At 62.2% G+C, this 56,988-nt stretch carries 56 protein-coding genes and 1 pseudogene (1 of these 57 only partly in view); 42 read left to right on the forward strand and 15 right to left on the reverse strand.

The genetic code is table 11. The features are described 5' to 3' along the window. Positions 1-474 precede the first annotated feature (474 nt). Positions 475-1,896: a DEAD/DEAH box helicase gene (locus NKJ00_RS17855; RefSeq protein WP_352611727.1), complete on the forward strand. Its 1,422-nt coding sequence runs from the start codon at positions 475-477 to the stop codon at positions 1,894-1,896. Positions 1,897-1,996: 100 nt separating this feature from the next. On the opposite strand, the gene NKJ00_RS17860 is transcribed toward NKJ00_RS17855, so the two are convergent. Together NKJ00_RS17860 and NKJ00_RS17865 are read right to left on the reverse strand one after the other, a co-directional pair. Next, positions 1,997-2,971, reverse strand: a complete 975-nt coding sequence (locus NKJ00_RS17860; RefSeq protein ID WP_352611728.1) for an alpha/beta hydrolase — start codon at positions 2,969-2,971, stop codon at positions 1,997-1,999. Positions 2,972-3,049: 78 nt separating this feature from the next. Further along, positions 3,050-3,871, reverse strand: coding sequence for an SDR family oxidoreductase (locus NKJ00_RS17865; protein WP_023812065.1), 822 nt, complete (start codon positions 3,869-3,871; stop codon positions 3,050-3,052). 226 nt (positions 3,872-4,097) lie between these two features. Between NKJ00_RS17865 and NKJ00_RS17870 the strand changes: the two genes are divergently transcribed. The 7 genes from NKJ00_RS17870 (at position 4,098) to NKJ00_RS17900 (ending at position 8,839) form a co-directional block, all read left to right on the forward strand. After that, positions 4,098-5,132 (forward strand): cysteine synthase A, encoded by a 1,035-nt coding sequence (locus NKJ00_RS17870; RefSeq protein WP_023812064.1) that lies wholly within the window; start codon positions 4,098-4,100, stop codon positions 5,130-5,132. After that, on the forward strand, positions 5,132-5,875 hold the full coding sequence (locus NKJ00_RS17875; protein WP_023812063.1) for an alanyl-tRNA editing protein: 744 nt from the start codon (positions 5,132-5,134) through the stop codon (positions 5,873-5,875). Before NKJ00_RS17870 ends, NKJ00_RS17875 begins: the two co-directional genes overlap by 1 nt. 40 nt (positions 5,876-5,915) lie before the next feature. Beyond that, entirely contained in the window at positions 5,916-6,767 is an 852-nt protein-coding gene (gene sseA, locus NKJ00_RS17880) for a 3-mercaptopyruvate sulfurtransferase (RefSeq protein WP_352630595.1), read from the forward strand. 5 nt (positions 6,768-6,772) lie between these two features. Next, a complete protein-coding gene (locus NKJ00_RS17885; RefSeq protein ID WP_023812061.1) occupies positions 6,773-7,336 on the forward strand; it encodes a GNAT family N-acetyltransferase in 564 nt (187 codons plus the stop codon). A 111-nt stretch (positions 7,337-7,447) separates the two neighbouring features. Continuing rightward, positions 7,448-8,005 (forward strand): OmpA family protein, encoded by a 558-nt coding sequence (locus tag NKJ00_RS17890; RefSeq protein WP_023812060.1) that lies wholly within the window; start codon positions 7,448-7,450, stop codon positions 8,003-8,005. Between the two features lie 132 nt (positions 8,006-8,137). Beyond that, the gene (locus NKJ00_RS17895; RefSeq protein WP_352630597.1) at positions 8,138-8,605 is read left to right on the forward strand and encodes a DUF1203 domain-containing protein; all 468 of its coding nucleotides are present in this window, start codon (positions 8,138-8,140) and stop codon (positions 8,603-8,605) included. Between the two features lie 63 nt (positions 8,606-8,668). Beyond that, complete coding sequence (locus NKJ00_RS17900) at positions 8,669-8,839, forward strand: hypothetical protein (RefSeq protein WP_352630599.1); 171 nt, start codon at positions 8,669-8,671, stop codon at positions 8,837-8,839. 1 nt (position 8,840) lies between these two features. Here the strand turns inward: NKJ00_RS17900 and NKJ00_RS17905 are convergent, their stop codons facing one another. Both NKJ00_RS17905 and ald read right to left on the reverse strand, forming a co-directional pair. Next, entirely contained in the window at positions 8,841-10,130 is a 1,290-nt protein-coding gene (locus NKJ00_RS17905) for an outer membrane protein (RefSeq protein WP_352630601.1), read from the reverse strand. A gap of 207 nt (positions 10,131-10,337) precedes the next feature. Next, complete coding sequence (gene ald / locus NKJ00_RS17910; RefSeq protein ID WP_352630603.1) at positions 10,338-11,453, reverse strand: alanine dehydrogenase; 1,116 nt, start codon at positions 11,451-11,453, stop codon at positions 10,338-10,340. A gap of 155 nt (positions 11,454-11,608) precedes the next feature. Between ald and NKJ00_RS17915 the strand changes: the two genes are divergently transcribed. After that, positions 11,609-12,082 (forward strand): Lrp/AsnC family transcriptional regulator, encoded by a 474-nt coding sequence (locus tag NKJ00_RS17915; RefSeq protein ID WP_352630605.1) that lies wholly within the window; start codon positions 11,609-11,611, stop codon positions 12,080-12,082. A gap of 363 nt (positions 12,083-12,445) precedes the next feature. On the opposite strand, the gene NKJ00_RS17920 is transcribed toward NKJ00_RS17915, so the two are convergent. Further along, positions 12,446-13,099, reverse strand: coding sequence for a 5-formyltetrahydrofolate cyclo-ligase (locus NKJ00_RS17920; RefSeq protein ID WP_352630607.1), 654 nt, complete (start codon positions 13,097-13,099; stop codon positions 12,446-12,448). Positions 13,100-13,262: 163 nt separating this feature from the next. On the opposite strand from NKJ00_RS17920, the gene NKJ00_RS17925 reads away from it, so the two are divergent. Both NKJ00_RS17925 and NKJ00_RS17930 read left to right on the forward strand, forming a co-directional pair. Continuing rightward, positions 13,263-14,528 carry an NAD(P)/FAD-dependent oxidoreductase gene (locus NKJ00_RS17925; protein WP_352630609.1) on the forward strand — a complete coding sequence of 422 codons (1,266 nt, stop codon included), beginning with the start codon at positions 13,263-13,265 and terminating at the stop codon, positions 14,526-14,528. A gap of 145 nt (positions 14,529-14,673) precedes the next feature. Next, entirely contained in the window at positions 14,674-16,650 is a 1,977-nt protein-coding gene (locus NKJ00_RS17930; protein WP_352630611.1) for a bifunctional 2',3'-cyclic-nucleotide 2'-phosphodiesterase/3'-nucleotidase, read from the forward strand. Between the two features lie 85 nt (positions 16,651-16,735). Here the strand turns inward: NKJ00_RS17930 and NKJ00_RS17935 are convergent, their stop codons facing one another. Next, entirely contained in the window at positions 16,736-17,992 is a 1,257-nt protein-coding gene (locus NKJ00_RS17935) for an SAM-dependent methyltransferase (protein ID WP_128304513.1), read from the reverse strand. A gap of 331 nt (positions 17,993-18,323) precedes the next feature. Between NKJ00_RS17935 and NKJ00_RS17940 the strand changes: the two genes are divergently transcribed. The 18 genes and pseudogenes from NKJ00_RS17940 to plsY all read left to right on the forward strand — a co-directional run bounded on the left by NKJ00_RS17940 (position 18,324) and on the right by plsY (position 32,874). Beyond that, entirely contained in the window at positions 18,324-18,458 is a 135-nt protein-coding gene (locus tag NKJ00_RS17940; protein WP_023812051.1) for a hypothetical protein, read from the forward strand. A 91-nt stretch (positions 18,459-18,549) separates the two neighbouring features. Beyond that, positions 18,550-18,840, forward strand: coding sequence for a Dabb family protein (locus tag NKJ00_RS17945; RefSeq protein WP_023812050.1), 291 nt, complete (start codon positions 18,550-18,552; stop codon positions 18,838-18,840). 113 nt (positions 18,841-18,953) lie between these two features. Beyond that, the gene (locus NKJ00_RS17950) at positions 18,954-19,844 is read left to right on the forward strand and encodes a VOC family protein (protein ID WP_352611733.1); all 891 of its coding nucleotides are present in this window, start codon (positions 18,954-18,956) and stop codon (positions 19,842-19,844) included. Next, a complete protein-coding gene (kdsA, locus tag NKJ00_RS17955; protein ID WP_031213495.1) occupies positions 19,841-20,701 on the forward strand; it encodes a 3-deoxy-8-phosphooctulonate synthase in 861 nt (286 codons plus the stop codon). The genes NKJ00_RS17950 and kdsA overlap by 4 nt, the downstream gene beginning before the upstream one ends. 96 nt (positions 20,702-20,797) lie before the next feature. After that, entirely contained in the window at positions 20,798-21,001 is a 204-nt protein-coding gene (locus NKJ00_RS17960; RefSeq protein ID WP_352552015.1) for a dodecin family protein, read from the forward strand. 86 nt (positions 21,002-21,087) lie between these two features. Continuing rightward, positions 21,088-21,453: a PRC-barrel domain-containing protein gene (locus NKJ00_RS17965; RefSeq protein ID WP_127294419.1), complete on the forward strand. Its 366-nt coding sequence runs from the start codon at positions 21,088-21,090 to the stop codon at positions 21,451-21,453. A gap of 375 nt (positions 21,454-21,828) precedes the next feature. Then, complete coding sequence (eno, locus tag NKJ00_RS17970; protein ID WP_023812044.1) at positions 21,829-23,103, forward strand: phosphopyruvate hydratase; 1,275 nt, start codon at positions 21,829-21,831, stop codon at positions 23,101-23,103. Between the two features lie 269 nt (positions 23,104-23,372). Next, on the forward strand, positions 23,373-23,696 hold the full coding sequence (locus tag NKJ00_RS17975) for an FtsB family cell division protein (protein ID WP_023812043.1): 324 nt from the start codon (positions 23,373-23,375) through the stop codon (positions 23,694-23,696). A gap of 194 nt (positions 23,697-23,890) precedes the next feature. Then, complete coding sequence (gene pdhA, locus NKJ00_RS17980; RefSeq protein WP_023812042.1) at positions 23,891-24,928, forward strand: pyruvate dehydrogenase (acetyl-transferring) E1 component subunit alpha; 1,038 nt, start codon at positions 23,891-23,893, stop codon at positions 24,926-24,928. Positions 24,929-24,943: 15 nt separating this feature from the next. Next, on the forward strand, positions 24,944-26,347 hold the full coding sequence (locus NKJ00_RS17985; protein WP_023812041.1) for a pyruvate dehydrogenase complex E1 component subunit beta: 1,404 nt from the start codon (positions 24,944-24,946) through the stop codon (positions 26,345-26,347). A gap of 18 nt (positions 26,348-26,365) precedes the next feature. Next, a complete protein-coding gene (locus NKJ00_RS17990; RefSeq protein ID WP_352630613.1) occupies positions 26,366-27,748 on the forward strand; it encodes a pyruvate dehydrogenase complex dihydrolipoamide acetyltransferase in 1,383 nt (460 codons plus the stop codon). Between the two features lie 14 nt (positions 27,749-27,762). Then, positions 27,763-28,179, forward strand: a complete 417-nt coding sequence (locus NKJ00_RS17995) for a hypothetical protein (protein ID WP_352630615.1) — start codon at positions 27,763-27,765, stop codon at positions 28,177-28,179. Beyond that, positions 28,176-28,811, forward strand: a complete 636-nt coding sequence (locus NKJ00_RS18000) for an SGNH/GDSL hydrolase family protein (RefSeq protein WP_352630617.1) — start codon at positions 28,176-28,178, stop codon at positions 28,809-28,811. The genes NKJ00_RS17995 and NKJ00_RS18000 overlap by 4 nt, the downstream gene beginning before the upstream one ends. A gap of 15 nt (positions 28,812-28,826) precedes the next feature. Beyond that, a complete protein-coding gene (lpdA, locus tag NKJ00_RS18005; protein ID WP_352630619.1) occupies positions 28,827-30,272 on the forward strand; it encodes a dihydrolipoyl dehydrogenase in 1,446 nt (481 codons plus the stop codon). Positions 30,273-30,361: 89 nt separating this feature from the next. Beyond that, positions 30,362-30,619, forward strand: a complete 258-nt coding sequence (locus NKJ00_RS18010) for a GlsB/YeaQ/YmgE family stress response membrane protein (RefSeq protein ID WP_023812036.1) — start codon at positions 30,362-30,364, stop codon at positions 30,617-30,619. Positions 30,620-30,757: 138 nt separating this feature from the next. Next, the gene (lipA, locus tag NKJ00_RS18015) at positions 30,758-31,723 is read left to right on the forward strand and encodes a lipoyl synthase (RefSeq protein WP_024505190.1); all 966 of its coding nucleotides are present in this window, start codon (positions 30,758-30,760) and stop codon (positions 31,721-31,723) included. Positions 31,724-31,735: 12 nt separating this feature from the next. After that, positions 31,736-32,191: a type II toxin-antitoxin system RatA family toxin gene (locus NKJ00_RS18020; RefSeq protein ID WP_352630621.1), complete on the forward strand. Its 456-nt coding sequence runs from the start codon at positions 31,736-31,738 to the stop codon at positions 32,189-32,191. Positions 32,192-32,201: 10 nt separating this feature from the next. Beyond that, a pseudogene (gene plsY, locus NKJ00_RS18025) lies at positions 32,202-32,874 on the forward strand (glycerol-3-phosphate 1-O-acyltransferase PlsY). Positions 32,875-32,919: 45 nt separating this feature from the next. Here plsY and NKJ00_RS18030 read toward each other — a convergent pair. Next, positions 32,920-33,402 (reverse strand): CinA family protein, encoded by a 483-nt coding sequence (locus NKJ00_RS18030; RefSeq protein ID WP_352611734.1) that lies wholly within the window; start codon positions 33,400-33,402, stop codon positions 32,920-32,922. Then, positions 33,399-34,628, reverse strand: coding sequence for a bifunctional 2-C-methyl-D-erythritol 4-phosphate cytidylyltransferase/2-C-methyl-D-erythritol 2,4-cyclodiphosphate synthase (locus tag NKJ00_RS18035; protein ID WP_352630623.1), 1,230 nt, complete (start codon positions 34,626-34,628; stop codon positions 33,399-33,401). Before NKJ00_RS18035 ends, NKJ00_RS18030 begins: the two co-directional genes overlap by 4 nt. A 261-nt stretch (positions 34,629-34,889) precedes the next feature. Here NKJ00_RS18035 and dusB point away from each other — a divergent pair, with 261 nt between their 5' ends. The 8 genes from dusB to hflX all read left to right on the forward strand — a co-directional run bounded on the left by dusB (position 34,890) and on the right by hflX (position 45,026). Continuing rightward, on the forward strand, positions 34,890-35,918 hold the full coding sequence (gene dusB, locus NKJ00_RS18040; protein WP_128304514.1) for a tRNA dihydrouridine synthase DusB: 1,029 nt from the start codon (positions 34,890-34,892) through the stop codon (positions 35,916-35,918). Then, a complete protein-coding gene (locus tag NKJ00_RS18045; protein WP_023812029.1) occupies positions 35,915-37,057 on the forward strand; it encodes a two-component system sensor histidine kinase NtrB in 1,143 nt (380 codons plus the stop codon). The genes dusB and NKJ00_RS18045 overlap by 4 nt, the downstream gene beginning before the upstream one ends. Continuing rightward, entirely contained in the window at positions 37,054-38,514 is a 1,461-nt protein-coding gene (gene ntrC, locus NKJ00_RS18050) for a nitrogen regulation protein NR(I) (RefSeq protein WP_128304454.1), read from the forward strand. Before NKJ00_RS18045 ends, ntrC begins: the two co-directional genes overlap by 4 nt. Positions 38,515-38,643: 129 nt before the next feature. Continuing rightward, positions 38,644-40,929 carry a sensor histidine kinase NtrY-like gene (locus NKJ00_RS18055; RefSeq protein WP_023812027.1) on the forward strand — a complete coding sequence of 762 codons (2,286 nt, stop codon included), beginning with the start codon at positions 38,644-38,646 and terminating at the stop codon, positions 40,927-40,929. Continuing rightward, on the forward strand, positions 40,919-42,280 hold the full coding sequence (gene ntrX / locus NKJ00_RS18060; protein WP_023812026.1) for a nitrogen assimilation response regulator NtrX: 1,362 nt from the start codon (positions 40,919-40,921) through the stop codon (positions 42,278-42,280). The genes NKJ00_RS18055 and ntrX overlap by 11 nt, the downstream gene beginning before the upstream one ends. A 99-nt stretch (positions 42,281-42,379) precedes the next feature. Further along, positions 42,380-43,243: a D-amino-acid transaminase gene (locus NKJ00_RS18065; protein ID WP_352630625.1), complete on the forward strand. Its 864-nt coding sequence runs from the start codon at positions 42,380-42,382 to the stop codon at positions 43,241-43,243. 145 nt (positions 43,244-43,388) lie between these two features. Beyond that, positions 43,389-43,634: an RNA chaperone Hfq gene (gene hfq / locus NKJ00_RS18070; protein WP_006202172.1), complete on the forward strand. Its 246-nt coding sequence runs from the start codon at positions 43,389-43,391 to the stop codon at positions 43,632-43,634. Further along, entirely contained in the window at positions 43,635-45,026 is a 1,392-nt protein-coding gene (hflX, locus tag NKJ00_RS18075) for a GTPase HflX (RefSeq protein WP_127272395.1), read from the forward strand. A 6-nt stretch (positions 45,027-45,032) separates the two neighbouring features. Here hflX and mazG read toward each other — a convergent pair whose 3' ends face one another. The 7 genes from mazG to cyoA form a co-directional block, all read right to left on the reverse strand. Beyond that, positions 45,033-45,857 carry a nucleoside triphosphate pyrophosphohydrolase gene (gene mazG / locus NKJ00_RS18080; protein ID WP_352630627.1) on the reverse strand — a complete coding sequence of 275 codons (825 nt, stop codon included), beginning with the start codon at positions 45,855-45,857 and terminating at the stop codon, positions 45,033-45,035. Positions 45,858-45,994: 137 nt separating this feature from the next. Then, positions 45,995-47,179: an amino acid aminotransferase gene (locus tag NKJ00_RS18085; protein ID WP_352630629.1), complete on the reverse strand. Its 1,185-nt coding sequence runs from the start codon at positions 47,177-47,179 to the stop codon at positions 45,995-45,997. A 258-nt stretch (positions 47,180-47,437) separates the two neighbouring features. After that, a complete protein-coding gene (locus NKJ00_RS18090; RefSeq protein ID WP_352630748.1) occupies positions 47,438-48,139 on the reverse strand; it encodes an SURF1 family protein in 702 nt (233 codons plus the stop codon). A 96-nt stretch (positions 48,140-48,235) separates the two neighbouring features. After that, positions 48,236-48,616, reverse strand: a complete 381-nt coding sequence (gene cyoD / locus NKJ00_RS18095) for a cytochrome o ubiquinol oxidase subunit IV (protein ID WP_352611739.1) — start codon at positions 48,614-48,616, stop codon at positions 48,236-48,238. Next, positions 48,613-49,239: a cytochrome o ubiquinol oxidase subunit III gene (cyoC, locus tag NKJ00_RS18100; protein ID WP_352630631.1), complete on the reverse strand. Its 627-nt coding sequence runs from the start codon at positions 49,237-49,239 to the stop codon at positions 48,613-48,615. The genes cyoD and cyoC overlap by 4 nt, the downstream gene beginning before the upstream one ends. A gap of 5 nt (positions 49,240-49,244) precedes the next feature. Next, positions 49,245-51,257, reverse strand: a complete 2,013-nt coding sequence (gene cyoB, locus NKJ00_RS18105; RefSeq protein ID WP_352630633.1) for a cytochrome o ubiquinol oxidase subunit I — start codon at positions 51,255-51,257, stop codon at positions 49,245-49,247. Between the two features lie 15 nt (positions 51,258-51,272). Then, positions 51,273-52,442, reverse strand: coding sequence for a ubiquinol oxidase subunit II (gene cyoA, locus NKJ00_RS18110; protein ID WP_352630635.1), 1,170 nt, complete (start codon positions 52,440-52,442; stop codon positions 51,273-51,275). 184 nt (positions 52,443-52,626) lie between these two features. Between cyoA and NKJ00_RS18115 the strand changes: the two genes are divergently transcribed. The 5 genes from NKJ00_RS18115 to NKJ00_RS18135 form a co-directional block, all read left to right on the forward strand. Continuing rightward, positions 52,627-53,922 carry an MFS transporter gene (locus tag NKJ00_RS18115; protein WP_352630751.1) on the forward strand — a complete coding sequence of 432 codons (1,296 nt, stop codon included), beginning with the start codon at positions 52,627-52,629 and terminating at the stop codon, positions 53,920-53,922. Between the two features lie 38 nt (positions 53,923-53,960). After that, positions 53,961-55,241 carry an ATP-binding protein gene (locus tag NKJ00_RS18120; RefSeq protein WP_502895872.1) on the forward strand — a complete coding sequence of 427 codons (1,281 nt, stop codon included), beginning with the start codon at positions 53,961-53,963 and terminating at the stop codon, positions 55,239-55,241. Further along, positions 55,231-55,764 (forward strand): response regulator transcription factor, encoded by a 534-nt coding sequence (locus NKJ00_RS18125; protein WP_023812014.1) that lies wholly within the window; start codon positions 55,231-55,233, stop codon positions 55,762-55,764. The genes NKJ00_RS18120 and NKJ00_RS18125 overlap by 11 nt, the downstream gene beginning before the upstream one ends. Before the next feature lie 156 nt (positions 55,765-55,920). Continuing rightward, entirely contained in the window at positions 55,921-56,436 is a 516-nt protein-coding gene (locus NKJ00_RS18130; protein WP_236383399.1) for a sigma-70 family RNA polymerase sigma factor, read from the forward strand. Continuing rightward, positions 56,433-56,988 carry the 5' portion of an anti-sigma factor family protein gene (locus NKJ00_RS18135; RefSeq protein ID WP_127294473.1) on the forward strand. 236 nt of this gene lie beyond the right edge of the window, so the window shows 556 of its 792 coding nt (coding positions 1-556); the start codon lies at positions 56,433-56,435; its stop codon lies beyond the right edge, outside the window. The genes NKJ00_RS18130 and NKJ00_RS18135 overlap by 4 nt, the downstream gene beginning before the upstream one ends.

A 56,988-nucleotide genomic window follows, 5' to 3' on the forward strand; every position in this document is an offset into this window, starting at 1 on the left:
ATCATCTCATCCTCCCACCCGCCCACGCTCGTCCCCACACCCACACTCCCAACCCCGCCACTCCCGGGGCCCGGCGCCGGACCAAGTGACGCCTGCCATCCGCCCCCCCCCCCCCCCCCCCCCCCCGCGTGCCCGGCCACGGTTTTGCTGCGCTGCAACATGAAGCCCCTTGCAATTGAGGGCGAACTCAGCCATATGCAGCCCATAGGCGCTTGGGCCGGGAACGAATCCGGCCTTCTCGACGAATGAGACTGGTTGCGTCTGTTTTCCCTCTTTCCGGTATATCGGCCCTTTTTCCGGTAAATCACAAAGCGGCGAAAAAGCCCCGTGGCATGATGCCTGCGGGCACGACAGCGCAGCCGAGTGGACGAATACGTCCGCCCGCCTTGTCGTTCATCACAGATTTTTCGACGGCAGGTTGCGCCCTGCCGCCATCGATGTTTGCGGCCAGAAGCCGCGTGAAAGAAGATTATTTTGACCAACGAAAACACTTTGCCCGGTAGCACTGCGGAACTCACCGGTTTCGCGGCACTGGGTATTACGGGCGCGCTGCTCAAGGCCACCCACAACGCCGGCTTCGCCGAGCCGAAGCCGATCCAGGCACAGGGGATCCCGCCGCAGATGGAAGGCCGTGACATTTTCGGCATCGCCCAGACCGGCTCCGGCAAGACTGCGGCCTTCGCGCTGCCGATTCTGTCGAAGATCATTGCGCTTGGCACCAAGCGCCGGCCGAAGACGGCACGTGCGCTTATCCTGGCGCCGACGCGCGAACTCGCCGTGCAGATCGAAGACACGATCAAGATCCTCGCCAAGGGCGCGCATGTCTCGACCGCGCTCGTGCTCGGCGGCGTGTCCCGCTTCAGCCAGGTGAAGAAGGTTGCTCCCGGCGTCGACATCCTGATCGCCACGCCCGGCCGGTTGACCGACCTGGTGCGTGAGGGAGACCTTGTGCTTGCCGACACCAAATGGCTGGTGCTGGACGAAGGCGACCGCATGCTCGACATGGGCTTCATCAACGACGTCAAGCGCATCGCCAAGGCGACCGCGCCCGACCGTCAGACGGTGCTGTTCTCGGCGACCATGCCCAATGAAATCGCCGAACTGGCCAAGGGCCTGCTGAAGAACCCGATTCGTGTCGAAGTCGCGCCGCAAAGCACGGCGGCGGCCGAGATCGTGCAGGGCGTCGTCTTTGCCCGCACCAAGCAGAAGCGCCAGGTGTTGTCGACGATGCTCGCCGACGAGGCGATGAAGTCCGTCATCATCTTTTCGCGCACCAAGCATGGTGCCGACAGGGTGACCAAGGACCTCGAGCGCGATGGCTTCAAGGCCGCCGTCATCCACGGCAACAAGTCGCAGAACGCCCGCCAGAAAGCGCTGAACGATTTCCGCGACGGCTCGGTGCGCATTCTGGTGGCGACCGACATCGCGGCGCGCGGCATCGACGTGCCCGGCATCAGCCATGTCGTGAATTTCGACCTGCCTGATGAAGCCGAGAGCTACGTCCACCGCATCGGCCGTACCGGCCGCAACGGCATGGACGGCATCGCGATAACGCTTTGCGATCCTTCCGAGAACAGCAAGCTGCGCCAGGTCGAGCGCATCATCCGCACCAAGCTGCCGATCGTTGCCGACCATCTCGGCAGCCCCGATCCGCTGCGCAATCCGGCTGAAAAGAACGAGCGATTCGAGCCGGCCAATGATCGCAACGACCGCAATGGCCGTCGCGACGGCAGGCGGCCCGGTGGCGAGAACAAGGGCAACGGCTTTGGCAAGAAGCGCTTCGGCGACAAGCCGGCCTTCGCAGGCGAGCGCAAGCCTGATGGCGCCAAGCCGGCCTTCAAGGGCAACAACAAGCGCCGCTTCGGCGGCAAGCGTCCGGCGGCGCGGGCTGCGTAAGTAGCCAGCGTTGTAGTCAGTCAAGCTCAGGCTGGCTGATTGCCGGGACAGACAAGGAAAGGGCGGCTGAAGCGATGCTTCGGTCGCCTTTTTCGTCTGCCTACTTCACCACCGCTTCGATCCAGACGGCGATCCTTTGCGCCAGAAACGCCGTGGTCGATGGCGACAGCGCGTCGCCGGCAATGACGTGATTGTCCGGGTCGCCGGTGTCGTCGACCGGAACCAGTTCATGCGGCGCCCCCCAGCGCCCGGCAATCTCGCGGGTGCGATCGGCCCGCACCACTTTGTCCGAATCAGAAAAGATGAACAGTGCAGGGGTGGTCGCCTTCTCCACCGGCGCGCCATAGGCAAGCTCGGTCAGCGCCTGCACCGGCAAGGTTGCTTCGATCGGGTAGCGGGTGGTCCAGAATTTTTCATTCAGCGCGTTGCGCGGCACGAAGCTGTGCTCCTTGCCGGCGACCAGCCTGGCGATCTGTTTGCCCCACGGCATGGTCAGGATCTCGGCGCCCGAAGCCTTGACGCCGAAGTTCGGGGAGATGAACGCAATCGCCGCCACCCCGTCCGACGTACCGGGCTGCGTTGCCGCCCAGACCGCCAGCGAGCCGCCGGTCGACGTCGAGATGACGATCACCTTGTCGCCGATCGCCCGGCCGATGGCGAGCGCCTCCTCATAGTCGTTGATCCAGGCATTGATGCTGCCTTGCGTCATCGCCGCGCCATCCTGCCCGTGACCGGTAAGGCGTGTGTAGAAGAGATTGGCGTCGAGCTGTTCCGCCACTTCGTCGGGCAGCGGGCGGATTTCGCCCTTCGATGCGGAAAAGCCGTGGATGTAGACGATCGACAGCGGGGTCCTGGCATGCACCAACGGATCGGCCCAGACGATCTCTTTTTCCAGCCCGTCACGGATTCCGGGGATGACGGCTTCCGCCTTTGCCACATAGGCCTGCGGATCGTCAGCGATGAGCGAGGGATCGAAACGGATAGTGGTGTCGACGCGAACGCGCGGGCCGAGCACGAAGGCCAGTGCGAGAATGGCGATAAGGCCCAGCACAGCAAGCACGATCCGTCGCCCCATCGCAGACTCCACGCAGCACTTGCCTCAACCATGGCGACGGCGGCCCGAAACGGTGAGCCTGCCAATTTCGCCGGCGTCCTATTCGATCGGGGGCTTGCGGTCGTAATGCAGCGGCCGCGCCTTCCAACTGGTCATCAGGCTGATAAACCCTCTGCACAGCGGCCTCGGCAGCAGGCCGAGCAGTTTCAGGGGCCAGCTGGTCCGGCGCGGGAAATGGACTTCGAAGCCGCCCGACTTGATGCCCCGCGCCATGCGGCGCGATGCGCGGCTGACCGGCATCAGTCCCGGCATGGGCAGCATGTTCTTCTCGGTCAGCGGGGTGTCGATGAAGCCGGGATTGAACACCTGGATACGCACGTTCATCTTGTCGAAATCATACTTCAGCGACTCGGCCAGAATGTTGATGGCCGCCTTGGTGCCGCCATAGGCGGCCGTTGTCGGCCAGCCGAAATAGGATGTCACCGAGCCGACCAGCACGACATGGCCGCGCGCCCGCACACGCATGCGTTCGACCGCGGGCACGAGGCCGTTGATGATGCCGAAATAATTGACCTCGAAGGACCGCCGAAAGTCGTTGACGACAAGATTCTCCCCCGGCGTCGAAATGTAGTTCCCTGCATTGAAGATGGCGAGCACGATGGGACCGAGTTCCTTCTCGATCGCGGCGACGGTTCTTGCCATGCGCGGCTCGTCGGTGACATCGCAAGGAAAGGCCGTGACACTGCCCGGCATCTGCGCGGTCTCGACGACAAGCGTGTCGATCGGATCGTCGTCAAGCGCCGTCACCGCGACGGCATAGCCCTGGGAAGCAAGATCCCTGGCCAGCGCACGGCCGATGCCGCTTGAGCCGCCCGTGATCCAGGCGACGCCGTGCTTCGGGTTAGCCCGGTAGAGTGTCATGCTGCGCCCTGTCGACTTGTTGGTGCTTTGCTCTAGCGGTGAAGAAATCGAATGAAAAGCCGCTTTTCAACGTCAGCCGGAAATGAACAGTGGCGCAAGAGGCCAGCCTCGGGAAGCGCCGACGCAACAACAGCACTGCAAATGCGACTGGACCAGACAAATTCTTGCCTTGAAACCGCAGCTTCGGGTTTCTAGGGTTTCGGCGCACCTACACAAGGAATCCTGAATGCCCCGTTCTGTGATCGACGCGATCGGCAACACGCCTCTGATCCGCCTCAACAAAGCTTCGGAACAAACCGGTTGCGAGATCCTGGGCAAGGCCGAATTCATGAATCCGGGCCAGTCGGTCAAGGATCGCGCGGGCCTGTTCATCATCCGCGACGCCGAGAAGCGCGGGCTGCTGAAGCCCGGCGGTGTGATCGTCGAGGGAACGGCGGGCAATACCGGCATCGGGCTGACGTTGGTCGCCAAGGCGCTCGGCTATCGCACCGTCATCGTCATCCCGGACACACAGAGCCAGGAGAAGAAGGACACGATCAAACTGCTCGGCGCCGAACTGATCGAAGTGCCGGCCGTGCCCTACAGGAATCCCAACAATTACGTGAAACTGTCGGGGCGGTTGGCCGAGCAACTGGCAAAGACAGAACCGAACGGCGCCATCTGGGCCAACCAGTTCGACAATGTCGCCAACCGTGACGGCCATATCCGCACCACGGCGGAGGAAATCTGGAACCAGACCGGCGGCAAGGTCGACGGCTTTGTCTCGGCGGTCGGTTCGGGCGGCACGCTGGCCGGCGTCGCCTCCGGACTGAAAGCCAAAAGCCGGGATGTGAAGATCGCGCTCGCCGATCCGCTGGGGGCCGCGCTCTATTCTTTCTACACCAGCGGCGAGCTGAAGTCCGAAGGCAGCTCGATCACCGAAGGCATCGGGCAGGGGCGAATCACCGCCAATCTCGAAGGGTTCACGCCGGATTTTTCATTCCAGATCCCCGATGAGGATGCGCTGCCGATCGTCTTCGACCTGATCCAGGAAGAAGGCCTTTGCGTCGGCGGCTCGACCGGCATCAACATTGCCGGCGCGATCCGTCTGGCCAGGGAATTAGGCCCCGGCCACACCATCGTGACCATCCTTTGCGATTACGGCACGCGCTATCAATCAAAACTGTTCAACCCGGAATTCCTGCGCGAGAAGCAGCTGCCGGTGCCAGGCTGGATGGAGCTGAAGAGCACAATTCCGGTGCCGTTCGAAAAGGTCGCGTGATGGCAAACAGGACGGACGCCCTGTTTCGCGACGATGCCTATCTGCGGACGGCGGACGCGACAGTCGTTGCTGTGAACGATCGCGGCGGCATCATCCTCGACCGGACGATCTTCTACGCCACTTCGGGTGGCCAGCCGGGTGACACCGGATATCTCGAACGCGGCGATGGTAGCCGCATCGCCATTGCCGCTACCCTCACCGGTGAGACCAAGGACGAGATCATCCATGTGCCGGCGCCGGAGCAGGCGGTTCCGCAGCCCGGCGAGGCGGTGAGGCTGGCCATCGACTGGGAGCGGCGGCATCTCTTGATGCGCATGCACGCGGCTTGCCACCTGCTCACCGTCGTCTGCCCGTTCCCGATCACCGGTGCCTCGGTTTCCGAGGACGACAGCCGTGTCGATTTCGACGCTCCGGATGCCGGCTTCACCAAGGAGGACGTCACTGCCGGGCTGATGGACCTGGTGCGGGCCGATCATCCGATCTTTGTCAGGCTGATCAGTGACGAGGATCTGGCTGCCAATCCCGGCCTAGTGAAATCCAAGAACGTTCGGCCGCCGGTCGGCACCGGCAAGATCCGCCTGGTCTGTATCGGCGACAACGCCTCGGTGGACAGCCAGCCCTGCGGCGGCACCCATGTGAAGAGCACCGGCGAAGTCGGCGAAATCCACATCGGCAAGATCGAGAAGAAGGGCCGCGAGAACCGGCGCTTCCGCATCCGCTTTGGGCCGATGTCGGCAAACTGAACAGGACAGTGATCGCCAAAAAAGCGAGCAGGAGAACAAAATGGCCGAGGACAGCCCCTTCACCGTCGACGCAGACTGGCTGCAGCAACGTCTCGGCGAGCCGGGCCTGACGATCATCGACGCATCCTGGTATCTCCCGGCGCAGAAGCGCGATGCGCGCGGCGAGTATGAGTCGGCCCACATCCCGGGCGCACGATTTCTCGATCAGGATGCCGTTTCGGACTCGGATTCGCCCCTGCCGCATACCTTGCCGTCGCCGCAGCATTTTGCCCAGTATGTCGGCGCCATGGGTGTTTCGGCCGATGACACCATCGTCGTCTATGATGGTCCGGGTTTCTTCTCGGCGCCCCGGGCGTGGTGGATGTTCCGGGTGATGGGCGTCTTCCAGACCTATATTCTGGATGGCGGCTTCGATGGCTGGAAAGCCGCCGGCAGGCCGGTGACGGCTGAGCCGACCAAGATCGCGCCAAGCGTGTTTCATGCCGATTTCGACCCCGGGTGCGTCGCCAGCCTCGCCGACATGCGCCGGATCGTCGACACCAGGGCAAGCCAGATCGCCGACGCCCGGGGGCCGGGCCGGTTCACCGGCACTGAACCTGAGCCGCGCGCGGGTATCCGCTCCGGCCATATGCCTGGCGCGCGCAATCTGCCCTATTCGGCGCTGTCGGAAAATGGCGAGCTGTTGTCGAAGGACCGCCTGCGCAAGGCGATCGAGGAGGCCGGCATCGATCTGTCGAAACCTGTCGTCACTTCATGCGGCTCCGGTATTACCGCGGCGGTGGTGACGCTGGCGCTGGAAACGCTTGGCCATACGAACAACAGGCTTTACGACGGCTCCTGGACGGAGTGGGGCGGGCTTTCCGACACGCCTGTGGTGACCGGCAAGGAATGAAGACGATGGAAAACGGCACGTTGGAAGACATTGACGTCACGGTGACGTTCCTCGAGATGCATGTGCCGCCGGCCTATTCGCCGCCTGTGCCGTATAACCGTCAGGTCGCGCTGCTGAAGACCAAGGATATTCCGCTGCATTTCTACCGCTATCTGATGGACCGGGTGGGGCGCAAATGGCACTGGGTCAATGTGCTGAGGCTGGATGACGACGAGCTTTCGGCCGGCATCCATCGCGAGGACCGCGACATCAGGGTGCTCTACCTCGATGGCGCCCCCGCCGGCTTCTTTGACCTCAAGCCGCATCTGCCGGAAGAAGTCGAGCTCGCCTATTTCGGCATGATGGAACATGCGACCGGGCAAGGCATCGGCCGCTGGTTCCTGGGCTCCGCGATCGCCGCCGCATGGTCGCATGGGCCGAAGCGGGTGACGGTGCAGACCTGCACGCTCGATCATCCGGCGGCTCTGCCGCTCTACCAGAAGCTCGGCTTCGCACCGGTGGCGCAAAAGAGGGAAATCGTCCATCCGCTGCCTTTCACCGAGCGCGCGGCCAGCGTCATGCGGCCCTAGCCGGAAGCTAATACCAGCTCGAATCTGAACCCGTCGTTCATCGGCCCTTCAGGCTGTTTTTGGCATGTTGCCGGCACCATCAATGCGGCCAAGGCCGAAGGAGACGAAGACATGCTGACCCGCCGTACACTTGCCGCCGCGCTGATCGCGGCAATTGCCATGCCAAGCCTGGCCGCAGCCCAGGCGACAACGCCTTCGGCCGCGACGATCGAGCGGAAGCTCGAGGCGGCGCCGCGTGTGAAATTGCGGCCGAACGAGCGCGTCACCATCCGCGAATTCAAGCGGCGCCCGGATTTGCGCCGCATGGCCCGCTCGATCGATATCCAGTCGATCAACTTCGCCTTCGGTTCGGCGGCCATTTCCAGTTCGCAATACGACAAGATCGAGACCATTGCCGACGCGCTGCGGCGCATCCTGCGCCGCGATCGCGGCGCCCGCGTGCTGATCGAGGGCCATACCGACGCCGTCGGCTCCTTCCAGTCGAACCAGGCCCTGTCCGAACAGCGCGCCGCTTCGCTGAAGCGCACGCTGGTGCGCGAATTCGGCGTGCCGGGTCATGCTCTCGAGACAGTCGGCTATGGCGAGGAGTTTTTGCTGGTGCAGACGCAGACCGAAAACTGGCAGAATCGCCGGGTGACGCTGCGCCGCTTCGACGATTTCATCCGTTGAGCCGCAGCTCCGACGGGACTTGATGAGAGCCGATCGCCGAGGGGCGACCGGCTCTTCGACATTTGGCAGGAATCGGGTGGGCGGCGAGGGTTCAAGGACATAATTTCCAGTCACGACACCGGAGATTTTTCCATGACCATCCAGTTCAAAGCTTTGCCGACCGAAGATGTCAGGACGTTGCAGCGCGGTGGCATCGATGCTTATGGCCAAATGCCCGAGCGAAAGATCTCCGACGGTGACGGCATGCCTTGCCGTCATTGCTTGAAGAACATAGGAGCCGGCGACGCCTACCTTGTTCTGGCATACAGGCCATTCCCGGGGCTTCAGCCCTATGCCGAAACCGGGCCGATCTTCCTGCATGCCGAGGAATGCGATGGTGCCGCTGAGAGCGGGGCGCTGCCCGAGGTTCTCGATAGCCCTGACTACATCGTGCGCGGCTATGGCAGGGATGATCGTATCGTCTATGGCAGCGGCGGCGTCATCCCGACCACGGCAATTGCTGCACGGGCCGAGACGCTGTTCGAACGCGACGAGATCGCCTACGTCCATGTCTGTTCGGCGCGCAACAATTGCTACCAGTGCCGTATCGAGCGCGCTTGAGGCTGAGATTAGCCGCTGGGAACAGTTGTCGTACTCCCGTCGCATAATCGCGATAGAAAGCCATTGTCGATCGATTTGCCGACCGCGGATGAACCGGCGGCAAATCTCGACATCGAGGAAGCGGGGCTTTGGCTCCGCTTTTTTGTTGCCTGCGCTTTGCGCAGAAAAGTCTTCCACGCAAAAAAGCCCGCCGGCATGGCCGACGGGCTCAGACTGTTTGCCTGGAGGGCTTAGCTTAGTTGAACTTGTACTTTGCGCCGAGACGCACGGTCTGGAAGGACGGGGTGTCCTCGATGATGCCGCCCGAGCCGAAGTCTTCCTTCTGATACTGCGAATAACGGTATTCCAAACCGACGGTCATATTGCTGGAGACGGCAGTTTCCAGGCCGCCACCGATCGAGAAGCCGCTCGAGCCCCAATCATAGATGTCAGCGCTACCACCACCCGGCGCTTCCGCATGCAGATCGAAGTGCTGCCAGCTGTAACCGCCGAGCACATAGGCCAGCGTTGATTCGTTGACCTTGGCACCGATTCTAGCGAGGGCATCGAAGCCGTAGTCGGCATCGCCCTTGATGGAAACGGGGCCGAGATCGAGCTTGGACTGGATGCCGGAATAACGGGCGTCCAACTGAACGCCGGCGACCCAGCTGCCGAAATCATGGTCATAGCCGACGCTGGCCTCGCCGAACACGCCTTCGCCGCCAATGCCGTTGAGCTCGCCGCTACCGCCCAACCCAAGATTGAGGTTTAGATCATGCACCATCGTGCCGGCACCGAGCGCGCCGCCGACATAGAAGCCGGTCCAATCATAGGCCGGGGCGGCAAAGGACGTGCCGCCACCATTTTGCGCGCCGAAGCGATAGTTTGCCGCGATATGGAAGGTGTGGGTGGAAGGCTCGACATCGAGAGAAGCACCGCCAAGATCGAGTACCGACTTGTCACCATAGTCCGCGTAACGATATTCGGTCTTCAACGTCCAGTTGCCACGCAGCACGGTTTCCATGCCAACGCCGAGCACATAGCCGCTGCGGTTCTGCGAGAATTCCAAGCCGTCCGCAGCGCCCGATCCGTCAAGTTTGAAATGCTGCCAGGTATACCCGCCGAGCACATAGCCCAACGTATTCGGATTGAGCAGATAGCCGGCACGCAGGCCAACATCGAAGCCGTAGGAGTTTGTCAGATCGACGTCGCCGCCTGCAATGCTCAACGAGGGGCCGATGTTACTCAGATTTGCGTCAATAAAACCACCGAGCAGGAAACGCTCCGAAACCATGTAGTCGTAGCCTGCCGTCAATTCGCCAAACACGCCATTTCCACCAAGGCCATTGAAGGCTAGGCCCGGTATGCTGAACTTGTGTACGCTGGCGCCAAAGCCGCCGCCGATGCCGACATAAGCACCGCTCCAGTTAAAGCCGGCAGCTTCTTCTACCGGTTGCACGACGTCAGCTGCATGAGCAGCAGACATCAAAGCTACAGCAGAAACAGCACCAAGAAGAAAAGATTTCGCGGATGTGCGAATGAACATATGCCCGTACCCCAATGAATAAACCCAGAATGTCTCTAGCAGGGAGTCGGCCGGTACGGGAATGACAAATATGCAACAATGATGAGCAAAGTGCCGTTGCGTCACGTGTTTCGACACCAAGCTTTGCCTGAAAAACAGGCTCGCAAGAAAAAAACCGCCGGCTTGGAACCGGCGGGCTGGATTGAAAGGAGCTGTTTTCGCGAAAAATCAGGCGGCAAGAACGGCTTTCGGCTCGACCAGTTCGTAGCCGAGCGCCTCGGCGACTGCCCGGTTGGTGATCTTGCCTTTATGGACATTGAGGCCGTTGCGCAGGTGATGATCGTCGACCAGCGCCTTCAGGCCCTTGTCGGCAAGCTGCAGGCCATAGTGCAGCGTCGCGTTGTTGAGCGCGTGGGCCGAAGTGACCGGCACGGCACCCGGCATGTTGGCGACGCAATAGTGGATGACGCCGTCGACCTCATAGGTCGGCTCGGCATGAGTGGTGGCGTGCGAAGTCTCGAAGCAGCCGCCCTGGTCGATGGCGACGTCGACCAGCACCGAGCCTTTCTTCATGCCCGACAGCATTTCGCGCGAAACCAGTTTTGGCGCCGCGGCACCCGGGATCAGCACCGCGCCGACGACGATGTCTGCCGAAAAGCACTCTTCCTCCAGCGCCTCGACAGTCGAGTAACGGGTGTGGACGCGGCCGGCGAAGAGGTCGTCGAGCTGGCGCAGGCGTGGGATCGAGCGGTCGATGATGGTGACGTCGGCGCCAAGGCCGGCCGCCATCCTGGCCGCGTGCAGGCCGACGACGCCACCGCCGAGCACGGTGACCTTGCCGGGCAGCACGCCGGGCACGCCACCCAGCAGCACACCGCGGCCGCCATTGGCCTTCTGCAGCGCCATGGCACCGGCCTGGATCGACAGACGTCCGGCAACTTCCGACATCGGCGCCAGCAGCGGCAGGCCGCCACGGTCGTCGGTCACAGTCTCGTAGGCGATTGCCGTCACGCCGGACGCAAGCAGGCCCTTGGTCTGCTCCGGATCCGGCGCCAGGTGGAGGTAGGTGTACAGGATCTGGCCTTCGCGAAGCTGCGCCCATTCGCTGGGCTGCGGTTCCTTGACCTTGACGATCATGTCCGACCTGGCGAACACCTCGGCGGCCGTCTTGGCAATCGTGGCGCCGGCGGCGCGATAGGCGTTGTCATCGGCGCCGATGCCGGCCCCGGCCCCGGTCTCGACCAGCACTTCGTGGCCATGGGCGACATATTCGCGGACCGAGCCGGGAGTGAGGCCGACGCGGTATTCGTGGTTCTTGATTTCCTTGGGGCAGCCGACGCGCATTTTCTTCTCCTGATCCGGCCCTTTGGGCTCGTTCCCTGTATGAATGGAGTGAACCACGAATCGTTGCGCAGGTCTTTGCGAATGCGCTTGCGCCAACCGGCCGGTTTCGATAATCGTTGCGCTAAATAACAAGATATTCGCAGGATTCACGAATAATGCCGCTCGACAGGATTGATATCGCCATTCTCGAGGCATTGCAGAAGGATGGCAGGATACCCAATGCGGCGCTGGCCGAGAAGGTCGGCCTGTCACAGTCGGCCTGTTCGCGCCGGCTCGACAATCTGGAGAAATCCGGAACCATCCGTGGCTATCATGCCCGGCTGTCCAATGCAGCACTTGGCCACCAGATGACGGCGATCGTGCACATATCGCTGTCGGGACAGTTCGAGAAGACGCTGTCCGATTTCGAGGCGGCGATCAAGCGCTGCCCGAACGTGCTGTCCTGCCATCTGATGTCGGGCGAATACGACTACATCTTGAGGGTCGCGGCGAAGGATCTCGTCGACTATGAGCGCATCCACAAGGAATGGTTGTCGGCGATGCCGCACGTGACCAAGATCAATTCGTCGTTCGCCTTGCGTGAGATCGTCGACCGTACGGCCATGGGCATGAAGCCGGAGATGGCCTAGTTCCTCGACACAGAAGTTCTGACGGGTCGCTGCATAGACAAACCACCTGCCTTCGATTTGCGGAAACGGGCGTCACTTCGTCATCCACGGGCGGAGCAAGGAGTGTAGCGACGCAGCGCAGACCATAGGATCCATGCCGCGACTTTAAAGCGTCACTACGGTGCAGAGTTCTGCTCGGCTGCATTCCTTGGTCAAGGTCACGGCATGGATCCTCGGGTCTCCGCGACGGAGCTTCGCTCCTGCTTCGCCCGTGGATGACGAAGGTGGGTGCCTTGGGTCAATCCCGAATGCCTCTGCGATCCATCGAGACGAACCATGACAACCTGGCTGCTGACAGGCCGCTAACCACCCTGTGGGCCTGGGCTAGCTGACCGCCGTTACCGCCCGATCCATCGGGATATCGTGCGGCTGCGGGTAGATGGTCGCGATGCGCTGCAATTCGTAGCCGACGCCGATGACCAGCGGCTTGAACGGCATCGCTGCCAGCGTACGGTCGAAGAAACCGCCGCCATACCCCAGGCGGTAGTTCTGGGGATCGATACCGACGATCGGCGAGATGACGATGTCCGGCAGCACCGGATCGCCCTCGGCCGGAATCGGGATATTCCAGACACCTTTCTCCAACCGGTCGCCCGCTTTGTAGGCGCGGAAGATCAGCGGCTGCCCCTTCTCGATGACGATGGGCAGGGCGGTGCGGCCGCCGCGTTCGTTTATGGACGCCATCCAAGGCCGCAAATCCGGCTCGCCACGAAACGGCCAATAGAGACTGACCATGCGCCCGGCGATCTCGCCGATGATCGCGTCGAGGCTTTCCGCAATGCTTTGCGACATTACCGTTCGGGCGTCGGCCGAAACAGCAAGACGCGCGGCGATCAGGCGTTCGCGCTCGGCTTTGCGCCAGCGTCTCACATCGGTCCAGTCGCTCGAAGGCGCACGGAATTGCGGATCGAGTTCGTGCATGAAACAGGGCGGCGAAGAATATTGCGCCGGAGCATCGTCGTCACGATCGTTGGCCATGCCTCACCTCATCGCGTGTTCGATGACCCTATACCTCGCGATACGATACAACATGTGCATTCACGACATGCAACGACGAGTCTCGGGCACTGTCCATCTGTTGTTGCATTGCACAAAAATACCTACATCCAGGACAGGCAATCTTGCTATCGGGGTGAACGAAATGAACGAAGCTAGGCATCATGTCGTCGTTGTCGGCGCGGGTTTCGGCGGCCTCGAGTTCACCCGTGCACTTGCTGGCGCGCCGGTCCGTATCACCATGATCGACAAGCGCAACCATCACCTCTTCCAGCCGCTGCTCTACCAGGTGGCGACGACGGCGCTGGCCACTTCCGAGATTGCCTGGCCGATCCGCCACCTCCTGCGCAAGCGCAAGGATGTGACGACGCTGCTCGCCAATGTCACCGGTGTCGACCGCGCCGGCAAGCGCGTGCTGCTCGATGACGGCAGCGCGGTCGCCTACGACACGCTGGTGCTCGCCACCGGTGCCCGCCACGCCTATTTCGGCCATGACGAATGGGAACCGTTCGCACCTGGCCTGAAGACGTTGGAGGACGCCACCACCATTCGGCGCCGCATTCTCCTGGCCTTCGAACAGGCCGAGCGGGAGACCGATCCCGCCAAACGCCAGGCGTTGCTGACCATTGCGATCGTCGGCGGCGGACCGACCGGCGTCGAGCTTGCCGGCACCATCGTCGAGCTGGCGCATGACACGCTGCGCGGCGAATTCCGCAACATCGACACGCGGCAGACGCGCGTGGTGCTGATCGAGGCCGGCGACCGCATTCTGGCCAATTTCGCACTGAAACTTTCCGACTATGCCAGCAAAGCGCTCGAGCGGCTCGGCGTGACGGTCGAGCTCGGCCGGGCCGTCACGCGCTGCGACGCCGAAGGTGTTGTGTTTGGCGATAAGCAACTGGCAGCCCGAACGATCCTGTGGGCAGCCGGCGTTGCCGCTTCGCCAGCCGCTGAATGGCTGGGAGCGAAGGCGGACCGCGCGGGCAGGGTGCTGGTCGAGCCTGACCTCAGCGTGCCCGGCAGCCCGGAGATCTTTGTCATCGGCGACGCCGCTCATGTGCTGCGGCCGGACGGGCAGCCGGTTCCCGGCGTGGCGCCTTCCGCCAAGCAGGAGGGCCGACATGTTGCGGCTACCATCAAGGCCAGGCTCGGCGGCGACACGACCGCGCGTCCTTTCCACTACAGGCATGCCGGCGATCTGGCGACGATCGGCAAACGCGCCGCCGCCATCGATTTCGGCTGGATCAAGCTCACCGGCTGGCTCGCCTGGTGGCTGTGGGGAGTGGCGCACATCTATTTCCTGATCGGTTTTCGCAACCGGCTTGCGGTTTCGCTGAGCTGGCTATGGATCTACGCGACGGGGCAACGTAGCGCGCGGCTGATCACCCAGGGCGACGACGACAAGGGCTGATTTCTTCGCCCCGATCGTTCATGCGCACGTCAATCTGTTGCTGATGGACTGACGGCTTCATGCGCGCGACTTGTTGAATGGACTTAAGCAGGTTTCAGAGCGAAGTTCGCTTCGGGGCAGGGCTTGTCAGGTCGAAGGAGAAAACATGTCGCAACTGCTCCATCCCGTATCCCGCCGCGATCTCCTTGCGGGCGCCGCCGCAGGGGCACTGATCATGCTGCATCCGTTCTCAGCCAGGGCTCAAGGTAACCAAGCGCATCTCCGGATCATGGAGACCACCGACATCCATGTGAACGTGCTGCCTTACGATTACTACGCCGACAAAGCGAACGACACGATGGGCCTGTCGCGCACGGCGTCTCTCATCGATGCTGTGCGCAAGGAAGCCGTGAATTCGATGCTGATCGACAATGGCGACCTGCTGCAGGGCAATCCGATGGGCGACTACATCGCCTATGAGAAGGGCCTGAAGGACGGCGACCTGCATCCGATCATGAAAGGCATGAACCTGCTCGGCTACGAGTGCTCGACACTGGGCAACCACGAGTTCAACTACGGCCTGTCGTTCCTGGACAAGGTGCTGGCCGGTGCCAATTTTCCCTTCGTCTGCGCCAATTTGATCCGCGGCACCGAGCTTGCCGCTAACCCGCGCGACGACAAGCTCTATCTCAAGCCCTATGTCATCCTCGACAAGAAGATCAAGGACGGTTCGGGCGCCGAGCAGCCGATCAGGATCGGCATCATCGGCTTCGTGCCGCCGCAGATCATGGTCTGGGATCTCAAGAACCTCGAGGGCAACGTCAAGACGCGCGACATCGTCGAGGCGGCCAAGGCCTGGGTGCCGCAGATGAAGGAGGAGGGCGCCGACATCGTCATTGCGCTGTCGCATTCCGGTATCGACGTGAAGCAGGGCGAGATGATGGAGAACGCCTCGTTCTTCGTCGCCGGTGTCGACGGCATCGATGCGGTGTTCACCGGTCACCAGCATCTGGTGTTCCCCGGCAAGAAGGATTTCCAGTCGCTCGATGGTGTCGACACGCAGAAAGGCACGCTGCAGGGCAAGCCCGCCGTCATGGGCGGCTTCTGGGGCTCGCATATGGGGTTGATCGACTTAATGCTGGAACGCGACGGATCGAAATGGAAGATCGTTTCAGCCACTTCCGAGGCGCGGCCGATCTTCGAACGCGTCGACAACAAGAACAAGCCGACTGTCCCGGACGACAAGCGCATCATCGCGGCCCTCGAACAGGACCACCAGGCGACACTGGCCTATGTGCGCCGCCCTGTCGGCAAGACCTCCGCGCCGCTCTATTCCTATTTCGCGCTGGTCGCCGACGATCCGTCGGTGCAGGTCGTCAGCCAGGCGCAGACCTGGTACCTCAAGGAAATTCTCAAGAACACGCAATGGAAGGACGTGCCGCTGCTGTCGGCCGCCGCTCCCTTCAAGGCCGGCGGGCGCAACGGCGCCGACTACTATACCGACGTGCCGGCAGGCGACATCGCCATCAAGAATGTTGCCGACCTCTACCTCTATCCCAACACCGTGCGTGCGGTCGAAATCACCGGTGCGCAGGTCAAGGAATGGCTGGAAATGTCGGCTGGCATCTTCAACCGGATCGAGCCTGGGAAGGCCGACCAGGCCCTCATCAACACCGATTTTCCGTCCTACAATTTCGACGTCATCGACGGCGTCACCTACAAGATCGATCTGTCGCAGCCGTCGAAATACGATGCCAAGGGCGGGCTGGCCAACGCTGGCGCCAATCGCATCGTCGACCTGAGTTTCGATGGAAAACCAATTGATCCCAAACAGAAATTCGTCATCGCGACCAACAATTACCGGGCTGGTGGCGGCGGCAATTTCCCCGACATCAATGCCTCGAAGATCATCTACGAAGCACCGGACACCAATCGCGACGTCATCGTCCGCTATATCGTCAGCGAGGGCACGATCAATCCGTCGGCGGACGACAACTGGTCGTTCGCACCGCTGCCTGGAGCCAGCGCCGTGTTCGAAACCGGCCCCAAGGCCAAGGATTTTATTGCGCAGGTGAAATCGCTGAAGATCGAGCCGGCGGGCGAGGGCGAGGCAGGATTCGCGAAATACCGCATCCTGCTTTGAAGGGTGACGGCGACCGCGCGGCCATGTCGAGATCGTGCTCGACATCGCTTGGTCAGCGGCAATGAAAATCGAAGAGCGTGTCGATTTACGCCTTGTAGACCACCTGGCGCACGTCGATGTAGCTGGCGCGGAAGCCGGCTTCGCAATAGTGCAGGTAGAACTCCCAGAGCTTTTTGAAGCGGTCGTCGAAGCCGAGCGGAACGATCTTCTCCCATGACGCCCGGAACCGGTGGCGCCATTCGGCGAGCGTGCGCGCGTAGTCGTCGGGAAAGACGCGCTCGCGCAGGTGGGCGAGGCCATGATCCTTGCCCAGTGCCTTCAGGATCGACGGTGTCGGCAGCATGCCGCCCGGGAAGACGTAGCGCTGGATGAAATCCGGCCTTGCGCGATAGGTGTCGTAGGCGGCTTCGTTGATGGTGATGATCTGCAGGCCGGCAGTGCCGCCAGGCCTCAGACAGGCCTTCATCTTGCCGAAAAACACCGGCCAGTATTTTTCGCCGACCGCCTCGAACATCTCGATCGAGGCGATGCGGTCATAGGTGCCGGTTTCGTCGCGATAATCCTGCAGCTTGATGTCGACCTTGTCGGCAAGGCCAGCCTTGGCGATGCGAGCCGTGGCAAAATCGTGCTGCTCGCGGCTGATCGTCAGCCCGGTCACGCGGCAGCCGATCTCGCGCGCCGCGAATTCGGCGAAGCCACCCCAGCCGCAGCCGATTTCCAGCACATGGTCCTTCGGACCGATCCCCGTATCCTTCGCCAGAGCGCGATATTTGGCGGCCTGGGCGCCTTCCAGGTCGTTGGCACCGGTCGTGTAGAGCGCCGAAGAATAGGTCATGCTCGGATCGAGCCATTCCTTGTAGAAGGCGTTGCCGAGGTCGTAATGCGCCGAGATATTGCGTTTCGAACCGGTGCGCGTGTTCTGGTTGAACCAGTGGCGGATGCGCTGGACGGTGTTGATCAGCCAACTGGTGCCGCCCGCGATACGCTCGCCGATGACCGAATTGACCACGAACAGCTCCAGGAAGCTGGTCACGTCGGGGCTTTCCCAATCGCCGTCCATATAGGATTCGGCAACGCCGATCGTGCCGCCGGAAAAGGCGCGGCCCGGCAAGCGCCAATTCTTCAACACCAGTTCGGCATCTGGGCCAGGTCCCTTGCCGCCGACGAGGACGGCACGGCCGTCCGGCAGCCTGACCTTGAGCGAACCGCGCGGCAGGTTCATCGCCGCCGACAGCACCATGCGCGCTTTCGCTGGAAGACCTTTCACGATCTCCGCGAAATTGAATTCATCGAGCCTGACCGCGTCGCTCAATGCTACGCCAAAATGTTCCTTTTGCGCCATCTCGTGCCCCTGGATTTCCGCGGTGTCGGCGCAAATTGCCGGGCCACGGTTCTCTTGGATCATTCGCCAGCTTCGAACGCCGCCGCGACCGGTTCGTCGGCGAGCGGGCTCGAATGAAGTGCGCGCCCCCTACCAGAGCTTCAGCGCTTCCCGGTGAATCCGTGCGACAATCTTCCACGTCATGCGGGAAAACTTCAAGGGGCAGGCTGCAACCGGGGCTGTGCCAAGCAGATTGCTCGCGCCGGCGGGCATCTGTGCCTTTGGACAGCCAAGGCGCAGCGCGTTAAAAAACGCCTATGGCCGCAGAATTCCTTGTGCGATAGATTTAGCCATGCGTTATGTAATCGTCATTGCCGCCATCGCGTTTTTCCTGATCTGGGATGGCATGTACAATCAGGGCCGGTATCTCGACACCACGGTGAGAGAACTTAGCCGCATTGTGCGATATGCTACCGGCAAGGTTTAGCTCCGGCGGCTGCAGCCGCGACATCCTTGTCGATTGACGCCAACGTCCTGCCGTCACAAAAGACCCCAGCACTTTGATCGAGGAGGCGGGGTTGATCCGGCATATCGTTTTCTTCAGCGCGCGGCGAAAAGAGGATGTCGAGGCTGTGCGCACCGGCTTGCTGGCGCTCGGCGACATTCCTCATTCCAGCCTTTTCGAGGTCACCTTGAACACCAAGGTCGATCCACTGTCCGATGAGGTCGACGTGGTCGTCTATGCGGAGTTCGCCGACGACGCCGCGCTGGCCGCCTACAAGGCGCACCCGCTCTATGCGCAGACCACCAGCAAGGTCAAACCGATGCGCGAACTGCGCTATTCCGCCGATGTCGTTGCCGGAAGCTGATGCCTTGTCCAGGTGGTGCCTTTTTCGAAGTCCGGTGAACTGACTTGGGCGAACTGGCCGGGATTGCGATCAAGTCTTGAACCGATTTGCGGAATGATGCACATCGCGCCTGCATGACCCAAACCGCAGCCGCAGGCACTCATCCGCTCGATCACCTGGTGCTGCCGACGCAGAGCCTTGAGGTTGCGCGAGCCCGGCTCACCGCGCTTGGCTTCGTCGTGGCCCCGACCGGCATCCATCCCTTCGGAACGGAAAACTGCTGTGTTTTCCTGGCCGACGGCACGTATCTCGAACCGCTCGCGGTCGGCGACGAACAGGTGGCGACAAAGGCTATCGCAGACGGCAATGTCTTCGTCACGCGTGATCGCGCCTATCGCGACAGCAACGGCGACGAGGGATTTTCCGCCATTGTTCTAGGCACGGACAATGCCGACGCCGACCATGCACGCTATGTCGATGCCGGCATCTCGGCGGGAGACATGCTGGGCTTTTCGCGCGCCTTCACCGACCCTGCCGGCAAAAGCGACATCGCGTCGTTCAAGCTCGCCTTCGCGGCCGGAGCCGAAGCCACGGACGCCTTCCTGTTTGCCTGCGAGCGGGTCAACGCGCCTGATGTGGACCGCACGGCTTTGCAGGCCCACGCCAACGGCGCGACCGGAATTGTCGAGATCTTGGCGATCAGCGATGCGCCCGGAAAGCAGCATGGGCTGATTTCCGTGGCGGTGGACGATCCGGCCGCCGACAGGCAGGGCGGCATGTTTCCCTTGCCGAATGCAGATTTGAGCGTGCTTGACGGCGCGGCTTTCACCGCGCGCTTCGGCCTGCCTGCCGGCGCGCCGACAGATCTACGCTTCGCAGCGGTGGTCTTTTCGGTTCGGAACGCCGATGTGACATCGAGGCTGCTTGCAGCCAATTCCGTCCAACACGATATAGCGGGCAATGATATCGTCGTGCGGCCTGCACCCGGACAGGGCGCGGCCTTCATCTTCCGGGAGATCCCATGAGCAAGCCGCAAGCGTCCAATTCGATGGCGCCCAATTCGTCGGTAACCGTCGGCAATGTCGTCTTCGACAACAAGGCGGCTCTGTCGCTGATCGCCGGCCCTTGTCAGTTTGAATCACGCCAGCACGCCTTCGATATGGCCGGCGCGCTGAAGGAACTGACCGGCAGGCTCGGCATAGGGCTCGTCTACAAGACCAGCTACGACAAGGCCAACCGCACCTCGCTGTCGGCGACGCGCGGTGCCGGTATGGACGCAGCCCTTCCCGTCTTCGACGAGTTGCGCAAGGAATTTTCGCTCCCCGTGCTGACCGATGTCCATACCGAGGAGCAGTGCGCGATCGTCGCGCCGCATGTCGATGTCCTGCAGATTCCGGCTTTCCTGTCGCGCCAGACGGACATGCTGGTCGCCGCCGCCAGGACCGGCAAGGTGATCAATGTGAAGAAGGGGCAGTTCCTCGCCCCCTGGGACATGAAGAACGTCGTCGCCAAGATCACCGGATCCGGCAATGCCAATGTGCTGACCACCGAGCGCGGCGCGTCCTTCGGCTACAACACGCTGGTGTCCGACATGCGCGCTCTGCCCATCATGGCCGAGATCGGCGCGCCGGTGATCTTCGATGCCACGCATTCGGTGCAGCAACCGGGCGGGCAGGGTGGTTCCTCGGGCGGCGAGCGCCGCTTTGTCGAGACGCTGGCCCGCGCGGCAGTCGCTGTCGGCGTTGCCGGCGTGTTCATCGAGACCCATCAGGATCCCGACAACTCGACCTCTTCCGACGGCCCGAACATGCTCCCGTTGAAGGACATGCCGGCCCTGCTCGAGCGGCTGATGGCATTCGACCGCATCGCCAAGGGCCTCTAAGGGCGGACGCATACTCCGCCGACTGCCGGCGCTTGTGGAAGGCACGAGCCGGCTATACGCTTGGCTGGCAAATGAGCGTTTTGGCAGGAGGAAGCCATGTCCGTCGCCCGCGTCACCGAAATCACATCCTCGTCGAACAAGAGCTTTCAGGACGCCATCGAACAGGGAATTGCGCGCGCATCCAAAACCCTGAAGAACGTCGAGGGCGCCTGGATCCAGGACCAGAAGATCGTCGTCGAAGACGGCAAGATTGTTGCTTATCGCGTCAATATGAAGGTTACCTTCATCCTCGCGGAGTGAACGGTCGACGCCGAAAAAGTCGGGAACCTTCGCCCGCGCCCCTCATTGTCCAAGTATGGTTCGAAACCACAATGAGGAGCACAATCATGGCTACCCAGACAGGTCACACCCAAGCCATCGCCGCTTCGCGGGTCATCGGCACATCGGTCTACAATACCGAAGGCACGAGCATCGGCAGCATCGAGGATGTGATGCTTGACAAGATGACGAACGGCATCATGTTCGCGGTCATCGGTTTTGGCGGCTTCCTCGGTATCGGCGAGAAATATCACGCCATTCCGTGGGCAAGCCTCGACTACGATGAGGACAAAGGCGGGTATGTCGTGCCGTTTTCCAAGGAACAACTCAGGGCGGCACCTGCTTATTCGATCAACGAATTGACCGGGGCGGATGGCGAGGCGGCCCGCGACGAATCCTACAATTATTACAAGGTCACGCCTTACTGGCATTAACAGCAACGATAAAGCGGCCCCGTCGAGAGACGGGGCCGCTTTGGATTCCGGCTTATTCGCTGACGTGTAAGGGGGCCATCGCCTTGGGCGGCGACTGCTGATTGTCGCACGACGTCAGGAATGCCGCCGCGATCAGGAACAGACTCACGATACCACTCAACTGGGACATGGCGAAACTCCTCCTGTTTCGCCCCGCGCCCCCGCACCATAGCCACAAGCCGGCCTGCCGTACATGACTTATGATGACAGCGATTTGCGCTTCGTGAATCGTTCGGAGGCTGAAGCCGCGGCAATAATTGCCAGCCGGCCGATTGCCTTTTGCAGCACTTTGGCTAAGACGTGCGGCATTCTTCAGATCAATCGAGGACATCGCAAATGACCGCCATCATCGACATTGTCGGGCGTGAAATCCTGGACAGCCGTGGAAATCCGACCGTCGAGGTCGATGTCATTCTCGAAGATGGCTCGATGGGCCGCGCGGCGGTGCCATCGGGTGCTTCGACCGGCGCCCACGAGGCCGTCGAACTGCGCGACGGCGGTGCCCGCTATCTCGGCAAGGGTGTGCTCAGGGCCGTCGAAGCGGTGAACGGCGAACTGTTCGAGGCGATCGGCGGCATGGAAGCCGAAAACCAGATCCATATCGACCAGACCATGATCGAGCTTGACGGCACGCCCAATAAGAGCCGGCTTGGCGCCAACGCCATTCTCGGTGTGTCGCTGGCGGTGGCCAAGGCGGCCGCTGATGCCGCCGGCCTGCCGCTGTACCGTTATGTCGGTGGCACCAAGGCGCATCTCCTGCCGGTACCGATGATGAACATCATCAATGGTGGCGCGCATGCCGACAACCCGATCGATTTCCAGGAATTCATGATCCTGCCGATCGGCGCGCCGACGCTGCGCGAAGGTGTACGCTGGGGTTCGGAAATCTTCCATACGCTGCGCAAGAAGCTGAAGGATGCCGGCCACAACACCAATGTCGGCGACGAGGGCGGCTTTGCCCCGAACCTGAAAAGCGCCCCGGTGGCGCTCGATTTCATCATGGAATCGATCGAGCAGGCCGGCTTCAAGCCGGGCGACGAGATCGCGCTCGGCCTCGATTGCGCCGCGACCGAGTTCTTCAAGGACGGCAACTACGTCTATGAGGGCGAGAAGAAGACGCGCGATCCCAAGGCCCAGGCCAAATACCTGGCCAAGCTTGCCGCCGACTATCCGATCATCTCGATCGAGGACGGCTTGGCCGAGGACGATTGGGAAGGCTGGAAGTACCTGACCGACCTGATCGGCAAGAAGACGCAGCTGGTCGGCGACGATTTGTTCGTCACCAACACGGCGCGGCTACGCGACGGCATCCGCATGGGCGTTGCCAATTCGATCCTGGTCAAGGTCAACCAGATCGGCTCGTTGACGGAAACGCTCGACGCCGTCGAGACCGCGCACAAGGCCGGCTACACCGCCGTCATGTCGCACCGCTCGGGCGAAACCGAGGATTCGACCATCGCCGATCTCGCGGTTGCCACCAATTGCGGACAGATCAAGACCGGCTCGCTGTCGCGCTCCGACCGCATGGCCAAGTACAACCAGCTGATCCGCATCGAGGAAGAACTCGGCAAGCAGGCAAGCTATGCCGGCAAGTCGGTGATCAAGGGCTGATCCGGAAAACACTCGGATATCGGATGAAAGGGCGGGAGCATTCCCGCCTTTTTTCATTTCGGTTCGCCAAACCGGTCACCTGTAACCGTCCGTTAAGCACAATCGGGCGAAAAAGATCGTGAGCCGCCTGAGTTCGCGGGCTAGAGCCGGATGATTTCAGGTCTGTTCGACCTGAAGTCTGAATCCGACTCAAATCAAAGAGATAGAGCATGTTGTCGTCCGAAAACCGCTTCACACATTTCGGCATCACGCTCTAGAGGAACCGGGCGATGTGGACGCGTCAGCACAAGCAGAGAAACACCGGCCGGCTGATCATTCCCTCGCTTTGCGTGGTGTTCCTGGCCTATTTCGGCTTTCATGCCTATCACGGCGAATTCGGCATCTATTCGAAATATCAGCTGGAAGCCCAGACGGTTGCGCTGCAAGGCCAGCTCGATGCGATCAAGGCGCGCCGCATGGAACTCGAGCGCCGCGTTCGGCTGATGCATGAAGGCACGCTCGAGAAGGACATGCTCGATGAGCAGGCACGCAAGGCGCTCAATCTGTCCCAAGCCGATGAAATCACCATTATGTTGCCGACCTCGGTGAAATAACTGATTTCCAGTTAATCGCCAATATTTTCAACGATTTTAATTGCTTAGGCGCATGCCAGCTATGCAAATTCGGCATGGCGCAACGCTTTGACGCGTGTTAGCCTCCCTAAAATCGGTGGGGAGGAGCTGATCTCCCCAGAGCAGATTTCATCCTGCTCTAATGTCCACGAAGAGACGCCAACAGGGAGTGATGCATGGCCACCGCAGCCAGAAAAGCGCCTGCCAAATCCAAATCCGACGGCAAATCGGGGCTTTCCGCCCCCAAGCCCGCCGAGTTCACCAAGGATGAAGAGCTTGCCGCCTACCGGCACATGCTGCTCATCCGTCGTTTCGAGGAAAAGGCCGGCCAGCTTTACGGCATGGGTTTCATCGGCGGCTTCTGTCACCTCTATATCGGCCAGGAAGCGGTCGTCACCGGCATGAAGATGGCGCTGATCGACGGCGATCAGATGATCACCGCCTATCGCGACCACGGCCACATGCTGGCGATGGAGCTGTCGCCGCGCGGCGTCATGGCCGAGCTGACCGGGCGTCGGGGCGGCTTGTCCCGGGGCAAGGGCGGCTCCATGCACATGTTCTCCAAGGAAAAGCACTTTTACGGCGGCCACGGCATCGTCGGTGCGCAGGTGTCTCTTGGTACTGGTCTCGCCTTTGCCAACCGCTACCGCGACAACAACAATGTCTCGCTGACCTATTTCGGCGACGGCGCGGCCAACCAGGGCCAGGTCTATGAAAGCTTCAACATGGCCTCGCTGTGGAAGCTGCCGGTGATCTACATCATCGAGAACAACCGCTATGCGATGGGCACCTCGGTGTCGCGCTCTTCGGCGGAAACCAACTTTTCGCATCGTGGTGCCTCGTTCAAGATCCCGGGCATCCAGGTCGACGGCATGGACGTGCGCGCTGTCAAGGCTGCCGCCGACCAGGCGACCGAATGGTGCCGCGCCGGCAACGGGCCGATCATTCTCGAAATGCAGACCTACCGCTACCGCGGTCACTCGATGTCCGATCCGGCAAAATACCGCTCCAAGGAAGAAGTGCAGAAGATGCGCTCGGACCATGACCCGATCGAGCAGGTCAAGGCACGGCTGATGGAAAAGAAGTGGGCGACCGAGGACGAGCTCAAGACCATCGACAAGGAGGTCCGCGACATCGTCGCCGACGCCGCCGAATTTGCCCAGAACGACGCGGAGCCGGATCCGTCCGAGCTCTGGACCGATATCGTATTGTAACGGGAGGGCAAGGACATGCCGATCGAAATTCTCATGCCCGCTCTCTCGCCGACCATGGAAGAGGGCAATCTTTCCAAGTGGTTGAAGAACGAGGGCGACAAGGTCGTCGCCGGCGACGTTATCGCCGAGATCGAGACCGACAAGGCGACGATGGAAGTCGAAGCTGTTGACGAAGGCACGCTGGGCAAGATCCTGATCGCCGCCGGTACCGAAGGCGTCAAGGTCAACACACCGATCGCCGTGCTGCTGCAGGACGGCGAAAGTGCCGGGGATATCGGCAAGTCTGCGGCGCCCGCCAAGGCGGAAGCACCTGCAAAGGCAGAGGCTCCGGCCGCAGCAGAGGACAAGGCGGAGGCCACAAAGCCGGCCGCCGCACCGGTGGCTGCCGCCCCGAAGACGGAGATCGCCGCCGATCCGGACATTCCGGCCGGCACGGAGATGGTCTCCACCACGGTGCGCGAAGCGCTGCGCGATGCGATGGCCGAGGAAATGCGCCGCGACGGCGATGTCTTCGTCATGGGCGAGGAGGTTGCCGAATACCAGGGCGCCTACAAGATCACGCAGGGCCTGCTGCAGGAATTCGGGCCGCGGCGCGTCGTCGATACGCCGATCACCGAGCATGGCTTTGCCGGCGTTGGCGTGGGTGCGGCGATGGCCGGCCTGAAGCCGATCGTCGAGTTCATGACCTTCAACTTCGCCATGCAGGCGATCGACCAGATCATCAACTCGGCCGCCAAGACGCTCTATATGTCCGGCGGCCAGATGGGCGCGCCGATCGTGTTCCGTGGACCGAACGGTGCCGCCGCACGCGTCGCTGCCCAGCACTCGCAGTGCTATGCCGCCTGGTACAGCCACATTCCGGGCCTGAAAGTGGTGATGCCCTACACCGCCGCTGACGCCAAGGGCTTGCTGAAGGCAGCGATCCGCGATCCGAACCCAATCATCTTCCTCGAGAATGAAATCCTTTACGGTCAGTCCTTCGACGTGCCGAAGCTGGACGATTTCGTGTTGCCGATCGGCAAGGCGCGCATCCATAAATCAGGCAAGGATGTCACCATCGTCTCCTTCGGCATCGGCATGACCTATGCGGTCAAGGCTGAAGCGGAACTGCGTGGCCTTGGCATCGATGCCGAGATCATCGACTTGCGCACGATCCGGCCGCTCGATCTCGACACCATCATCGCCTCGGTCAAGAAGACCAACCGCCTGGTGGTGGTGGAGGAAGGTTATCCGCAGAACTCGGTCGGCGACCATATCGCCAACCAGGTGTCGCAGCGCGCCTTCGACTTTCTGGACGCGCCGGTCATCACCATCGCCGGCAAGGATGTGCCGATGCCTTATGCGGCCAACCTCGAGAAGCTGGCGTTGCCGAATGTCGGCGAAGTCATCGAGGCGGTCAAAGCCGTCACGTATCGCTGAACCGGGCGGGAGGACAAAATGCCAATCAACATCACCATGCCGGCCCTGTCGCCCACGATGGAAGAGGGCAATCTGTCCAAGTGGCTCGTCAAGGAAGGCGACAAGGTTTCGCCGGGCGATGTCATTGCCGAGATCGAGACCGACAAGGCGACGATGGAAGTCGAAGCTGTCGATGAGGGCACGGTTGCAAAGCTCGTCGTTCCCGCCGGCACCGAGGGCGTCAAGGTCAATGCGCTGATCGCCGTGCTCGCCGGAGAGGGCGAGGATGCAGGCGCCGTCGCGAAAAGCGGTGGCGGTGCCGCACCAGCGAAAGCCGAGGCGCCGAAAGCGGAGGAGCCCAAGGCTGACGCACCAAAGGCGGAAGCATCAAAGGCGGAAGCATCAAAGGCGGAACCGGTCGCGACCGCACCCAAGGCAGAGGCGGCTCCAGTTGCCAATGGTCATGCGGCCGGCGAGCGCACCTTCGCCTCGCCGCTCGCACGTCGCATCGCCAGGGAAGCCGGCGTCGATGTGTCTGCCGTGACCGGCACCGGCCCGCATGGCCGCGTCGTCAAGGCAGATATCGACGCCGCGATTGCCGGTGGCGGCGCCAAGCCTGCCGCCAAGGCAGCACCCGCCGGGGCTCCGGCAACTGCTCCTGCTGTGAAGGCGATGTCCGACGATCAGGTGCTGAAGCTGTTCGAGGCTGGCTCCTACGATCTCGTCCCGCATGACAATATGCGCAAGACCATTGCGCGCCGGCTGGTCGAGGCCAAGACGACCATCCCGCATTTCTACCTGACGCTCGACTGCGAACTCGATGCGCTGTTGGCGCTGCGCACGCAGATCAATGCGGCAGCGCCAGTGAAGAAGACCGACAAGGGCGAGGCGCCGGCCTACAAGCTGTCGGTCAACGACATGGTGATCAAGGCAATGGCCATGGCGCTGAAGGCGGTGCCGGATGCCAATGCCTCATGGACCGAAAGCGCCATGGTCAAGCACAAGCACGCCGATGTCGGTGTTGCCGTGTCGATCCCCGGTGGGCTGATCACGCCGATTATCCGCAAGGCCGACGAAAAGACGCTGTCCACCATCTCCAACGAGATGAAGGATCTGGCCAGCCGTGCACGCAGCCGCAAGCTGAAGCCGGAAGAGTATCAGGGCGGCACCACGGCGGTGTCCAACCTCGGCATGTTCGGCATCAAGGACTTTGCCGCCGTCATCAACCCGCCGCATGCGACCATCCTGGCCGTCGGTGCGGGCGAAGAGCGGGCAGTGGTCAAGAATGGCGAGATCAAGATCGCGACCGTGATGTCGGTGACGCTGTCGACCGATCATCGCGCCGTCGACGGTGCGCTGGGGGCTGAACTGCTGGTCGCCTTCAAGCGGCTGATCGAAAACCCGATGGGCATGCTGGTTTAGGACAGGAGAGGGCGGTGCGGATATTCTTCACCTCCCTCATGGCGTTTTTCCTGTCAGGATTGGCAGGCGGCCTGGTTGCTCAACAGCTGGCGGTCGCAACCCATGCGCAGGAAGAATACATTCTGGTGTTCATGACATCGGTGCTTGTCACCATTGTCGCGACGATCGTGTTTTTCATCGCGCAGCTTTTTTCGAACGCACCGACGATCATCAACTGGCTGGGCCTCTGCGCAATTGTCCTGTTCGTGCTGATCGGGCTCGGCCTGATCGGTTGGACGTTCTCTCAGCCGGTCGATAAGCGCCAGTGGGGCGGTGACATGCCGATCGTCGCCGGCTTGGTTTTGCCGAACCTGATCACTGTGCTGGTTCACTGGCTGTTCGTGCGCTGGCGGGTGGGACGCGGTTTGGTCAAGGCACAGGTGGGCGCATGAAGACGGTTCTTTGCTACGGCGACTCGCTGACCTGGGGCTACAACGCCGAAGGTGGTCGTCACCCGCTGGAAGACCGCTGGCCAAGCGTGTTGCAGGCCGGACTCGGCGTCGCCGTGCAAGTGATAGCCGATGGCCTCAATGGCCGCACCACCGCCTTCGACGACCATCTGGCCGGTGCTGATCGCAATGGCGCCAGACTGCTGCCAACGGTGCTGACGACCCATGCGCCGATCGACCTGATTGTCATCATGCTCGGCGCCAACGACATGAAGCCGTGGATCCACGGCAATCCCGTCGCGGCCAAGCAGGGCATCCAGCGGCTGATCGACATCGTGCGCGGTCACGACTATCCGTTCGACTGGCCGGCGCCGCAGATCCTGATCGTTTCGCCGCCTGTCGTCAGCCGCACCGAAAATGCCGAATTCAAGGAAATGTTTGCCGGCGGCGACGACGCCTCGAAGTTTTTGGCACCGCAATATGCCGCGCTCGCCGATCAGGCCGGCTGCGGCTTCTTCGACGCCGGCAGCGTGGCGCAAACCACACCGCTTGATGGCGTCCACCTCGACGCCGAAAACACGCGAAACATCGGCGAGGCGCTGACACCGGTGGTGCGCGTCATGCTCGAATTATGAATAAGGAGAAAAACCGTGGCTGAGAACTACGACGTCATCATCATCGGCTCCGGCCCCGGCGGCTATGTCACCGCGGTGCGTTCCGCCCAGCTTGGCTTCAAGACGGCGATTGTCGAGCGCGAGCATCTCGGCGGCATCTGCCTCAACTGGGGTTGCATCCCGACCAAGGCGCTGCTGCGCTCGGCCGAGATCATGCATTATTCGGATCACCTGAAGGATTACGGCCTGAAGTTGGACGGCAAGGTCAGCGCCGACACCGCTGCCGTGGTCGACCGCTCGCGAAAAGTCTCGCTGAGGCTCAATGGCGGCGTTGCCTTCCTGATGAAGAAGAACAAGGTCGACGTCATCTGGGGCGAAGCCAAGCTGTCGAAGCCCGGCGAAATCGTCGTGTCCAAGACGGCCAAGAAGCCGATGGAGCCGCAGCCGCCGGTGCCGAAAGGCGTCAAGGGCGAGGGCGCCTACACCGCCAAGCACATCATCCTGGCCACCGGCGCGCGACCACGCGCGCTGCCCGGCATGGAGCCTGACGGCAGACTGATCTGGACCTATTTCGAGGCCATGGTGCCAAAGGAAATGCCGAAGTCGCTATTGGTCATGGGGTCAGGCGCCATCGGCATCGAATTCGCCTCCTTCTACCGCACCATGGGCGCCGATGTGACCGTGGTCGAATTGCTGCCGGCGGTGATGCCGGTCGAGGACGCCGAAGTCTCGAAATTCGCGCAAAAGCAGTTCGAGAAGCAAGGCATGAAGATCATCCTCGAAGCCAAGGTGACCAAGGTTGAGAAGGGTGCGAACTCGGTCACCGCGCATGTCGAGATGAAGGACGGCAAGGTTGAGAAGATCACCGCCGACCGCATGATCTCGGCCGTCGGCGTCCAGGGCAACATCGAGGGCCTCGGGCTCGAGGCGCTCGGCGTGAAGACGGAGCGTGGCTGCGTCGTTATCGATGGTTACGGCAAGACCAATGTGCCGGGCATCTACGCCATCGGCGATGTCGCGGGCCCACCGATGCTCGCCCACAAGGCTGAACATGAGGGCGTCGTTTGCATCGAAAAGATCGCTGATTTTCCCGGCGTGCATGCCACCGACAAGCTGAGGATTCCGGGCTGCACCTACTGCAATCCGCAGGTCGCCTCGGTTGGCCTGACGGAAGCCAAGGCCAAGGCCGAAGGCAAGGACATCCGCGTCGGGCGCTTCCAGTTCGCCGCCAATGGCAAGGCCATCGCGCTGGGCGAGGACCAGGGCTTCATCAAGACCATCTTCGACAAGAAGACCGGCCAGCTGCTCGGTGCGCACATGGTCGGGGCCGAAGTGACCGAACTGATCCAGGGCTTTGTCGTGGCGATGAACCTGGAGACGACCGAGGAAGAGCTGATGCACACCATCTTCCCGCACCCGACGCTGTCGGAGATGATGAAGGAAAGCGTGCTCGACGCCTATGGCCGCGCGCTCAACGCGTGATAGATTGAAAGCGCTGCTACAGATGGAACCCGGCGGCAAGCCAGTTCGTTTGCGGATGCGTTTTCACGCATCACACAAGGAGAAGGCATATGCATTTGAATGGCGTCGGCTGGATAGCAGCCATCATTATCGGCGGTCTGGCAGGCTGGTTCGCCGAAATGTTCATGAAGAGCAACACCGGCATCTTCATGAACATCGTTATGGGTATCGTTGGCGCGGTCGTGCTGAACGCCATTCTGCAGGCTCTCAATTTCGGCCCGTTCGGGGTTGGCTGGATTGCCTATTTGATCACCGGTTTTATCGGAGCGTGCCTGCTGATCTGGGCAGGACGCCTGGTGCGCCGTTAACATCACTGAAGAGCTGCCATGCGAAAAAGGCTGTTGCGGCATGCGCCGCAGCGGCCTTTTTCTTTGCGCCGAAAAGTCCTAAATGAACTTATGACAACGAACGCCTGACTGGCGCTCGCCAATGAACCAGGTTTCCCGATGGTCACTGTCCTCGATACGATCGCCAACGCACCGCGCCTGCGGCATCCGGAAAAGGCGCACAAGCCCGACCAGGATGTGCTGCGCAAGCCCGACTGGATCCGCGTCAAGGCGCCGATGTCGAAGGGCTATGCCGAAACGCGCGAAATCGTCAAGTCGCACAAGCTGGTGACGGTCTGTGAAGAGGCCGGCTGTCCCAACATCGGCGAGTGCTGGGAAAAGAAGCACGCCACCTTCATGATCATGGGCGAGATCTGCACCCGCGCCTGCGCCTTCTGCAATGTCGCCACAGGCATTCCTACCGCTCTTGACCCGGATGAACCGGCCCGTGTCGCACACGCGGTCAAGCAGATGGGCCTTACCCATGTGGTCATCACCTCGGTCGACCGCGACGATCTCGCCGATGGCGGTGCGCAGCATTTTGCCGAGGTCATCCGCGCCATCCGGGCGGCAACGCCGTTGACGACGATCGAAATCCTGACGCCCGACTTCCTGCGCAAGGACGGCGCGCTGGAGATCGTCGTGGCGGCCAAGCCCGACGTCTTCAACCACAATCTGGAGACCGTGCCTTCGAACTATCTGACGGTTCGTCCGGGCGCCCGCTATTTCCACTCGATCCGGCTGTTGCAGCGGGTCAAGGAGCTCGACCCGTCGATCTTCACCAAGTCCGGCATCATGGTGGGGCTGGGCGAAGAACGGAATGAAATCCTGCAGTTGATGGACGATCTGCGTTCGGCCAATGTCGACTTCATGACCATCGGCCAATATTTGCAGCCGTCGAAGAAGCACCATCCGGTGATCCGCTTCGTCACGCCGGAGGAATTCAAGTCCTTCGAGACGATCGGCCGGACCAAGGGTTTCCTGCTGGTGGCGTCTAGCCCGCTGACGCGTTCATCGCATCACGCCGGCGACGATTTCGCCAAGCTGCGCGCGGCACGGGAAGCGATTCTCAAGAAATCAGCTTAATCAGCTGGTTTCATGCCAAAATTCGAAGCCACCCGACGCGTATCCCATACACCCGAGCAGATGTTCGCTTTGGTCGCCGATGTTGAATCCTATCCGCAATTCCTGCCGCTTTGCGAAGCGCTGACGGTTCGCTCGCGCAAGGAGCGTGACGGACGCACCGTTCTCCTTGCCGACATGAGCATCGGCTACAAGGCGATCCGCGAAACCTTCACGACGCAGGTGCTGCTGAAGCCCGACGAGAACACTATCGACGTGAAATACATCGACGGGCCGTTCAAATATCTGAGCAATGTCTGGCGTTTCGAACCCGACGGCGCCGGTTGCGCCGTCCGCTTCTTCATCGACTACGAGTTTAAGAGCCGTATTCTGGGCGCGGTCATGGGGACCATGTTCGACCGCGCCTTCCGCATGTTCGCCGAAGCCTTTGAGAAGCGCGCCGACGTCATCTACGGTGCAAAACCGTCTTGAGGCCCTGCGCATGCTTTTCTGGATAGCGAGCACCGTTGGACTGGCAATCGCCTATCTCTTCGGTACCATGCCCACGGGTCATCTGGCGGGGAAGCTGCTCAAGGGCATCGATATCCGGGAGCATGGCTCCAAATCCACCGGGGCAACGAACGTCTTGCGGGTCTTGGGAAAATGGCCTGCGTTGGTGGTGTTGCTGCTGGATGTGCTGAAAGGCGCGGCGGCGATCGTTTTTGCCCGCTGGTTCTATCCCTGGTTCATCACGTTGCCGTTGGTTACGCCATCGACCCCGCTTGACCTGCAAACCTGGGTGCCTTGGGCTGTTTGCCTGGCCGGAATTGCCGTGTTGTTGGGACATGGCCGTTCGATCTGGCTGAATTTTACAGGTGGCAAATCCGCTGCGACGGGTTGGCGTGTTGCTGGCTCTGTCTTGGCCGGTAGGTGTGGGGGCTGCGGCGGCTTTTGGTGCTGTGCTGGCTACGTCTCGGATAGTTTCCCTGAGTTCGATGGTAGCGGCGTTGACCGCGATCGCCCTCATCTGTGGCCTGGAGCAACCGTTGGCCTATCGGTTGCTGGTGATTGCGGGCAGCATCTACGTGATTGCGCGCCATCGTGCCAACATTCAGCGGCTGCTGGCTGGGACGGAGCCACGCTTAGGGCAAAGCAGCCCGGAATCGAAAACGTAACCGCAATCCAGCTTTCGGGCCCGCCCGCCCAACGTTTTTATAACCCTATCCGAGTGCTTGTAGGCCCAGTTCCAGCGCTTGCCGGACCGTTTCGCGACGAATGAAATCGCGGCCTTTGTCTGCAAAGAGCTGGTGCTCGGCGACAATCGGTCGGCCGTCCAGCGCAACCCCGAACCAGACCAGGCCGACCGGTTTTCCCGCCGAACCGCCGCCAGGCCCGGCAATGCCGGTGACCGCCAGGGTCAGCCCGGCGCGCGAACGGACAAGCGCGCCTGTTGCCATCTCGATCGCCGTCTCGCGCGAAACCGCGCCGTGCGCCTCAAGCGTGGCGGCGGAGACACCGAGCATGTCCATCTTGGCCTCGTTGGAATAGGTGATGAAGCCGCGATCGACCACGGCCGAGGAACCGGCGATGTCGGTGAGCGCGGAGATGATCATGCCGCCGGTGCAGCTTTCCGCCGTTGCTAGCATGATGCCGCGCTTCTGGCAGGCTTGCAGCAGCGCATTTGCCAGCTCGTTGTTGCTCATTCCGGCACCTCGCCGGGAAACACCACGCTGGCGGTGGCAATCGCCGCTATGCCTTCCTCGCGCCCGACAAAGCCGAGCTTCTCATTGGTTGTGGCCTTGATCGAGATGCGATCCGGCGTAATCGCCAGCATCTGAGAAAGGGCTGCGGTCATGGCCTCGCGATGCGGCCCGACGCGCGGCGCTTCGCAGATCAGCGTGATGTCGGCATTGGCGATGCGGCCGCCGCGCGCGCGCACCAGCCTTGCCGCATGCTCGACGAATATGCGCGACGCAGCACCTTTCCACTGCGGGTCGGACGGCGGGAAATGCGTGCCGATGTCGCCTGCGCCGCAAGTCGCCAGCAGCGCATCGGTCAAGGCGTGCAGACCGACATCGGCGTCGGAATGGCCGGACAGCTTCTTGTCGTGCGCTATGGCGACGCCACACAGCGTGACATGGTCTCCCGGTTCGAAGGCGTGGACGTCGTAGCCATTGCCGGTACGGATATCGGGAAAGCGCACGCGTTCGCCGGAAAGCCGCTGGTCCGCCATCGCAATATCCCGTGCCCAGGTGAGTTTGACATTGTCCGGCGAGCCCGGAACGATCTTGACCGGAATATGCGCCCATTCGGCGATCGCGGCATCGTCGGTAAAATCCACTTTTCCCAGATGATGGGCTTTCTCGTGCGCAGCAAGAATGGGCCAGAACGGAAAGCCTTGTGGCGTTTGCGCCGCGTGAAGCCCGCTGCGCGATACGGTTTCGCCAACCACGCCGGAGGCCGATTCGCGCTTCAGCGTGTCGGCGACGGGCAAAGCGGGCAACGCGCCCTCGCGCTCGCCGATGGCGGCGATGGTGCGATCTATCAGGTCCGCATCGACAAACGGGCGGACGGCGTCGTGGATCAGAACCTGCGCCGGCGCGTGGCCTCTAAGGGCAAGCAGGCCGAGCCGGACGGATTCCTGCCTCGTCGCCCCGCCCATGATGGCGGTGACGCGCTCTACATTGGCGCCCGCCGCCTGCCGGAACAGCTCGTGGTCATCGGCATGAATGGCGACGACGATCTCGCTGGTCCGCGGGTGGGCCAGAAAAATGTCCAGCGTGTGTGCAATGACGGCAAAGCCGCCAATGTGTTGATATTGCTTCGGTCCGTTGGCCTGTCCGGCGCGCGCGCCACGGCCGGCCGCAACGATCACCACCGCGACCTTGCCATCCGCATCCGAAACGTGATTTTGACTTGCGTCAGTCATGCCCGTTTGGTCCTAGCGCACGATCCCGAAAAGTGTAATCGGTTTTCGGAAAGATCGTGCGCTAAGTATGAAATTCCAAAGCGTCCTTGCGCGTCCCGAGGGACGTGCGGCGCTTTCGTCGCGGCCAAAGCCGAAGGCCAGCATTTTCCCAATTGCGCCTTGATGTGGCGTCATTCCGCGTTGCACATTGCGCCAGTTCTGGCTAGAGAATGTGCAACGAATGAAGATGCTTGGTTTTTGTGCATGGTTAACTTGACCAAATTGCCTGACTTGACCAAATTGGCAGGGCCGCTCGATGTCGGTGGTGTGAGAATCCGCAATCGCGTGTTCCTCGCACCGATGTCGGGGATTACGGACGAGCCGTTCCGGCAGCGTGCCCACGCGCATGGAGCGGGCCTGGTCGTGTCCGAAATGGTTGCCAGCGGAGAGCTCGCCAAGGGCAGGGCCGGTTTCAACCTGCGCATACGCCACTCCGGCCTGCCCGTCCATATGGTTCAGCTAGCAGGCCGCGAGGCGGTGCACATGGCCGAAGGCGCGCGTATAGCCGCCGGCGAGGGCGCTGACATCATTGACATCAACATGGGCTGCCCGGCCAAGAAGGTCACCGGCGGCTATGCCGGCTCGGCATTGATGCTGGATCTCGACCATGCACTGTCGCTGATCGACGCGGTGGTCGGCGCGGTCGAGGTGCCGGTGACGGTCAAGATGCGGCTTGGCTGGGACGAAGGCGCGCTCAACGCGCCGATGCTGGCGCGCCGCGCCGAGCAGGCCGGTGTCAGCATGGTGACCGTGCACGGCCGCACGCGCTGCCAGTTCTACCAGGGCAAGGCCGACTGGCGCGCCATCGCCCGCGTCAAGGAAGCCGTGTCCATCCCGGTCGTCGCCAATGGTGACGTCTCTTCGCCGGCGGAAGCGGCCGACATTCTCGATCAATCGGGTGCCGACGCCGTGATGATCGGCCGTGCCCATTATGGCGCGCCCTGGATCGCAGGCGGCATTGCGGCCGCGGCGACCGGCGAGGCGACGCCAAACATGCCACGGGACTCGACGGCGCTCGCCGACTACATCGTGGCCCACTATGAGGACATGCTGGCGCTCTACGGCGCCGAAAGCGGCCTGCGCCAGGCGCGCAAGCATCTTGGCTGGTATCTTGATCGGCATGCCGGCGGCGTCGCCGACGACAGCCGAAAGGCTATACTGACCGCATTCGAACCCGCGCGCGTCATTGCCTTGCTGCGCGATGCGTTTTCGCGCGATCCGCAACCCTTGAACCTGCGGAGCGCCGCATGAACGCCGCCGCCGGCCAGGGCGCCGAAATGGCGGATGCCGCCCAAATCGTGCTCAACACCATCCGCCGCCCGGTGATCATGATCAGCGAGGAGGGGTTCATCACCTTCGCCAACGCCGACGCGGAAGACTTCTTTCGTTCGAGCGCGACCATGCTCGCCCGCAACACGCTGTCAAAACTCATTCCCTTCGGCAGCCCGCTGCTGACACTGGTGGACCAGGTGCGCGAGCGCCGGGCCCCGGTCAACGAGTACCGCGTCGATGTGTCGTCGCCGCGGCTCGGCATCGAGAAGGTCGTCGATCTCTACGTCGCGCCGGTACCGGAATTTCCGGGCTCGGTGGTGGTTATGTTCCAGGAACGGTCGATGGCCGACAAGATCGACCGGCAGATGACGCATCGGGGTGCCGCACGTTCGGTGACCGGTCTGGCGGCAATGCTTGCCCATGAGATCAAGAACCCGCTCTCAGGCATCCGCGGCGCTGCCCAGCTGCTCGAACTGTCGGCTTCCGACGAAGACCGCGCGCTGACGCGGCTGATCACCGACGAGACCGACCGCATCGTGTCGCTGGTCGATCGCATGGAGGTGTTTTCCGACGAGCGGCCGATCGACCGCTACCCCGTCAACATCCATGTCGTTCTCGACCATGTGAAGGCGATCGCCAAGAACGGTTTTGCCAAGAGAATCAAGATATTGGAGGATTATGATCCTTCGTTGCCTCCGGTGTTTGCCAACCGCGACCAGTTGATCCAGGTGTTCCTCAACCTGGTCAAGAACGCCGCCGAGGCGATCGGCAGCGACCCGCAGGGCGAGATCGTGCTGTCGACCGCCTTCCGGCCAGGCATCCGTGTTTCCGTTCCGGGCACGCAGGACCGCGTGTCGCTGCCGCTGGAATTCTGCGTGCGCGACAATGGCTCCGGCGTCTCCGAAGACATCTTGCCGATCCTGTTCGACCCGTTCATCACCACCAAGCCGAACGGCTCCGGGTTGGGTCTTGCGCTGGTCGCCAAGATCGTCGGCGAGCATGGCGGCATCATCGAATGCGAATCGACGCCGCGCGGCACCACATTCCGCATCCTGATGCCGGCCTGGAAAGAAGCGCCAAACGGCGCCGATGATGACGGTGAAGGAGACCGCAAATGACCGTTCGCGGCAATATTCTCGTCGCCGACGACGACGCGGCGATCCGTACCGTCCTCAACCAGGCGCTTTCGCGCGCCGGCCACGAGGTGCGCGTCACCTCCAATGCTTCGACTTTGTGGCGCTGGGTGGCGGCGGGCGAGGGCGACCTTGTCATCACCGATGTGGTCATGCCGGACGAGAACGCCTTCGACATGCTGCCGCGCATCAAGAAGGCGCGGCCGGAGCTGCCGGTCATCGTCATGAGCGCCCAGAACACCTTCATGACGGCCATCCGCGCGTCCGAAACCGGCGCCTATGAATATCTGCCGAAGCCGTTCGACTTGACCGAGCTGCTCAACATCGTCAACCGCGCGCTTTCCGAGCCGCGGCGGCCGAAGATCGATCCGCGGCCTGAAGAACAGCCAGACGCGATGCCGTTGGTCGGCCGTTCGGCGGCCATGCAGGACATCTACCGCATGCTGGCGCGCATGATGCAGACCGACCTGACGGTGATGATCTCGGGCGAATCCGGTACCGGCAAGGAGCTGGTGGCGCGCGCGCTGCATGAATATGGCCGCCGCCGCGGCGGCCCCTTCGTCGCCATCAATATGGCGGCGATCCCGCGCGACCTGATCGAATCGGAACTGTTCGGTCACGAGAAGGGTGCCTTCACCGGCGCACAGAATCGCTCGACCGGGCGCTTCGAGCAGGCTGAAGGCGGCACGCTGTTCCTCGACGAAATCGGCGACATGCCGATGGAGGCGCAGACGCGGCTGCTGCGCGTGCTCCAACAGGGCGAATACACGACGGTTGGCGGACGCACGCCGATCAAGACCGACGTGCGCATCGTCGCCGCCACCAACAAGGATCTGCGCACGCTGATCAACCAGGGGCTTTTCCGCGAGGATCTTTTCTATCGCCTCAATGTCGTGCCGCTCCGGCTGCCAGCGCTGCGCGAGCGCTCCGAGGACGTGCCGGACCTCGTCCGCCACTTCTTCAAGCTCGGCGAAATGGAAGGCCTACAGACCAAGCGCATTTCTTCCGGCGGCATCGAGTTGATGAAGCGCTATCCGTGGCCAGGCAATGTTCGCGAACTGGAAAACCTGGTTCGCAGGCTTGCCGCGCTCTATTCGCAGGACGAAATTTCCGCCGAGATCATCGAGGCCGAGCTGAAGACCGGCGAGCGCCCCGTAGTGCCGGGAGGCGGTAACCTCATTCCCGACGATTTGTCGATTGGCCAGGCGGTCGAGCATTTCCTGCAGCGCTATTTCGCGTCGTTTGCCGGCGACTTGCCTCCTGCCGGGCTCTATCAGCGAATCCTGTCCGAGGTCGAGTTTCCGCTTGTCCTGGCCTCGATGACGGCAACGCGTGGCAACCAGATCAAGGCTGCGGAACTGCTGGGCTTGAACCGCAACACGCTGCGCAAGAAGATTCGCGAGCTCGGCGTCAACGTCTACAAATCATCGCGGCAGGGCTGAGCCTTGATCTGAGCCCGCGCTCTTTTCAGGGGATCGGCTCGCGAAAGATTTCCGTCTCGGTCACACTTGTTGCATAATCGCCACAATGCGTTGCATACATCCGACGCAATCATGGCTCTAGACGGCGACATGGCTCCGCAGGCACCGACAACAAACCAACCGCTTTTCAGCGAACCCGGCGCTCGTGACGGGCGCCGGCTGCTTGCGCTGCCAGGCGTGATCGCGGTCGTCGGCGCGCTGATGACGGCGGCGATCTCGTTCGCCATCCTCGTTGGCGCCACGCCGATCACACCGAACGAGTCGACTACGCTGGCGTTGATTGCCCTCAACACGGCTTTCGTCCTGTTTCTTATCGCGCTGGTCGGGCGTGAGGTGCACCGCATCCTGATGGCGCGCCGGCATGGCAAGGCCGCTTCGCGGCTGCATGTGCGCATTGTCGCCATGTTCGCCCTGGTTGCCGCCATTCCAGCCATCATGGTGGCCATCATCGCGTCGATCACGCTCGACATCGGCCTCGACCGCTGGTTCGAGATCCGCACCAAGACGATCGTCAATTCATCGCTGTCGATCGCCGACGCCTATGTCCAGGAAAATGCCCGCAACCTCCAGGGCACGACGCTGTCCATGGCCTATGATCTCGATGCGTCGCGCACGCTCTACGGCCTTGATCGTACCGGCTTTCTCGACCTGATGAACAAGGAAGCCGTGGGCCGTTCGCTGGCCCATGCGGCGCTGATCAAGCCGGACGGCTCTTTCGTCATGAGCGCCAAGACCGATACGGATTTCGCCATGCCCGAGCCGCCGGAAGGCGCGGTGGCCAGCGCTACCGACGGCAAGCCGGTGCTGATCGAACCGAAAACGCGCAACATCATGGGTGCCATCGTCAAGCTGCGGGAGATCGAAGGACTCTACCTCTACACCATTCGGCTCGTCGACCCCGAAGTGATCAAGGCAAGGCAGATCGTCAGGTCCAACACCGACGAATATCGGGGGCTGGAAGATAACCGCCGTACCTCTCAGGTGGCCTTCGCGCTGCCCTATCTGTCGTTGACGCTCATCATTATCCTGTCCGCGATCTGGACCGGCATTGCGGTCGCCGACCGTCTGGTGCGGCCCATTCGCCAGCTCATCGGCGCCGCCGACGAGGTCGCGACCGGCAATCTCGACGTCGCGGTTCCCGTCAGGCCTTCGGACGGCGATGTCGCGTCGCTCGGCGATACGTTCAACAAGATGCTTCTCGAACTGAAATCGCAGCGCAATGAGATCCTGTCCGCCAAGGACCTGATCGATGAGAGGCGCCGCTTCTCGGAAGCCGTGCTTGCCGGCGTTACCGCCGGCGTCATCGGCGTCGATCCCTACGGCATCGTCACCATCGTCAACCGCTCGGCCGAGGCGATGCTGGCGATTTCGGCCAGCGCAGCCCTTGGGCAGAATCTTTCCGCCGTGCTGCCGCATGTCGGCCGCGTCTTCGAGATCGGCCGCAAGTCCGGCAAACCCGTCTATCGTGAGCAGGTGACCTTTTACCGCGCCGGTGCCGAGCGGACCTTCAACGTGCAGATCACGATCGAGGCCGGCGACGACGGCTCGGAGGAAAAATCCTATGTGGTGACGGTCGACGACATCACCGACCTGGTTCAGGCGCAGCGCTCGTCGGCCTGGGCGGACGTGGCGCGGCGTATCGCCCACGAGATCAAGAACCCGCTGACGCCGATCCAGCTCTCGGCCGAACGTATCAAGCGCCGTTACGGCAAGGTGATTACCGAGGACCGCGAGGTTTTCGACCAATGCACCGACACCATCATCCGTCAGGTTGAGGATATCGGCCGTATGGTGGACGAATTCTCGGCGTTCGCGCGCATGCCAAAGCCCGAGATGAAGGCGATAGATCTGCGCGAATCGCTGCGTGAGGCCTCGTTCCTGGTCGAGGTCAGCCGCGCCGACATCACTTTCGAGCGGATTTTCGGCACGGAGCCGCTAAAGGGCACTTTCGACAGCCGCTTGATGGCGCAGGCTTTCGGCAATGTGATCAAGAACGCCGCCGAGGCCATCGACGGATTGGAACAGAAGGACGGTTCGCACGGCATAATCCGGATTCAAGCCGGGCGCCAGAATGGTGCGATTCGAATCGACGTCATCGACAATGGCAAAGGCCTGCCGCGCGAGAATCGCCAACGGCTGCTCGAGCCCTACATGACCACACGCGAGAAGGGCACCGGACTTGGCCTCGCTATCGTCAAGAAGATCGTGGAGGACCATGGCGGCAGGCTGGAACTACACGATGCTCCAGCGGACTTCCACGATGGGCGCGGCGCGATGATCAGCATCATCCTGCCGCCTGCGGCCGCAACGGCTCCGCGCGGCGAAAGCAGGGCGGAAAACGAAAGAGAAACTGAAAAGGTCGGTAATGGCGTCTGATATTCTCATCGTCGATGACGAGGAAGACATCCGTGAACTCGTCGCGGGCATACTGAGCGACGAAGGTCACGAAACCCGCACGGCATTCGATGCCGACAGCGCGCTCGCTGCTATAGCTGATCGCGCGCCGCGGCTGATTTTCCTCGATATCTGGCTGCAGGGCTCGCGCCTGGACGGGCTGGCGCTGCTCGACGAGATCAAGACCATGCATCCGACCTTGCCGGTGGTGATGATTTCCGGCCACGGCAACATCGAAACGGCGGTCTCCGCCATCCGCCGCGGCGCCTATGACTTCATCGAAAAACCGTTCAAGGCCGACAGGCTGATCCTTATTGCCGAGCGTGCGCTGGAGACCTCGAAATTGCGGCGCGAGGTTTCCGACCTCAAGCTGCGCAGCGGCGAAACCTTCGATCTGATCGGCATGTCGTCGGCGATGAGCCAGTTGCGCCAGACCATCGAACGCGTAGCGCCGACCAACAGCCGCGTGATGATCATCGGACCGTCTGGCTCGGGCAAGGAACTGGCCGCGCGCGCCATCCACACGCTGTCGGCGCGCAAGAGCGCACCTTTCGTGACGCTGAGCGCCGCCAACATCACGCCCGAGCGCATGGAGATCGAGCTGTTCGGCACCGAATCGAATGGCGTCGAGCGCAAGGTCGGGGCGCTGGAGGAGGCCCATCGCGGTATCCTCTACATCGACGAGGTGGCCGACATGCCGCGCGAGACGCAGAACAAGATCCTGCGCGTGCTGGTCGAGCAGCAGTTCGAGCGGGTAGGGGGAACCAAGCGGGTCAAGGTCGATGTCCGCATCATCTCCTCGACCTCGCAGAACCTCGAAGCGATGATTGCCGACGGGCGTTTTCGCGAGGATCTTTACCATCGCCTCGCGGTGGTTCCGGTCATCGTGCCGGGATTGGCCGAGCGGCGCGAGGATATTCCCTACCTCGTCGATAATTTCATGAAGCAGATCGCCCGCCAGGCCGGCATCAAGCCGCGCCGCATCGGCGACGACGCGCTGGCCGTGCTGCAGGCGCACAACTGGCCGGGCAACGTTCGCCAGCTGCGCAACAATGTCGAGCGCCTGATGATCCTTGCGCGCGGCGACGACGTCGATGCGCCGATCACCGCCGACCTGTTGCCGGCCGAGATCGGCGATGTCATGCCGCGCACGCCGAATCAATCCGACCAGCACATCATGGCGCTGCCGTTGCGCGAAGCGCGTGAGCAGTTCGAGAAGGATTACCTGATCGCCCAGATCAACCGGTTCGGCGGCAACATCTCGAAGACCGCCGAGTTCATCGGCATGGAGCGCTCCGCTCTGCATCGCAAGCTGAAGTCGCTGGGCGTCTGAGCGCGACATATCCAGCCGCCGCGCCCGGGCCGAGCATTTGCCGGTTACGGCGGCGGTGGAATCGCATAAGAAAGCCCCGAGAATATCTAGAGGTTGCCCATGCCGCGCATTGCCTATGTCAACGGGCGCTATGTCACGCACGCCGATGCCGCCGTCCATATCGAGGACCGTGGCTATCAGTTCGCCGACGGTGTCTATGAGGTCTGCGAGGTGGCGCGTGGTTTCATCGTCGACATGCCGCGCCATCTGTCCCGGCTGAACCGCTCGCTGACCGAATTGTCGATCGCCTGGCCGGTCACCTCCCGCGTGCTGCCACTCATTCTGCGCGAGGTGGTCAATCGCAACCAGGTCGCCAATGGCCTGGTCTACGTGCAGGTGACGCGCGGCGTGGCCAGCCGCGACTTCGCCTTCCCTTCCGCCGACACGAAGCCGGCCCTGGTAGTCACCGCCAGGAAGGCCGACCCAGCGGCTGGAGCGAAGCGAGCCGAGACCGGCATCGCGGTCATCACCGTGCCGGAGAACCGCTGGGACCGCGTCGACATCAAGACCGTCGGGCTGCTGCCCAATGTATTGGCCAAGCAGAAGGCCAAGGAAGCCGGTGCCCAGGAAGCCTGGTTCGTCGACGATGAAGGCAACGTAAAAGAAGGCGGCTCGTCCAATGCCTGGATCGTCACCCGGGACGGCGTCCTGGTCACCAGGCCGGCCGAGCACGGCATCTTGCGCGGCATCACCCGCACGACCATGTTCGAAGTGGCGGCCAAGCTTGGCCTGAAGATCGAGGAGCGCGGCTTTTCCGTCGCCGAGGCCAAGGCGGCACGCGAGGCGTTCATCAGCTCCGCAACGACAATCGCCATGCCGGTGGTGAGCATCGACGGCGATACGGTCGCCAACGGGCACCCCGGCTCAATAACACTTTCCTTGCGGCAGGCCTTTTTTGACATTGCGGAAAAAAGTCCAGCCTGATAACCGCACAGGTGGAATGAACATCAATATATCTCGTTCTGCTTGTCGTTACTGACGACAAGACGGTGTTTGCGAGCTTGACATGCGCCCGTTAATTTGGCGCATTGGCTTGCAAACCGAAGGGGATCGGCGAAAGACAAGAACAATGGCGGAACGATCGCAAAACCTTCAGGACCTGTTCCTGAATTCAGTTCGCAAGAGCAAGAACCCGCTCACCATCTTCCTCATCAACGGCGTGAAGCTGACCGGCGTGGTCACTTCGTTCGACAATTTCTGTGTCCTGCTGCGCCGCGACGGTCACTCCCAGCTCGTCTACAAGCACGCCATTTCCACGATCATGCCGAGCCAGCCGGTTCAGATGTTCGATGGCGAGGAAAGCCAGGGCGCCTGATTGGCACGTGAGAAAGACGCGGACGCCACCGTTCGCGGAAAACCAACACATCATCCCGGGACGGAAGCCAAGGGCCCGACCCGGGCCGTTGTCATTGTGCCCGTCCTTACCCGCCACCAGCGCAACGACGACGAGACCAACCGTCCTCGGTTGATGCGTTCGGCTGATGCTCGTCATGACGAGGCAGTTGGCCTTGCCCGCGCCATCAACCTGGATCTGATCCACACCGCGGTGGTGACCGTCAACGATCCGCGCCCGGCGACGTTGCTCGGCAGCGGCAAGGTTGCGGAGTTCGCGGAAATCGTCAAAGAGGGACATGCGGAAGTGGTCGTCGTCGACCATCCGCTGACCCCGGTGCAGCAGCGCAATCTCGAGAAAGAGCTGAACGCCAAGGTGCTGGACCGCACCGGGCTGATCCTCGAGATCTTCGGCGAGCGCGCGCGCACCAAGGAAGGCACGCTGCAGGTCGAGCTCGCCCATCTCAACTACCAGAAGGGCCGCCTCGTGCGCAGTTGGACCCATCTGGAGCGCCAGCGCGGTGGCGCCGGCTTTCTCGGGGGCCCCGGCGAAACGCAGATCGAATCCGACCGGCGGCAGTTGCAGGAAAAGATCATCAAGCTGAAGCAGGAGCTGGAAACGGTGCGGCGCACGCGCGACCTGCACCGCGCCAAGCGCAGGAAGGTGCCGTTCCCGGTGGTGGCGATCGTCGGCTATACCAACGCCGGCAAGTCGACGCTGTTCAACCGGCTGACCGGAGCAGACGTGCTGGCGCAGGACATGCTGTTCGCTACGCTCGATCCGACGCTGCGCCGCGTGCGCCTGCCACATGGCACGCCGATCATCCTCTCCGACACTGTCGGTTTCATCTCGGACCTGCCGACGCATCTGATCGCGGCTTTCCGCGCCACCCTGGAAGAGGTAGTCGAGGCCGATCTCGTGCTTCATCTGCGCGACATTTCGGATCCGGACACGGCCGCCCAGGCCGAAGATGTCGAGCGTATCCTGGCCGACCTCGGTGTTGACGCCGGCGACGCCAAGCGGGTGATCGAAGTGTGGAACAAGATCGACCGGCTCGACGAAGGCAACCGGACCCGGCTGCTTGCCGACGGCGCCGATGCCAACAAGGCGCCGCCGATCGCGGTGTCGGCGGTGACCGGCGAGGGCATCGATGCGCTGAAGGCGATCATCGAAACGCGGATGGCGGGCGAACTCGAAGACCTCACCGTGACGATCGAGCCGGCACAGTTCGGCCTTGTCGACTGGCTTTACCGCAATGGCGATGTCGTTTCGCGAAGCGACAATGATGACGGCAGCGCCACCATCTCGCTCAAGGCCACGCAAAGCGCCCGCGAAGAGATCGAAAGCAGATTGCGTCGTAAAAACAACGGCTAATGTAACTTACTTCGCAGTCTTTGCTTCCTGCCATAGTGCTTCCATCTCGGCCAGATCAGCCTTGTCCAGCGTGTTGCCGGCTTTCTCCAATGCCTGTTCGACATAGTGGAAGCGCGAGCGGAATTTTTCGTTGGTGCCGCTCAGCGCTGCTTCGGAATCGAGCTTGAGATGACGGCCGAGATTGACGACGGCAAACAGCATGTCGCCGAACTCGTCCTTGATCGAGGCGGTGTCGCCCTTGGCCAGTGCCTCGCGCAATTCGCCGATCTCTTCCTCGATCTTGTCGAGGATGGGCGCCGCCTCGCTCCAGTCGAAGCCGACGCGGGCGGCCTTCTCCTGTAGTTTCAGCGCCCGGGTCAGTGCGGGCAGGGCGACCGGCACGCTGTCCAGAAACCCCTTGCCATTGTCTTCGGGATCGAGACCACGCGCGAGGCGGGCGCTTCGTTTCTCCGCCTTCTCTTCTGCCTTGATCTTTTCCCACATGCCCTTGGCCATGCCGGCGCTACGGGCTTCTTCGTCGCCGAAGACATGCGGATGGCGTCGGATCATCTTGGTGGTGATCGCCTGAACCACATCCGGGAAGGCGAATTCACCGGATTCCTCGGCCATCTGTGCGTGATAGACGACCTGCAGCAGAAGATCGCCGAGCTCGTCGCGCAGATCGTCAAGGTCGCCGCGCGCGATGGCGTCCGCCACCTCATAGGCTTCCTCGATCGTGTAGGGCGCGATGGTCGAGAAATCCTGTTCGATGTCCCAGGGACAGCCGGTCTTCGGCGCCCGCAGCGCCGCCATGATCTCGATCAGGCGCGAAATGTCTTTCGATGGCGTCATCCAAGCTATTCCAGGAAGTGTGAAACGGTTTTCTGTCCGGAATTGCGTCAAAACAGTCTATCGGATGCTATCCCGCGACCGGCCGCGCGGCCAACGCTGTCAGCCGGCGCGGAAGCCTTGTCCACAGATGAGCCGCGTCAATCAAGAACCGAAACGATCGCCTTGGCGAGTTCGTCCATGCCGTCCTCGGGCAGGCCGGCGACATTGATGCGGCTGTCGCCGACCATGTAGACGCCGTGCTCGGCACGCAGCCGCTCGACCTGCGCTTCCGTGAGGCCAAGGCGGGAGAACATGCCGCGATGGCTGGCGACGAAGTCGAAGCGGTCGGAATTGGACTGCCGGCGCAACGCTTCGGCGAATTGCACCCGAAGCCTGAGCATGCGCAGCCGCATCTCTTCGAGCTCGGCTTCCCAGTCGGCGCGCAAGGTGGCGTCTTCGAGCACGATGCGCACGGCCGCCGCACCATGGTCCGGCGGCATCGAATACATGGCGCGCGCCGCCGACAGCATCTGGCTCATCGCCACATCCGCCTGTGCGCCGTCCCTGGCCAGGATCATCGCCGCGCCGACGCGGTCGCGGTAGACGGCGAAATTCTTCGAGCAGCTCGACGCCACCACCATCTCCGGAACTTTCGCCGCCAGCAGGCGCAAGCCGAGGGCATCGGCCTCAAGGCCATCGCCAAAGCCCTGATAGGCGATGTCGACAAACGGCAGCAGCTCGCGCTCGACGACCAGATCGGTAACGGCTGCCCACTGTGCCGCATCCAGATTGGCGCCGGTCGGGTTGTGGCAGCAGCCATGCAGCAACACGACGTCGCCGCTCTTTGCCGTCCGCAACGCGGCCAGCATGTCGTCGAAACGAACGGCGCCCGAGGCCGCATCGAAATAGGGATATTCACGGATCTGCAGGCCGGCGGCGCGCATCACCGGCATGTGGTTCGGCCAGGTCGGATCCGATAGCCAGATGGTTGCATCCGAGCGCGTCCGCTTCAGCAGTTCCGCCACCAGCCGCAGCGCGCCGGAACCGCCGGGCGCCTGTGCGGCGCGGATGCGCGTCATGTCGGCGCCTGGACCGAAGGCGAGCTTGGCCATCACTGTGTTGAAGCCGGTATCGCCGGCAAGGCCGAGATAGGTCTTGGTGTCCTGACCCTCCAAGAGCCGCTTTTCGGCTTCGCGTACGGCGCGCATGACCGGCGTCTTGCCGTCGCGATCCTTGTAGACGCCGACACCGAGATCGACCTTGTCTGGACGCGGATCGGCACGATAAAGGCCGATCAGGGCCAGGATCTTGTCGGCAGGGGCGGGCTGCAGGGTCTCAAACATCGATAGGGCTCCAATGGCGGCGGAGTGATACGCAAATCGGTCGCGTTTCGCCAGCGGTTTTAGCTAGGTGATCCAGCCTGAGACGGGGGTGCCGGGAAGCCTGCCCTGCACGCTCCCCGTGATATGGACGGGGTTCGGTGCGGAACCCATTGATGCGCGTGGGAAAATGACCAGCCAACATCAACAGAGCCACCACGCCATCGTCCGCGCCGGCATGAGCGCTTCCGTGCGCAATTTCGGCTTTGCCGGGGCCAGTGGTCAGGCCCCACCGTATTTCCCAGCCTGCCGCAACAGATAGGCGATCGCGCCCAGCACCATCAAGGCCAGCCCGAACCATGTCAGGGCATAGGCCAGATGGTTGTTGTGGAACGAAACGACCGTCAGGCCGCCGACCGGCCACCCTCCCGGATTGGGCGTGGCATCGGCATCGATGAAATAAGGAGCGACACGCCCGAGGCCTTGCGTCGTGGCGATCGCCTGCACATCGCGCGAATACCAGCGGTTGGCGGCCGGATCGTTGTTACGCAGGAAGCCGCCTTTCGGTTCGCTGATGCGCAACAGGCCGTGAATTCCGGTGTGATCGCCCGAGGGCTTGCCTGCGAGGCGGGTTGCCGGATCGCGCTTGTCCGTCGGCACGAAGCCCCTGTTCACCAGAATCGTGAAGCCATCATCCGCTCGGAACGGCGACATTACCCAGAAGCCCCCGCCGAGATCGGTGACCGCCTGGACCAGGGTCTCGCGATCACCGAGAAACCGGCCCGTGACGGCAAGCTGGCGATACTCGCCATCCCTGGCGTTGATCGCAGGCCAGGCCGAAGGCGCCGGGGCGGCCACAGGTACTGCCTTGAGACGCTGGTCGACACGCTCGATCAGGTCGAGTTTCCAGACGCGGCGCTCCAGCTGCCAGACACCAAGCGCCGAAAAGCCGGTGATGCCGATGGCCCCGCAAAGGCAAAGCACCAACAGCGTCCATGGTGAACGCGTAACCCTTTGGCCGTCGCCTGTATTCGAATGCGGTATCGTCCGTGCCTGTTCGTCCAAAGCCAGGTCCCTCTCTCAGGGTATCTGACTCATGTCATGGCCGGGCATCATGTTGACGTTCAGATGGTACATGACCCAGAGTGAGCCCGTCAGCGCGATCACCACCAGGATGAGGGTGAAGATCAGGGCCATCATGGTCCAGCCGCTCTCCGACCTGGTGTTCATATGCAGAAAGAACACCATGTGGACGATGATTTGCACGACGGCGAAGGCCATGATGGCAATCGCAGACGCCATCTGATTGCCGAGCGCGTTGGTCATGACCAGCCAGAAGGGAATGGCGGTCAGCACGACGGACAGGCCGAAGCCTGTCAGATAGCCGCGCAGCGAGCCGTGATCGACGCCGTGATGCGCGTGGCTCTGGTCGCTGGTGTCTGTTTGGTGCCCGGCGCTCATCGCAACATTCCCATCAGATAAACGAAGGTGAAGACGCCGATCCAGATGACGTCGAGGAAGTGCCAGAACATGCTCAGGCACATCAGGCGCCGCTGGTTCGCGACGATCAGCCCATGCCTGGAGACCTGCACCATCAGCACCACCAGCCAGATCAGGCCGAAGGTGACGTGCAGGCCGTGCGTTCCGACCAGCGTGAAGAACGACGACAGGAAGCCGCTGCGCTGCGGCGTCGCCCCCTCGTGGATGAAATGGGCGAATTCGTAGAGTTCGATGCTGAGAAAGGCGAGGCCGAACAGGCCAGTGATCACCAGCCACACCTGCATGGGTTTCACCCGTCCCTTCGCCATCTCCAGCATCGCGAAGCCGTAAGTGATGGAGGACAGGAGCAGCATGGTGGTGTTCAGCGCGACCAGCGGAAGATCGAACAGGTCCTTCGGCGCGGGTCCGGCCGCGTAATTGCCACCGAGCACGCCGTAGACCGCGAACAGCATCGCGAAGATGAGGCAGTCGCTCATCAGATAGATCCAGAAGCCGAGCATGGTGCTGCTGCCGCTCTCGGCATGGCCGTGGTCGTCTTCCAGGTGGAAGACCGTGTCGTCGATCACCGTGTCGGCGTGTGCCATGGTGCTTATCCCGCCTGGCTGGTGGCTGCGAGCAGGCGTGTCCGCTCGTCCTCGACGCGGGTGACGTCACTGGACGGAATGTGGAAGTCCCGGTCGTAGTTGAAAGTATGCGCGATGGCGTAGCCGATCAGGGCGACGAAGCTGACGATCGCCAGCCACCAAATGTACCAGATGAGCGCCATGGCAAGCACCACGCTCAACCCGGCCAGGACGACGCCGGCTCCGGTGTTGCGCGGCATGTGGATGTCGCGGAAGCCCGTCAACGGACGCTGGTAGCCGCGATTCTTCATGTCCGTCCAGGCGTCGAGATCGTGGACGACCGGCGTGAAGGCGAAATTGTAGGCCGGCGGCGGCGAGGACGTCGCCCATTCGAGCGTACGCCCGTCCCACGGATCGCCGGTATCGTCGCGAAGCTGCTCGCGCCGGCGCACGCTGACGAAGATCTGGATGAGGAAGGACAGGATGCCAAGCAGGATCAGGAAGGCGCCGAAGGCGGCGATGATGAACCAGATCTGCAGCGAGGGATCCTCAAAGGTGCGCAGCCGGCGCGTTACGCCCATCAAGCCGAGGATGTAGAGCGGCATGAAGGCGAACCAGAAGCCGACCACCCAGAACCAGAACGACATCTTTCCCCAGAACGGATCAAGCCGGAATCCGAATGCCTTGGGGAACCAGTAGCTGATGCCGGCAAACAGGCCGAACAGCACGCCGCCGATGATGACGTTGTGGAAATGCGCGACCAGGAACAGGCTGTTGTGGAGCACGAAGTCGGCTGGCGGAACCGCGAGCAGCACGCCGGTCATGCCGCCGACCACGAAGGTCAGCATGAAGGCGACCGTCCACATCATCGGCAGTTCGAAGCGGATGCGGCCGCGGTACATGGTGAACAGCCAGTTGAATATCTTGGCGCCTGTCGGGATCGAAATGATCATCGTTGTGATGCCGAAGAACGAGTTGACGCTCGCTCCCGATCCCATGGTGAAGAAGTGATGCAGCCAGACCAGGTAGGACAGGATGGTGATGACGATGGTTGCATAGACCATCGATGTGTAGCCGAAGAGCCGCTTGCCGCAGAAGGCCGAGGTCACTTCGGAGAATATGCCGAAGGCCGGCAGGATCAGGATGTAGACCTCGGGGTGGCCCCAGATCCAGATCAGGTTCACGTACATCATCGGATTGCCGCCGAAGTCGTTCGTGAAGAAGTTGGTGCCGACATAGCGGTCGAGAGCCAGCAGGGCCAGCACCGCCGTCAGCACCGGGAAGGCGGCGACGATGAGCACATTGGTGCAGAGCGCGGTCCAGGTGAAGATCGGCATTCTCATCATGGTCATGCCTGGCGCGCGCATCTTGACGATGGTGCAGACCAGGTTCACGCCCGACAGCAGCGTGCCGACGCCCGCCACTTGCAGGGCCCAGATATAATAATCGACACCGACATCGGGACTGTAGCCGATACCCGACAGCGGCGGATAGGCAAGCCAGCCGGTGCGGGCGAATTCGCCGACGAACAGCGACATCATGACGATGACCGCGCCGCCGACCGTCATCCAGAAGCTGAAATTGTTGAGGAACGGAAACGACACGTCGCGCGCGCCGATCTGCAGCGGGACGACGAAATTCATCAGGCCCGTCACCAGCGGCATCGCCACGAAGAAGATCATGATCACGCCGTGCGCGGTGAAGATCTGGTCGTAGTGATGCGAATTGAGATAGCCTTCCGAACCGCCGAAGGCCATCGCCTGCTGGAGCCGCATCATGATGGCGTCGCTGAAGCCGCGCAGCAGCATGACGATGCCGAGCACCATGTACATCACACCGATGCGCTTGTGGTCGACGCTGGTGAACCATTCGCGCCACAGATAGCCCCAGAGCTTGAAATAGGTCAGCGCGCCGACGAGGGCGATGCCGCCCAGCGCGACGACTACGAAGGTCGCGACCACGATGGGTTCGTGCAGCGGCAGCGACTCGAGCGTGAGCCGGCCGAAGATCGCCTTGAGAAGAGCAGGATTGTCGAACATGTCTTGCGTGGCGCCTCAGGAGTTGAAGGGCGACCGAAGCGTGCCGGTTGCGGAAGGTGACGGCAGTCGGATCGACAGGGGCAGTGGCCGTTGCAGACCAGCGCCGACTATCGGCGTCGAGGTCATCGGCGTGACGGATTGATCGGCCTTCGAAGCCGCCAGTGCTTCTTCGGTCGTGCATATGCTGGCGACATAGGATGGGGCAGGGCCGAATATCGTGCCGCGCCGGGCGAACTTGTCATACAGCAGCGGCAGGGTGTTGCGGATGCCGGCCATTCCCAGCCCGCCCTTGGCATCGATCTGCGACATCTCGCTCATGCACATCTTGCCGGGCTCGACGCACATGTTGAGGATCGCCTTGTAGAGATCGGCATCCACCGCCGCATAATGGCGCACGGGTTGGTTCTCGCTGGGCTGTTCGAGCTCCAGATAGCCGTTTCGGTCGAGCTTGCCGCCGCCGTCCTTTGCCTTCGCGATCCATGCCTGGAAACCGGCATCGTCTAGGCCGTGGAACGCGAAGCGCATTCCCGAGAAGCCGGCGCCGCTGTAGTTGGCGGAGAACCCTTCATAGTCGCCGGACTTGTTTATGACGGCGTGCAGCCTGGTTTCCATACCCGGCATCGCATAGATCTGGCCGGCCAGTGCTGGAATGTAGAAGGAGTTCATCACCGATGCGGAGGTGATGCGAAAGCTGATCGGCCGGTCGACCGGCGCAGCCAGTTCGTTGACCATGGCGACGCCGTACTCCGGATAGATGAACAGCCATTTCCAGTCGAGCGCGACGACTTCGACCTCAAGCGGGCGCACGTCCGGCGGCAGCGGCTTGCCGGCCGATACACGTCCGATCGGCCGATAGGGGTCGAGCAGATGCGTCCCCATCCACGTCACCGCGCCCAGGCAGATGATGATCAGAAGCGGCACAGCCCAAATGACGAGCTCGAGATGGGTCGAGTGGTCCCAATCCGGCTCGTAGCGCGCCTCGCGGTTGGACTGGCGGTATCGCCAGGCAAAGAATATGGTGAGAGCCATCACCGGTATGATGACGATCAGCATCAGTGCCGTGGACACCATCAGCAGGTCGCGCTGCTGCGCGGCGACGTCGCCGGCAGGGTTCATGACGACCATGCTGCAGGAGCCGAGCGATGCCAGCAGGGGCAGCAGGAAAAGGGTACGGAGACGGCTCAATGTATGACCTGTCGGTTGTTCCCCCCAGTGCTAGCCGCACCGCGGCAATGAAGGCATTGGACAATTTGTCCAATGCCGCAATGACGCGGCAGGCGTCATCAAAGCATCTGGCCCGCGCACATGGCAAGCGATCGTATGACACCGCGGCGGGGCGACGGAGAATGCTGTGAGCCCAACTTCGAAGATGGAAGCCGACGCAAGACGGATCAACGCGCGGCATCATGAGGTGAAGCCCGGCGAAATCGCCGTTGGCGTCATCATCGGCAGGACGTCGGAATTCTTCGACTTCTTCGTCTACGCGATCGCTTCCGTCATCGTTTTTCCGAAGCTCGTATTTCCTTATGCCGACCCGTTGACCGGCACGCTCTACTCCTTCGCCATCTTCGCGCTTGCCTTCATCGCGCGGCCGATCGGCACGGCGATCTTCACCGCGCTCGACCGCGCCTACGGACGCAGCGCCAAGCTCACCATCGCGCTGTTCCTGCTGGGGACCTCGACCGTGTCGATCGCCTTCGTGCCCAGTTACGACCAGATCGGCCAGGCTTCGGCCTGGCTGCTGGCCATGTTCCGGATCGGTCAGGGACTGGCGCTGGGCGGGACATGGGACGGACTTGCCTCGCTGCTGGCGTTGAATGCGCCCGAAAAGCGCCGCGGCTGGTATGCGATGATCCCGCAGCTGGGCGCGCCACTCGGGCTCATCGTTGCCAGCGCCCTGTTTGCATATTTCGTCGGCAACCTGTCGGCCGAAGACTTCTTCAGCTGGGGCTGGCGCTACCCGTTCTTCGTCGCCTTCGCCATCAATGTCGTCGCCCTGTTCGCACGGCTGCGCATCGTGGTGACGCCGGAATACACCAAACTGTTCGAAGGCCAGGAACTGGAGCCGACTTCCGTCCGCGAGACGTTGCGCGCCGAAGGGCGCACTGTCGTGCTCGGCGCCTTCGCGCCGCTGGCGAGTTTCGCCCTGTTCCACATGGTGACTGTGTTTCCTCTGTCCTGGATTTTCCTGTTCACGCGCGAGGGACCGGCTCGGTTCCTGGTCATCGAGACGATCGGAGCCTTCTTCGGCCTGGCGGCAATCGCGATCTCGGGCTTCGTCGCCGACCGGGTTGGGCGCTGGCCCTTGCTCGGAGGCTCGGCGGTGGCCATCGCCGTTTTCAGCGGTTTCGCGCCACAGCTGCTCGATGGCGGCTTCGTCGGAGAGTCCGTCTTCATGGTCTTGGGCTTCGTCCTGCTCGGCCTGTCGTTCGGCCAGTCTTCAGGAGCACTCGCCTCGAATTTTTCAAAGACCTACCGCTATACAGGTGCTGCGCTGACCTCGGACCTCGCCTGGCTGTTCGGGGCGGGCTTCGCCCCCATAGTCGCCCTGTTCCTGTCCGCCCATTTCGGGCTGATCTCGTCAGGCGCCTATCTGTTGTCGGGAGCACTATGCACCTTGCTTGCGCTGAGGCTCAACCAGCGCCTGGATCGGACGCCCGCTTGAGTGACCTGCTTGGCCAGGGCTGGGGACCTCCCGGCCCAATGACTCTGCACGACAAGACCAACAAACAGAATTTTCTGCTTCTGATTCAACTGCGCTGGATCGCGGTCGGTGGTCAGATCGTGACGATCCTGTTCGTCCACTACGTGCTCGGCATCGGATTGCCACTGGTCCCGATGGCGGTGGTGATCCTGCTGCTGATCGCTCTCAATGTCGCCAGCCTGCGCCGGCACAGCAGCCAGGACGCGATCACCAACACCGAGCTGTTTCTTGGGCTGCTGCTCGACGTCACCGCGTTGACGGTCCAGCTTTACCTGAGTGGCGGCGCGTCCAATCCCTTCATTTCGCTTTACCTGCTCCAGGTCATCCTGGGCGCGGTGCTGCTGGAGACATGGTCGGTCTGGGCCCTTGTCCTCATTGCAAGCACGTGCTTCATCGCGCTGACCACTTTCTACCGTGAGATCAGCCTGCCCGCCGCACACGGTGCCGGGCTGTTCAGCTTGCACATCCAAGGCATGTTCATCTGTTTCGTCCTGGCGGCAACGCTTCTGGTGCTGTTCATCACCAGGGTCCAGAACAACATTCGCACCCGCGACGCCCATCTTGCGGATTTGCGCCAGCAGTCGGCGGAGGAGGCTCACATCGTCAGGATGGGCCTGCTCGCCTCTGGCGCCGCGCATGAGCTCGGCACGCCGCTGGCCACGCTTTCGGTCATCCTCAACGACTGGCAGCGCATGCCGGCTCTCGAGGCCGATCCGGATCTGGCGCAGGAAATCCGGGAGATGCAGGGCCAGTTGGACCGTTGCAAGAAGATCGTTTCGGGAATCCTGATGTCGTCGGGCGAATTGCGCGGCGAAGGCACGGTTCGCACCTCCGTCGACACCTTCCTGGCGGAGCTGGTGGCCGAATGGAAATCGACACGGCTGCCGCAAGGTTTCGAATACACCAGGCGTTTCGGCGCCAACCAGGAGATCGTCTCCGATCCTGCGCTCAAACAGGTGATGTTCAATGTACTGGACAACGCACTTGAAGCGTCGCCTCTATGGGTCGGGTTGATCGTCAGCCGCCACGCTGACGATCTTATCGTCGAAGTTGTCGACGCGGGACCGGGATTTGAAGAAGCCATGCTTGCTGAATTCGGCAAGCCCTATACGTCGACCAAAAACCGGCCAGGTAGCGGGCTCGGCCTGTTTCTGGTCGTCAATGTCATCCGCAAGCTGGGGGGTAGCGTCACCGTAAGAAATAGAACCGAGGGGGGAGCTTCGGTTACGTTGCATCTGCCGCTGGCTGCTCTGTCTCCGCGAGGGCACAATGCCGACTAAACGCACGCTGTTGATCGTCGAGGACGACATCGCCTTTGCCAACGCACTGCGCCGGTCTTTCGAACGGCGTGACTACGAAACGCATAGCTGCCGGAGCGTCGACGGCGTGCATGCGCTGATCGGCACCGTTGCCTTCCAATATGCCGTCGTCGATCTCAAGCTTGCCAGCGGCTCGGGCCTGGAATGCGTCAGGGCGCTGCACGAGCACGATCCTGAAATGCGGATCGTCGTGTTGACCGGCTTTGCAAGCATCGCCACCGCTGTCGAGGCGATCAAGCTCGGCGCCTGCCAGTATCTCGCCAAGCCCGCCAATACAGATGACATTGAAGCGGCTTTCGGCCAGGTCGAGGGCAATGCTTCGGTGCCGCTCGCCGAGCGACCAACCTCGATAAAGAACCTCGAATGGGAGCGTATCCACGAGATGCTGGTGGAGGCCGACTTCAACATTTCCGAGACGGCACGACGGCTGGGCATGCACCGCCGGACTCTGGCGCGGAAGCTTGAGAAGAGGCGTGTGAAGTAGGCACGATCTACCGGGCATCGCATATTGTGCGGCACCAATGATGGAATCGATGCCGGCAACACTCGTTGCATTCGAACGATGTCCTCAAAGGGAAAAAATTGGCAGGGCAGGGATTAAAATCCCCACATGCTCCGTAAACAGGACATGAAACCGTCGATGCCACGCTTTGACATCATAGGACAGCTCGGTTCGCTGCGCCGCTATGCGCGCTCGCTGACGCGCGACAGCACCGACGCCGAGGATCTTGTCCATGACGCGCTGGTGCGCGCCTATGAGCGGCGCAGCACGTTCCGCTCCGGCGGAAACCTGCGCGCGTGGCTGCTGTCGATCGTCCACAACACCTTCATCGACAAGATGCGGTCCCGCAAGTCCGAAGCATCGCGCGTCGAACAGGCTGGATACCTGGCCGACGGCAGCACGCCGGCACCACAGGAACATTCGGTGCGCCTGGCGCAGGTGCGCGAGGCTTTTTTCAGCCTGCCGGAAGAACAGCGTTCAGCGCTGCACCTCGTCGCCATCGAAGGCCTCTCCTATCAACAGGCCGCCGATGCCAGCGGCGTGCCGCTCGGCACGCTGATGTCACGCATCGGCAGGGCGCGCGCCGCACTGCGCGAGATGGAGGAGCCCGCGAAGGCAAAAAACCACCTCAGGATCGTTGGAGGCCCGTCATGACCGCAACTGTCGATCCCGTGACCGATATCGACCTCGACGCCTATGTCGACGACCAGGTCGACGTCACCCGCCGCATCGAGGTCGAAGCATTCTTGTCCGCCCGCCCGGAGGCGGCGGCGCGCGTGATGTCGGATCTCAGGACCCGGGATGAACTGCGCGTGGCGCTTGCCGGTTCCGCAGGTTTGGCCGGCTCCAAGGGCATGGCGCGGCCCGCGACCGCCGATGCCGCGCGGCGGCTGGAGAGGGGGCTTGCCCGCGGCCGGCTCTTCGGCGTGTTGCAGCGCGCGGCGGCGGTCGCCGGCTTCGTCGCCGCCGGCTGGCTGGCAAACGGCATCATCGGGCCGATGTCGGTGACCAAGGTCGTCGCCTCGCCGCAGCCGCCCGCCTATGTCGACGAGGCAGTGCAGGCCCACAGGACGACGCTGGTGCGCGAGAGCATGCCGTCGCAGCCGGAAGCGCCCAATTACAACGCCGGCGAAATCCGCGCCGCCACTGCCATCGTCATGCCGTCGCTGCCGACGGATTGGAGGGTGCGCGACGTGCAGATCTATC

The organism is Mesorhizobium sp. M0227 (genome assembly GCF_040321855.1).
GTDB lineage: Bacteria > Pseudomonadota > Alphaproteobacteria > Rhizobiales > Rhizobiaceae > Mesorhizobium.

Excerpts from the sequence above, each read along its gene's own strand:
- NKJ00_RS17860 (WP_352611728.1), bottom strand. The coding sequence starts at position 2,971 with ATGGGGCGACGGATCGTGCTTGCTGTGCTGGGCCTTATCGCCATTCTC.
- NKJ00_RS17865 (WP_023812065.1), bottom strand. The coding sequence starts at position 3,871 with ATGACACTCTACCGGGCTAACCCGAAGCACGGCGTCGCCTGGATCACG.
- NKJ00_RS17870 (WP_023812064.1), top strand. The coding sequence starts at position 4,098 with ATGCCCCGTTCTGTGATCGACGCGATCGGCAACACGCCTCTGATCCGC.
- NKJ00_RS17875 (WP_023812063.1), top strand. The coding sequence starts at position 5,132 with ATGGCAAACAGGACGGACGCCCTGTTTCGCGACGATGCCTATCTGCGG.
- sseA (WP_352630595.1), top strand. The coding sequence starts at position 5,916 with ATGGCCGAGGACAGCCCCTTCACCGTCGACGCAGACTGGCTGCAGCAA.
- NKJ00_RS17885 (WP_023812061.1), top strand. The coding sequence starts at position 6,773 with ATGGAAAACGGCACGTTGGAAGACATTGACGTCACGGTGACGTTCCTC.
- NKJ00_RS17890 (WP_023812060.1), top strand. The coding sequence starts at position 7,448 with ATGCTGACCCGCCGTACACTTGCCGCCGCGCTGATCGCGGCAATTGCC.
- NKJ00_RS17895 (WP_352630597.1), top strand. The coding sequence starts at position 8,138 with ATGACCATCCAGTTCAAAGCTTTGCCGACCGAAGATGTCAGGACGTTG.
- NKJ00_RS17905 (WP_352630601.1), bottom strand. The coding sequence starts at position 10,130 with ATGTTCATTCGCACATCCGCGAAATCTTTTCTTCTTGGTGCTGTTTCT.
- ald (WP_352630603.1), bottom strand. The coding sequence starts at position 11,453 with ATGCGCGTCGGCTGCCCCAAGGAAATCAAGAACCACGAATACCGCGTC.
- NKJ00_RS17915 (WP_352630605.1), top strand. The coding sequence starts at position 11,609 with ATGCCGCTCGACAGGATTGATATCGCCATTCTCGAGGCATTGCAGAAG.
- NKJ00_RS17920 (WP_352630607.1), bottom strand. The coding sequence starts at position 13,099 with ATGGCCAACGATCGTGACGACGATGCTCCGGCGCAATATTCTTCGCCG.
- NKJ00_RS17925 (WP_352630609.1), top strand. The coding sequence starts at position 13,263 with ATGAACGAAGCTAGGCATCATGTCGTCGTTGTCGGCGCGGGTTTCGGC.
- NKJ00_RS17930 (WP_352630611.1), top strand. The coding sequence starts at position 14,674 with ATGTCGCAACTGCTCCATCCCGTATCCCGCCGCGATCTCCTTGCGGGC.
- NKJ00_RS17935 (WP_128304513.1), bottom strand. The coding sequence starts at position 17,992 with ATGGCGCAAAAGGAACATTTTGGCGTAGCATTGAGCGACGCGGTCAGG.
- NKJ00_RS17940 (WP_023812051.1), top strand. The coding sequence starts at position 18,324 with ATGCGTTATGTAATCGTCATTGCCGCCATCGCGTTTTTCCTGATCTGG.
- NKJ00_RS17950 (WP_352611733.1), top strand. The coding sequence starts at position 18,954 with ATGACCCAAACCGCAGCCGCAGGCACTCATCCGCTCGATCACCTGGTG.
- kdsA (WP_031213495.1), top strand. The coding sequence starts at position 19,841 with ATGAGCAAGCCGCAAGCGTCCAATTCGATGGCGCCCAATTCGTCGGTA.
- NKJ00_RS17960 (WP_352552015.1), top strand. The coding sequence starts at position 20,798 with ATGTCCGTCGCCCGCGTCACCGAAATCACATCCTCGTCGAACAAGAGC.
- NKJ00_RS17965 (WP_127294419.1), top strand. The coding sequence starts at position 21,088 with ATGGCTACCCAGACAGGTCACACCCAAGCCATCGCCGCTTCGCGGGTC.
- eno (WP_023812044.1), top strand. The coding sequence starts at position 21,829 with ATGACCGCCATCATCGACATTGTCGGGCGTGAAATCCTGGACAGCCGT.
- NKJ00_RS17975 (WP_023812043.1), top strand. The coding sequence starts at position 23,373 with ATGTGGACGCGTCAGCACAAGCAGAGAAACACCGGCCGGCTGATCATT.
- pdhA (WP_023812042.1), top strand. The coding sequence starts at position 23,891 with ATGGCCACCGCAGCCAGAAAAGCGCCTGCCAAATCCAAATCCGACGGC.
- NKJ00_RS17985 (WP_023812041.1), top strand. The coding sequence starts at position 24,944 with ATGCCGATCGAAATTCTCATGCCCGCTCTCTCGCCGACCATGGAAGAG.
- NKJ00_RS17990 (WP_352630613.1), top strand. The coding sequence starts at position 26,366 with ATGCCAATCAACATCACCATGCCGGCCCTGTCGCCCACGATGGAAGAG.
- NKJ00_RS18000 (WP_352630617.1), top strand. The coding sequence starts at position 28,176 with ATGAAGACGGTTCTTTGCTACGGCGACTCGCTGACCTGGGGCTACAAC.
- NKJ00_RS18010 (WP_023812036.1), top strand. The coding sequence starts at position 30,362 with ATGCATTTGAATGGCGTCGGCTGGATAGCAGCCATCATTATCGGCGGT.
- lipA (WP_024505190.1), top strand. The coding sequence starts at position 30,758 with ATGGTCACTGTCCTCGATACGATCGCCAACGCACCGCGCCTGCGGCAT.
- NKJ00_RS18020 (WP_352630621.1), top strand. The coding sequence starts at position 31,736 with ATGCCAAAATTCGAAGCCACCCGACGCGTATCCCATACACCCGAGCAG.
- NKJ00_RS18030 (WP_352611734.1), bottom strand. The coding sequence starts at position 33,402 with ATGAGCAACAACGAGCTGGCAAATGCGCTGCTGCAAGCCTGCCAGAAG.
- NKJ00_RS18035 (WP_352630623.1), bottom strand. The coding sequence starts at position 34,628 with ATGACTGACGCAAGTCAAAATCACGTTTCGGATGCGGATGGCAAGGTC.
- NKJ00_RS18045 (WP_023812029.1), top strand. The coding sequence starts at position 35,915 with ATGAACGCCGCCGCCGGCCAGGGCGCCGAAATGGCGGATGCCGCCCAA.
- ntrC (WP_128304454.1), top strand. The coding sequence starts at position 37,054 with ATGACCGTTCGCGGCAATATTCTCGTCGCCGACGACGACGCGGCGATC.
- NKJ00_RS18055 (WP_023812027.1), top strand. The coding sequence starts at position 38,644 with ATGGCTCCGCAGGCACCGACAACAAACCAACCGCTTTTCAGCGAACCC.
- ntrX (WP_023812026.1), top strand. The coding sequence starts at position 40,919 with ATGGCGTCTGATATTCTCATCGTCGATGACGAGGAAGACATCCGTGAA.
- NKJ00_RS18065 (WP_352630625.1), top strand. The coding sequence starts at position 42,380 with ATGCCGCGCATTGCCTATGTCAACGGGCGCTATGTCACGCACGCCGAT.
- hfq (WP_006202172.1), top strand. The coding sequence starts at position 43,389 with ATGGCGGAACGATCGCAAAACCTTCAGGACCTGTTCCTGAATTCAGTT.
- mazG (WP_352630627.1), bottom strand. The coding sequence starts at position 45,857 with ATGACGCCATCGAAAGACATTTCGCGCCTGATCGAGATCATGGCGGCG.
- NKJ00_RS18085 (WP_352630629.1), bottom strand. The coding sequence starts at position 47,179 with ATGTTTGAGACCCTGCAGCCCGCCCCTGCCGACAAGATCCTGGCCCTG.
- cyoD (WP_352611739.1), bottom strand. The coding sequence starts at position 48,616 with ATGAGCGCCGGGCACCAAACAGACACCAGCGACCAGAGCCACGCGCAT.
- cyoC (WP_352630631.1), bottom strand. The coding sequence starts at position 49,239 with ATGGCACACGCCGACACGGTGATCGACGACACGGTCTTCCACCTGGAA.
- cyoB (WP_352630633.1), bottom strand. The coding sequence starts at position 51,257 with ATGTTCGACAATCCTGCTCTTCTCAAGGCGATCTTCGGCCGGCTCACG.
- NKJ00_RS18115 (WP_352630751.1), top strand. The coding sequence starts at position 52,627 with ATGGAAGCCGACGCAAGACGGATCAACGCGCGGCATCATGAGGTGAAG.
- NKJ00_RS18120 (WP_502895872.1), top strand. The coding sequence starts at position 53,961 with ATGACTCTGCACGACAAGACCAACAAACAGAATTTTCTGCTTCTGATT.
- NKJ00_RS18125 (WP_023812014.1), top strand. The coding sequence starts at position 55,231 with ATGCCGACTAAACGCACGCTGTTGATCGTCGAGGACGACATCGCCTTT.
- NKJ00_RS18130 (WP_236383399.1), top strand. The coding sequence starts at position 55,921 with ATGCCACGCTTTGACATCATAGGACAGCTCGGTTCGCTGCGCCGCTAT.